At 65.3% G+C, this 56,096-nt stretch carries 53 protein-coding genes (2 of these 53 only partly in view); 24 read left to right on the top strand and 29 right to left on the bottom strand.

Annotated features, from left to right (window positions below):
• Positions 1 to 1,100, bottom strand: the 5' portion of a protein-coding gene (locus ACFOSU_RS09320) for an NADH:flavin oxidoreductase/NADH oxidase family protein (RefSeq protein ID WP_380688740.1). Its footprint begins 283 nt before the window's first position; only the first 1,100 of its 1,383 coding nucleotides appear in the window; its start codon is at positions 1,098 to 1,100; its stop codon lies beyond the left edge, outside the window.
• 35 nt (positions 1,101 to 1,135) lie between these two features.
• Positions 1,136 to 2,440, bottom strand: coding sequence for a sigma 54-interacting transcriptional regulator (locus ACFOSU_RS09315; RefSeq protein WP_380688738.1), 1,305 nt, complete (start codon positions 2,438 to 2,440; stop codon positions 1,136 to 1,138).
• 56 nt (positions 2,441 to 2,496) lie between these two features.
• Here ACFOSU_RS09315 and ACFOSU_RS09310 point away from each other — a divergent pair, with 56 nt between their 5' ends.
• Positions 2,497 to 3,585, top strand: a complete 1,089-nt coding sequence (locus ACFOSU_RS09310; protein ID WP_380688736.1) for a DUF3080 family protein — start codon at positions 2,497 to 2,499, stop codon at positions 3,583 to 3,585.
• Between the two features lie 30 nt (positions 3,586 to 3,615).
• Here ACFOSU_RS09310 and ACFOSU_RS09305 read toward each other — a convergent pair whose 3' ends face one another.
• Complete coding sequence (locus ACFOSU_RS09305; RefSeq protein WP_380688734.1) at positions 3,616 to 4,149, bottom strand: hypothetical protein; 534 nt, start codon at positions 4,147 to 4,149, stop codon at positions 3,616 to 3,618.
• A 155-nt stretch (positions 4,150 to 4,304) separates the two neighbouring features.
• Between ACFOSU_RS09305 and ACFOSU_RS09300 the strand changes: the two genes are divergently transcribed.
• From ACFOSU_RS09300 to sppA, 6 genes are all read left to right on the top strand, one after another.
• Positions 4,305 to 4,739, top strand: coding sequence for a hypothetical protein (locus ACFOSU_RS09300; protein WP_380688732.1), 435 nt, complete (start codon positions 4,305 to 4,307; stop codon positions 4,737 to 4,739).
• Between the two features lie 81 nt (positions 4,740 to 4,820).
• The gene (locus ACFOSU_RS09295) at positions 4,821 to 5,147 is read left to right on the top strand and encodes a PepSY domain-containing protein (protein WP_380688730.1); all 327 of its coding nucleotides are present in this window, start codon (positions 4,821 to 4,823) and stop codon (positions 5,145 to 5,147) included.
• A 62-nt stretch (positions 5,148 to 5,209) separates the two neighbouring features.
• Positions 5,210 to 5,908 (top strand): response regulator transcription factor, encoded by a 699-nt coding sequence (locus ACFOSU_RS09290; RefSeq protein WP_380688728.1) that lies wholly within the window; start codon positions 5,210 to 5,212, stop codon positions 5,906 to 5,908.
• Positions 5,908 to 7,248 carry an ATP-binding protein gene (locus ACFOSU_RS09285; protein WP_380689236.1) on the top strand — a complete coding sequence of 447 codons (1,341 nt, stop codon included), beginning with the start codon at positions 5,908 to 5,910 and terminating at the stop codon, positions 7,246 to 7,248. The genes ACFOSU_RS09290 and ACFOSU_RS09285 overlap by 1 nt, the downstream gene beginning before the upstream one ends.
• Before the next feature lie 164 nt (positions 7,249 to 7,412).
• Positions 7,413 to 7,925 (top strand): hypothetical protein, encoded by a 513-nt coding sequence (locus ACFOSU_RS09280; RefSeq protein ID WP_380688726.1) that lies wholly within the window; start codon positions 7,413 to 7,415, stop codon positions 7,923 to 7,925.
• Between the two features lie 2 nt (positions 7,926 to 7,927).
• Positions 7,928 to 8,914: a signal peptide peptidase SppA gene (gene sppA, locus ACFOSU_RS09275; RefSeq protein ID WP_380688724.1), complete on the top strand. Its 987-nt coding sequence runs from the start codon at positions 7,928 to 7,930 to the stop codon at positions 8,912 to 8,914.
• Between the two features lie 475 nt (positions 8,915 to 9,389).
• Here sppA and plsB read toward each other — a convergent pair whose 3' ends face one another.
• From plsB to ACFOSU_RS09250, 5 genes are read right to left on the bottom strand one after another with little or no spacing between them, the layout of a single operon-like run.
• Entirely contained in the window at positions 9,390 to 11,891 is a 2,502-nt protein-coding gene (plsB, locus tag ACFOSU_RS09270) for a glycerol-3-phosphate 1-O-acyltransferase PlsB (protein ID WP_380688722.1), read from the bottom strand.
• Positions 11,892 to 11,903: 12 nt separating this feature from the next.
• Positions 11,904 to 12,602, bottom strand: coding sequence for a hypothetical protein (locus ACFOSU_RS09265; RefSeq protein ID WP_380688720.1), 699 nt, complete (start codon positions 12,600 to 12,602; stop codon positions 11,904 to 11,906).
• Between the two features lie 8 nt (positions 12,603 to 12,610).
• Positions 12,611 to 13,375: an MlaA family lipoprotein gene (locus ACFOSU_RS09260; RefSeq protein WP_380688718.1), complete on the bottom strand. Its 765-nt coding sequence runs from the start codon at positions 13,373 to 13,375 to the stop codon at positions 12,611 to 12,613.
• Positions 13,376 to 13,408: 33 nt separating this feature from the next.
• A complete protein-coding gene (locus tag ACFOSU_RS09255; RefSeq protein WP_380688716.1) occupies positions 13,409 to 14,494 on the bottom strand; it encodes an NAD-dependent epimerase/dehydratase family protein in 1,086 nt (361 codons plus the stop codon).
• Entirely contained in the window at positions 14,494 to 15,312 is an 819-nt protein-coding gene (locus ACFOSU_RS09250) for a lysophospholipid acyltransferase family protein (RefSeq protein WP_380688714.1), read from the bottom strand. The genes ACFOSU_RS09255 and ACFOSU_RS09250 overlap by 1 nt, the downstream gene beginning before the upstream one ends.
• A 125-nt stretch (positions 15,313 to 15,437) precedes the next feature.
• On the opposite strand from ACFOSU_RS09250, the gene ACFOSU_RS09245 reads away from it, so the two are divergent.
• On the top strand, positions 15,438 to 16,259 hold the full coding sequence (locus tag ACFOSU_RS09245) for a ParB/RepB/Spo0J family partition protein (protein WP_380688712.1): 822 nt from the start codon (positions 15,438 to 15,440) through the stop codon (positions 16,257 to 16,259).
• Positions 16,260 to 16,304: 45 nt separating this feature from the next.
• Here the strand turns inward: ACFOSU_RS09245 and ACFOSU_RS09240 are convergent, their stop codons facing one another.
• The 4 genes from ACFOSU_RS09240 to ACFOSU_RS09225 form a co-directional block, all read right to left on the bottom strand.
• Positions 16,305 to 16,481: a hypothetical protein gene (locus ACFOSU_RS09240; RefSeq protein WP_380688710.1), complete on the bottom strand. Its 177-nt coding sequence runs from the start codon at positions 16,479 to 16,481 to the stop codon at positions 16,305 to 16,307.
• A gap of 43 nt (positions 16,482 to 16,524) precedes the next feature.
• Positions 16,525 to 16,893: a c-type cytochrome gene (locus ACFOSU_RS09235; RefSeq protein WP_380688708.1), complete on the bottom strand. Its 369-nt coding sequence runs from the start codon at positions 16,891 to 16,893 to the stop codon at positions 16,525 to 16,527.
• Between the two features lie 14 nt (positions 16,894 to 16,907).
• Entirely contained in the window at positions 16,908 to 17,249 is a 342-nt protein-coding gene (locus tag ACFOSU_RS09230) for a c-type cytochrome (RefSeq protein WP_380688706.1), read from the bottom strand.
• A 327-nt stretch (positions 17,250 to 17,576) separates the two neighbouring features.
• The gene (locus ACFOSU_RS09225) at positions 17,577 to 18,251 is read right to left on the bottom strand and encodes a hypothetical protein (RefSeq protein WP_380688704.1); all 675 of its coding nucleotides are present in this window, start codon (positions 18,249 to 18,251) and stop codon (positions 17,577 to 17,579) included.
• A gap of 60 nt (positions 18,252 to 18,311) precedes the next feature.
• On the opposite strand from ACFOSU_RS09225, the gene ACFOSU_RS09220 reads away from it, so the two are divergent.
• From ACFOSU_RS09220 to ACFOSU_RS09210, 3 genes are all read left to right on the top strand, one after another.
• Positions 18,312 to 18,584, top strand: coding sequence for an acylphosphatase (locus tag ACFOSU_RS09220; RefSeq protein WP_380688702.1), 273 nt, complete (start codon positions 18,312 to 18,314; stop codon positions 18,582 to 18,584).
• Positions 18,585 to 18,633: 49 nt separating this feature from the next.
• The gene (locus ACFOSU_RS09215; protein ID WP_380688700.1) at positions 18,634 to 19,371 is read left to right on the top strand and encodes a hypothetical protein; all 738 of its coding nucleotides are present in this window, start codon (positions 18,634 to 18,636) and stop codon (positions 19,369 to 19,371) included.
• A gap of 312 nt (positions 19,372 to 19,683) precedes the next feature.
• Positions 19,684 to 21,294: a peptide chain release factor 3 gene (locus tag ACFOSU_RS09210; protein WP_380688698.1), complete on the top strand. Its 1,611-nt coding sequence runs from the start codon at positions 19,684 to 19,686 to the stop codon at positions 21,292 to 21,294.
• Between the two features lie 12 nt (positions 21,295 to 21,306).
• Here the strand turns inward: ACFOSU_RS09210 and ACFOSU_RS09205 are convergent, their stop codons facing one another.
• On the bottom strand, positions 21,307 to 22,839 hold the full coding sequence (locus ACFOSU_RS09205) for a Ppx/GppA phosphatase family protein (protein ID WP_380688697.1): 1,533 nt from the start codon (positions 22,837 to 22,839) through the stop codon (positions 21,307 to 21,309).
• 195 nt (positions 22,840 to 23,034) lie between these two features.
• Here ACFOSU_RS09205 and ACFOSU_RS09200 point away from each other — a divergent pair, with 195 nt between their 5' ends.
• The gene (locus ACFOSU_RS09200) at positions 23,035 to 23,529 is read left to right on the top strand and encodes a C40 family peptidase (RefSeq protein ID WP_380688695.1); all 495 of its coding nucleotides are present in this window, start codon (positions 23,035 to 23,037) and stop codon (positions 23,527 to 23,529) included.
• Positions 23,530 to 23,578: 49 nt separating this feature from the next.
• A complete protein-coding gene (locus ACFOSU_RS09195; RefSeq protein WP_380688692.1) occupies positions 23,579 to 24,451 on the top strand; it encodes an ion transporter in 873 nt (290 codons plus the stop codon).
• A 119-nt stretch (positions 24,452 to 24,570) separates the two neighbouring features.
• Here the strand turns inward: ACFOSU_RS09195 and ACFOSU_RS09190 are convergent, their stop codons facing one another.
• From ACFOSU_RS09190 to ACFOSU_RS09175, 4 genes are all read right to left on the bottom strand, one after another.
• Positions 24,571 to 25,761, bottom strand: coding sequence for an acyl-CoA desaturase (locus tag ACFOSU_RS09190; protein ID WP_380688690.1), 1,191 nt, complete (start codon positions 25,759 to 25,761; stop codon positions 24,571 to 24,573).
• A gap of 268 nt (positions 25,762 to 26,029) precedes the next feature.
• Positions 26,030 to 26,851 (bottom strand): tRNA 2-thiocytidine(32) synthetase TtcA, encoded by an 822-nt coding sequence (gene ttcA, locus ACFOSU_RS09185; protein WP_380688688.1) that lies wholly within the window; start codon positions 26,849 to 26,851, stop codon positions 26,030 to 26,032.
• A gap of 89 nt (positions 26,852 to 26,940) precedes the next feature.
• On the bottom strand, positions 26,941 to 27,819 hold the full coding sequence (locus tag ACFOSU_RS09180) for a fructosamine kinase family protein (protein ID WP_380688686.1): 879 nt from the start codon (positions 27,817 to 27,819) through the stop codon (positions 26,941 to 26,943).
• Positions 27,816 to 28,697: a 5'-3' exonuclease gene (locus ACFOSU_RS09175; RefSeq protein WP_380688684.1), complete on the bottom strand. Its 882-nt coding sequence runs from the start codon at positions 28,695 to 28,697 to the stop codon at positions 27,816 to 27,818. Before ACFOSU_RS09175 ends, ACFOSU_RS09180 begins: the two co-directional genes overlap by 4 nt.
• A gap of 105 nt (positions 28,698 to 28,802) precedes the next feature.
• On the opposite strand from ACFOSU_RS09175, the gene ACFOSU_RS09170 reads away from it, so the two are divergent.
• The 4 genes from ACFOSU_RS09170 (at position 28,803) to ACFOSU_RS09155 (ending at position 32,695) form a co-directional block, all read left to right on the top strand.
• Positions 28,803 to 29,567, top strand: coding sequence for a DUF4412 domain-containing protein (locus ACFOSU_RS09170; RefSeq protein ID WP_380688682.1), 765 nt, complete (start codon positions 28,803 to 28,805; stop codon positions 29,565 to 29,567).
• Between the two features lie 166 nt (positions 29,568 to 29,733).
• Positions 29,734 to 30,900, top strand: coding sequence for an NAD(P) transhydrogenase subunit alpha (locus ACFOSU_RS09165; RefSeq protein ID WP_380688680.1), 1,167 nt, complete (start codon positions 29,734 to 29,736; stop codon positions 30,898 to 30,900).
• 54 nt (positions 30,901 to 30,954) lie between these two features.
• Positions 30,955 to 31,239: an NAD(P) transhydrogenase subunit alpha gene (locus tag ACFOSU_RS09160; protein ID WP_380688678.1), complete on the top strand. Its 285-nt coding sequence runs from the start codon at positions 30,955 to 30,957 to the stop codon at positions 31,237 to 31,239.
• A 58-nt stretch (positions 31,240 to 31,297) separates the two neighbouring features.
• Complete coding sequence (locus ACFOSU_RS09155) at positions 31,298 to 32,695, top strand: NAD(P)(+) transhydrogenase (Re/Si-specific) subunit beta (RefSeq protein WP_380688676.1); 1,398 nt, start codon at positions 31,298 to 31,300, stop codon at positions 32,693 to 32,695.
• Between the two features lie 51 nt (positions 32,696 to 32,746).
• Here the strand turns inward: ACFOSU_RS09155 and ACFOSU_RS09150 are convergent, their stop codons facing one another.
• Positions 32,747 to 34,096 carry an IS4 family transposase gene (locus tag ACFOSU_RS09150; RefSeq protein WP_380688674.1) on the bottom strand — a complete coding sequence of 450 codons (1,350 nt, stop codon included), beginning with the start codon at positions 34,094 to 34,096 and terminating at the stop codon, positions 32,747 to 32,749.
• Between the two features lie 95 nt (positions 34,097 to 34,191).
• Between ACFOSU_RS09150 and ACFOSU_RS09145 the strand changes: the two genes are divergently transcribed.
• The 4 genes from ACFOSU_RS09145 to ACFOSU_RS09130 all read left to right on the top strand — a co-directional run bounded on the left by ACFOSU_RS09145 (position 34,192) and on the right by ACFOSU_RS09130 (position 40,183).
• Positions 34,192 to 34,776, top strand: coding sequence for an NUDIX hydrolase (locus ACFOSU_RS09145; RefSeq protein WP_380688673.1), 585 nt, complete (start codon positions 34,192 to 34,194; stop codon positions 34,774 to 34,776).
• Positions 34,777 to 35,104: 328 nt separating this feature from the next.
• Positions 35,105 to 37,309, top strand: coding sequence for a primosomal protein N' (locus ACFOSU_RS09140; protein WP_380688671.1), 2,205 nt, complete (start codon positions 35,105 to 35,107; stop codon positions 37,307 to 37,309).
• A gap of 315 nt (positions 37,310 to 37,624) precedes the next feature.
• Positions 37,625 to 39,292 (top strand): arginine--tRNA ligase, encoded by a 1,668-nt coding sequence (argS, locus tag ACFOSU_RS09135; RefSeq protein ID WP_380688669.1) that lies wholly within the window; start codon positions 37,625 to 37,627, stop codon positions 39,290 to 39,292.
• Between the two features lie 177 nt (positions 39,293 to 39,469).
• Positions 39,470 to 40,183, top strand: coding sequence for an SPOR domain-containing protein (locus ACFOSU_RS09130; protein ID WP_380688667.1), 714 nt, complete (start codon positions 39,470 to 39,472; stop codon positions 40,181 to 40,183).
• A gap of 39 nt (positions 40,184 to 40,222) precedes the next feature.
• On the opposite strand, the gene ACFOSU_RS09125 is transcribed toward ACFOSU_RS09130, so the two are convergent.
• Genes ACFOSU_RS09125 through uvrD form a run of 3 tightly spaced genes read right to left on the bottom strand, consistent with a single transcriptional unit; the run spans position 40,223 to position 44,616 of the window.
• Complete coding sequence (locus tag ACFOSU_RS09125) at positions 40,223 to 41,353, bottom strand: transporter substrate-binding domain-containing protein (RefSeq protein WP_380688665.1); 1,131 nt, start codon at positions 41,351 to 41,353, stop codon at positions 40,223 to 40,225.
• A gap of 28 nt (positions 41,354 to 41,381) precedes the next feature.
• Positions 41,382 to 42,401, bottom strand: coding sequence for a DUF3187 family protein (locus ACFOSU_RS09120; RefSeq protein ID WP_380688663.1), 1,020 nt, complete (start codon positions 42,399 to 42,401; stop codon positions 41,382 to 41,384).
• A gap of 55 nt (positions 42,402 to 42,456) precedes the next feature.
• Entirely contained in the window at positions 42,457 to 44,616 is a 2,160-nt protein-coding gene (gene uvrD, locus ACFOSU_RS09115) for a DNA helicase II (protein WP_380688661.1), read from the bottom strand.
• A gap of 157 nt (positions 44,617 to 44,773) precedes the next feature.
• On the opposite strand from uvrD, the gene ACFOSU_RS09110 reads away from it, so the two are divergent.
• Positions 44,774 to 45,550, top strand: a complete 777-nt coding sequence (locus ACFOSU_RS09110; protein ID WP_380688660.1) for a M48 family metallopeptidase — start codon at positions 44,774 to 44,776, stop codon at positions 45,548 to 45,550.
• A 172-nt stretch (positions 45,551 to 45,722) separates the two neighbouring features.
• Entirely contained in the window at positions 45,723 to 45,995 is a 273-nt protein-coding gene (locus ACFOSU_RS09105) for an RNA recognition motif domain-containing protein (protein ID WP_380688658.1), read from the top strand.
• Between the two features lie 610 nt (positions 45,996 to 46,605).
• Here the strand turns inward: ACFOSU_RS09105 and ACFOSU_RS09100 are convergent.
• The 3 genes from ACFOSU_RS09100 to ACFOSU_RS09090 all read right to left on the bottom strand — a co-directional run bounded on the left by ACFOSU_RS09100 (position 46,606) and on the right by ACFOSU_RS09090 (position 50,724).
• Positions 46,606 to 48,384: an alkaline phosphatase D family protein gene (locus ACFOSU_RS09100; RefSeq protein WP_380688656.1), complete on the bottom strand. Its 1,779-nt coding sequence runs from the start codon at positions 48,382 to 48,384 to the stop codon at positions 46,606 to 46,608.
• Between the two features lie 74 nt (positions 48,385 to 48,458).
• On the bottom strand, positions 48,459 to 49,679 hold the full coding sequence (locus tag ACFOSU_RS09095) for a hypothetical protein (protein ID WP_380688654.1): 1,221 nt from the start codon (positions 49,677 to 49,679) through the stop codon (positions 48,459 to 48,461).
• A gap of 13 nt (positions 49,680 to 49,692) precedes the next feature.
• Positions 49,693 to 50,724 (bottom strand): ABC transporter ATP-binding protein, encoded by a 1,032-nt coding sequence (locus ACFOSU_RS09090; protein ID WP_380688652.1) that lies wholly within the window; start codon positions 50,722 to 50,724, stop codon positions 49,693 to 49,695.
• A 49-nt stretch (positions 50,725 to 50,773) separates the two neighbouring features.
• Here ACFOSU_RS09090 and ACFOSU_RS09085 point away from each other — a divergent pair, with 49 nt between their 5' ends.
• Complete coding sequence (locus ACFOSU_RS09085) at positions 50,774 to 51,592, top strand: endonuclease/exonuclease/phosphatase family protein (RefSeq protein WP_380688651.1); 819 nt, start codon at positions 50,774 to 50,776, stop codon at positions 51,590 to 51,592.
• Here ACFOSU_RS09085 and ACFOSU_RS09080 read toward each other — a convergent pair.
• From ACFOSU_RS09080 to ACFOSU_RS09060, 5 genes are all read right to left on the bottom strand, one after another.
• On the bottom strand, positions 51,583 to 53,031 hold the full coding sequence (locus ACFOSU_RS09080) for a phospholipase D-like domain-containing protein (protein ID WP_380688649.1): 1,449 nt from the start codon (positions 53,029 to 53,031) through the stop codon (positions 51,583 to 51,585). The two genes, ACFOSU_RS09085 and ACFOSU_RS09080, sit on opposite strands and share 10 nt — an antisense overlap.
• A 16-nt stretch (positions 53,032 to 53,047) precedes the next feature.
• Positions 53,048 to 53,863 (bottom strand): ABC transporter ATP-binding protein, encoded by an 816-nt coding sequence (locus ACFOSU_RS09075; protein ID WP_380689233.1) that lies wholly within the window; start codon positions 53,861 to 53,863, stop codon positions 53,048 to 53,050.
• A 103-nt stretch (positions 53,864 to 53,966) separates the two neighbouring features.
• Positions 53,967 to 54,851: an ABC transporter permease subunit gene (locus tag ACFOSU_RS09070; protein ID WP_380688647.1), complete on the bottom strand. Its 885-nt coding sequence runs from the start codon at positions 54,849 to 54,851 to the stop codon at positions 53,967 to 53,969.
• On the bottom strand, positions 54,848 to 55,765 hold the full coding sequence (oppB, locus tag ACFOSU_RS09065; RefSeq protein ID WP_380688645.1) for an oligopeptide ABC transporter permease OppB: 918 nt from the start codon (positions 55,763 to 55,765) through the stop codon (positions 54,848 to 54,850). Before oppB ends, ACFOSU_RS09070 begins: the two co-directional genes overlap by 4 nt.
• A 23-nt stretch (positions 55,766 to 55,788) precedes the next feature.
• Positions 55,789 to 56,096, bottom strand: partial view of a peptide ABC transporter substrate-binding protein gene (locus tag ACFOSU_RS09060; protein WP_380688643.1) — the end only. 1,324 nt of this gene lie beyond the right edge of the window; only the last 308 of its 1,632 coding nucleotides appear in the window; the start codon falls outside the window, past its right edge — the gene reads right to left on this strand; the stop codon is at positions 55,789 to 55,791.

The following is a 56,096-nucleotide window of genomic DNA, read 5'->3' as shown; positions in this document are numbered from 1 at the left end:
TGTGTCGTCGTACCCTCGAACAATCGGGCAACGAAATGGGTATCCACGCACAGCGGCCGGGCCAGGCCGATCATGTCGGTATCGCCGCTGTCCAGCGCCGCCACCATCGCCGCGCGTGAGCGAAAACCGCCGGTTACCATCAGCGGCATGGATGCCTCGCGACGGATCAGGGCGGCATATTCGAGGAAATAGGCTTCGCGCTGCTGCGTGCTCTCGCGCTGTTCGTCTTCGGCGGTCTCGGCATCGCCCTCGTGCCCGAGCAGGCGCGGCTGTTCGTAGCTGCCGCCGGAGATCTCCAGCAGATCGAGCTCGCAGTCGCCCAGCCAGCGCACCACCTGCAGGCAGTCGGCGTTGGAGAATCCACCCTTCTGGAAGTCGGCGGAATTGAGCTTCACCGCGACGGCGAAATCCGGCCCGACCGCGGCGCGCACCGCCCGTACCACCTCGAGCAGCAGCCGGGCACGATTCTCCAGGCTGCCGCCGTAGGCATCGCTGCGCCGATTGGTGACCGGCGACAGGAATTCGCTGAGCAGATAGCCGTGCGCGGCATGGATCTGCACGCCGTCGAAGCCGCAAGCCTGGGCGACCGTGGCCGCGTGTACGAAACGCGCGACGATGGATTCGATATCGGCCAACGACAGCGCGCGCGGCCGGCGATAGGCGCCCAGCAGCTTGAGCCCGACGGCCGACGGCGCCACCGGTTTCGGCGAGCAATAGAACGGCGCCTGGCGCCCCGCGTGTGACAGCTGCATCCACACCCGGTTGCCAGCGACGGTGGCGGCCCGGGCCCAGCGGCTGAGCGCATCACGATCGGCGGCGCCATCGATGACCACGTTACCGGGACGCTCCAGATCCCAGCGGTCGATCTGTACGTTGCCGGTGATCAACAGGCCGGCGCCACCGCGCGACCAGCGCTCGTAGAGCGTGTCGAGCGCTGGCGTGGCGTTCATGCGCGCGTCGGCCAGGCCCTCGGTCATTGCCGCCTTGGCGAGACGGTTGGGCAACTGTTGTCCGCAGGGCAGGGTCAGCGGTTCGCGCAGGCGCCCGATCGCGGTCCGATCGGCGTCGGCAAGCGCATGCAAATCAAGTGTATCGTTCATGCCCGCCAGCATACCGTGGCGGGCGTGCCGGTCGCTTATCGCCCGGCCACCGTATACAGCGCATGACTGGCGTGACTGTCCGGCTCCCAGAGTGCGAGTGCATCGTCGATGGCGTCGCGCTCGATCAACGGTGCGCGGTCGGTGGCCGCGGTGACGAATGCGGTCTCGATCACCCGGATCAGCGCGCGCGTGTTACCGCGCCAATCGCAGCTTCGCACCGCCTGCCAGGCCGCGTGCGACAGGCCGGCGGGGGCGATCCAGGTGGTCGAGCGTCTGCGCATGTTGTTGAGCGTGGCCGCGAGCACCGCGACCAGATCCTCCTGGCGCACGGCCAGGTCCGGCAGATGCAGGATCTGCGCGCCCAGCCGCGCGTGCTCATCCATGTTCACCGAGGCGATCAGCGTGTCCCAGTTGCGATTGGAGGCGAACACGAGGGCGCAATCCAGCGGGCGCTTGGCCGAGGCGCCGTAGGGCAGGTATTGATTGGAGTCCAGTGCTTCCATGAGCACTTCCATCACCGAGCCGGACACGCCGTGCGATTCGTCGAGAAAACACACCCCGTCCCGCGCATGCGAAAACGCGCCGGTACGCGAGCCCGCGCCGGCGAAGGCGCCGGAGACATGACCACACAGCAGCGACTTCATCGCCGCCTTGTCGTCGGTGGCCTCCGAGCTCAGATTGACGGTGACGAAGTTGCCGCGCTCGCGACACAGATAATAATAGTAGGCCAGCGAGGTCTTGCCCGCGCCCGGCCCGCCGAGCAGATAGATCCGCGAGATATTGTTCGCGGCGAGTTCGGCGAGATACGCCAGTAGCCCACGCAGCTGCGGGCTGAGACAGAAGAAATACTTGTGCTCCGCGGTCTCCACCTCGGTGGATATCGGCATGGCGATGATATTGGGCTCGACCACCGGCTCGAGATACCCCGGCAGCCGCGCAATGATCGCGTCCGGATCGCGGTCGACGATAAGCCGCAGACCGTGGACATTGTCCTCGCGCGCCGCGTCCGCCAGCCAGCCGCCGAACTCGGTCAGCCGATCGGGAGACAATCCCACCACAAGCACCGGCAGCCCGTCCGAGCGTTGCGCGCGCTGGGCACGCACGTCCGCGGCCAGCCGCTCGAGTGTGGCAATCTCGGGAAAAAGCGCAAAGACGGCATCCACGGCCGGGGCCTGCGAAAATCTGTCGGGCAGAATCTGCGCGATCTGTGGTGCAATGCCGTCGGCGATACGCTGCTGCAGTGCCTGATTCTGTGCCAGACGCAGTTCGACATGCACCGCGACACGGCTTTCGCCCGCAACGGAGTTGTCCGATCGATTGTGTTTCTCGCCCCCGAACATCGTTGCCTCCTTGCTGCCGCGGCGCGCCTCGTCATCCCGGCCGTACGGACCGCGCCGTGGCACCAAAGCGTATGAACGGCGTGCGCACAGGCGCGAGTTTCAGACTGTGGTGTGTACTGATTCTTCTCGTTATCGGCGGCTGCAGCGCGACCGACAGCCCCGAGGCGCGCTTTGACGACTATCTGTCGCGACTGGCGCGCACCCTGGATGTCTCGTCACCGTCTTCGCAGGCGCCTCCGCGCCTGCGCTACCCGGACAAGCGCAGCCTGCAACTGGTCATCGAGACCCCGCGCACCGGCTGGATCGGGCTGTTCCAGCTGCACCGCTGCGGGCTGGTCAATCTCGTGTCCGAACGCAACAGCATCCTCGGGCGCGTGGCACCACCCCAGGATCGCCTGGCCTATGAATCACGCCTGCTGGCAGGCCTGAAACAATGCCGGACCGAGCTCGACAGCAAGGAGGATACGGCCGACGACCGGGACCTGCGCCGGCAGCTCGACGCACTCATCGAGATCAAACGTCGGGCAGTGCCGCGTATTTTCTGGAACCTGACCCTGGCCGACGATGCCATGGCGCATCTGTTCAGCGTCGCGCCCCCGCCGCTGGGGCTAAAGGCCAGCGCGCTGGGCCGTGCCAGCCGGCAGGCATTGACCCGGCTCGCGGACGCCGGTCGCACCCTGGCCGAGGGCGGGTTACTGGACGCGTCGGCGCTGTCGAAGAGTTACGAGATTCTGGAGGGCTCCACCTACGGCGGCCAGCTGCAGAGCGCGGCGCTCGTCGCCGTCGCCCGTCTCGACGCGGCGACCGCGATGCTGCAACAACGCATGGCACGGCGCCCGATCTGCTTCAACGCCCAGCCCAATCGCCGTGCCCGCACGCTGTACACGATCCTGCGCGAAGTCTACGGCCCGAACGTGCAGTCGTATCTGGCCGATCTGGTGCGCGCGGGACGCGAATGGCGTGCGGCGGTCGCATCGCTTGTGGACGCGCAGCAGGTCGCCCCGAGGCCCGCGTTCACCGCTTATGAAACGCGTACCCTGTCCGCGAAAACAGGCGTATGGGCGGCGCTGGACACCGCCATCGTGCGGCATACGAAAAGCTGGCAGGACGCCATGGGCCAATGCAATCTGATGCCGGGCGAATAATCCCCAGCCGGCAACCATTACGCTCGGTGATTACCTGATCGCGCGCTCGGCCGGTTGCATCGCCCGTTGGGCCGGCTCGATCGCACGCGCCGACGGGTCACGCCCGAATCGGTCGATGCGGTCGGGCTGTGCACGCCGCCGACCCCGATCATGGCCACCGTGGAAACCGCGGCGCCGATCATCGCGGTGGCCACGGCCATCGGCGCGATAGGGATTCGCGTAGCCGTTGATCCGCGGCGCGGCCGGCACGCTGGTGGCGCCGTAGGGGCCGTAGGCGCCCGGGCCGTACTGCTCGATCACGCGACCGTTGCCGCGCCCGTAGCCGTGGCGGGGCGATACGATCACGCCGGGCGCGGGATAGCTGTATTCCTCGTAGCGATAGCCGCTCGACGGGCCGAAGACCTCGGTGCGGCGCTGGCTGTCGTATTGACCGAACGGCGTCGAGCGATGTTGCTGATCGAGAATCACGATTCCGGAATTGTCGGCGGCGATCGCCGCGCCCGGCAGAGTGAACGCAGCGGCAATAAGAACAGAGACGAGTATTCTGCGGCGAGTTCGGCACATCACGACACCTCCGACCATGCGGATCTTGACGGTCCGAGTATCCTAAAAAATCCGTGAATGGCGTGTGAACACAGGCGATAATCGCGTCAGCACTGAATTAAGGCGGGGTTCAGGGCTTTCCAGCTAATTTCGGGCTCTAATCACGGGACCAATCGATGCACTCTTCTCCTGTATACAACAAGCGCCGCAGCACATGGATGGCCGCCCTGGCCAGCTTCGGCATGGCCGCCGCCACGCTCAGCGGCTGCGCCAGCAATCCCAAGCCCGACGTGGATCCGATCTTCACCGCCGTGCCCGGCGGGCGCTACGACTGCTATTACCAGCAGGACGATCGCAATGTTGTGGTCAAGGGCGCCACCGGCACCGCCGGGCAGGCCGTGATCGGCGGCGCCGCGGGCGGCCTGCTGGGTAACCAGTTCGGCAGCGGCAGCGGTCGCGATATCGCCACCGGCGTGGGTGTGGCCGCGGGCGTCGCCGCCGGGGCCTGGAACGCCAATCGCATGAAGACGAATCGCATCAATGACTGCCAGCAGCAGCAACAATCACGGCAGCCTCAGCAACAAAGCGGGTATCGGTATCAGGGCAGCTAGGCCGACGGCCCACGTGCCGGCGGTACGCTCGTGCCCGATCCCGCTCCCACGATGAGATACCGCCGCTCCAGCATCCACCGGATGGCTGCCTTGTGCCTGCTGTTGCTGGTGACGGCAACGGCATTGCCCTCCACGGCCGTTGCCCAGACCGGCAGCGCGCTGCGTGCCCCGTTTGCCGAAAGCGCCGGACCCGGTAAGGATCGTGGACACAAGAAGGCCGCCAAGAACGAAGATCGTCGCCTGCCGCCGAACGTCGCCCCCGGCGAGGCAGCGCAGCGCGCCAGCCGTGAGTACGGCGGCCGGGTGCTCAACGTGGTACTGGAAGACGGCCCCGGCGGCCCGTATTATCGGGTCAAGCTTCTCGATGGGGGACGTGTGCGCGTGGTGCACGTGGAGGCAAGGCGCTAGATACGGAATCAGCGCCGGCCCCTGCGTCGACCGGGCTGCCAATCGAAAAATCAAGGAGTCTCATGCGAGCACTGGTAATCGAGGACGACGTCGATCTGCGCGAACAGATCTGCGCGCAGTTACGCAGCGACGGATTCGCGGTGGATGCGACCGGCGAGGGTGAAGAAGGACAATTCTTCGCTCTGGAATACCCCGTCGATATCGCGATCATCGATCTCGGCCTGCCCGGCCCCACCGGTCTCGACATCATCCGCGATGTGCGCGAAGCCGGGCTCGACTATCCGATCCTGATCCTGACCGCGCGCAGCCGCTGGCAGGACAAGGTCGAAGGCCTGGAGACCGGGGCCGACGATTACGTGGTCAAACCGTTCCAGCCGGAAGAACTCACGGCGCGTATCCAGGCCCTCGTGCGGCGTTCGCGCGGCTGGGCCCAGCCCAAGCTCGAGTCCGGCGATATCGTGCTCGACACATCGCGCCAGGAAGTGTTCGTCGCCGGCCAGACAGTGGAGCTCACCGCCTATGAATATCGCGTTCTCGAGCATCTGATGCTGCACGCGGGCGAAGTGGTGTCCAAGACCGCGCTCACCGAGCATATCTACGAAGAGAACGCCGAACGCGACTCCAACGTGATCGAGGTCTTCGTACGCCGCCTGCGCGCAAAACTCGACCCCGAGGGCACCCTCAAGCCGATCGAGACGTTGCGCGGCCGTGGTTATCGCCTGGCCCGTGACGATCGCGACACGAGCGCAGCCGGGACGTGATGAATTCGCTGCGGGCGCGGCTGCTCGCCGCTACCGCGGTACTGCTGCTGGCCTTCATCGTACTCACCGGCGTGGCCCTGGAAACCGCGGTCAGCGAGCGCGCGGACCAGGCAGAACACGATCGCCTGCAGGGGCTGAGCTACGCTCTGCTCGGCAGTGCCGAGATCACCGACGACGGCAGTTTCAAGCTCGCCCCGCGCGTGCTGCCCGAATCCGACCTGACCCGCCCCGAATCGGGCCTGTATGCCTTCGTGCTCGACGAGAAAGGCAGCTCGGTATGGCGCTCGCCGTCGCTGCTCGGCACGGTCAAACTCGACATGCTGCCGGCGGTCGGCGAATGGCTGTTCGCGCGCGTCGAGCGCAACGACACCACGCTCATCACGCTGGCGTTCGGCTTCCGTTGGGTCACCGACGACGGCAAGGATTATCGCTACACGCTCGTGGTCGCCGAGGACGCCAGCACCTTCATCAAGCAGATGCAGCGTTTTCGTGGCGTGCTGTGGACCCTGCTCAGTGCCTCCGCGCTGGCACTGCTGATCGTGGAACTGCTGATCCTGCGCTGGGGCCTGGCGCCGCTACGGCGCCTGTCGCGCAATCTGGCCACCCTGCAATCCCATGAAAAACGCCGGATCGAGGGCCGCTACCCGGACGAGATCCAGCCGCTGGTGAGCAATCTCAACACCATGCTCTCGAACGATCAAGCCCGCCTGCTGCGCTATCGCAACGCGCTCGGCGATCTCGCCCACAGCCTGAAGACGCCGATGGCGGTCCTGCGCGGCCTGGCCGAAGACGACAACCTCGACGAAAGCCAGCGCCGGCCGCTGCGCAACCAGCTGGCGCGCATGAACGATATTCTCGACTACCAGTTGCAGAAAGCCGCCGCCGCCGGCAAGCGCAGCCTGGCCCCGTCGCTGGCGATCGCGCCGATCGCACAAAAGCTGTCGCGTGCGCTCACCAAGGTCTATGCCGAGGAACAGACCCGCTTCGATGTGCGTGTCGCCGCTGGCGTCAAGGCCCCGATCGATGAGGGCGATCTCACCGAACTGCTGGGCACGCTCATGGACAACGCGGCCAAGTACGGCGGCGGCGAGGTGGTGGTCGGCGCACGCATCGTCGATAACGACCTGCATCTGTGGATCGACGACAACGGCGACGGCTTCGGCGAGGGCTCCACCCAGCGCCTGCTCGAACGCGGCGTGCGTGCCGACACCTCCCGCGAAGGCCAGGGCCTGGGGCTGGCCGTAGCCGCCGAGATCGTGCGCTCCTACACCGGCGAAATCGAGCTGGGGCGGGGCGAAAACGGCGGCGCGCGGGTGCGCATCGTGATTCCGGCGGAATGAAGCCGGCAGCGCCGGCGGCTCGTCAGTGGCGCGTTTCTTGTATCGTACCGGTGCACGAATCGCCCGCAAGGGCCGTTGCGTACGGCCGTAATGACCACATGCTGTGTGCATCGCATGAAGGCGTATCGTCGCCATGATCAATCGCTCAACCACGGGTCCAACCCATGAACCGTACTGACACCGCCCGCCGTCTCGACCCGGAGAACCTCAATCCGGAGGCGATGGATCCCGATGCCTATCACGTGGTGGTCGGCCCGGCCCTGCAGGTGGCCGCCGACGTTGCCGCCAAGCGCGGGCACCCCACCCTGCACGACGACATGCCGGCCATGCTCGCGTTGGTGGAAATGGTGACCCGACTGGCCGATCTGTACGCCGAAACCCATCCCGACGGCGCCGCCGATGCTCAGATGCTGGACAACGCGGCCACCGGTGCCTGCGTGATGGTCTTCCAGCAGGCCGAGATGCCGGCAGACGCCATCGGTCAGTGCCTGGCCGCGCTGGAAACCGCCTACGGCCAGTTGCACGACCAGGAAGTGATCGCCGACGCACGGCCGTTCATCGCCATGGCCTGGGAGCATTTCGAAGACGGCCAGCGCAAGGACGCCATGCACTGTCTGACCCAGTCCGCTCAGCGCACCATCGCCGCGATCGAGGCCTGGCAGACCCAGGTCCATTGACGGTGGCGCGCATCGGCAGCTGGTGGCGCACGCTCGCGCTGACGCTGGTGGCGGCAGCGCTGACCGGCTGTGTCGTGATCTCCCCGTTCGGAGGCCATGACGACGCCCTGCGCGAGACCACCGTCGAGGGCGAAGGGCAGGCAAAGATCCTGTGGCTGCCGGTGTCGGGCTTCATCTCCGATGCGCCGTCACAGCACACCTTCGGCCTCGTGACGCAGCCCTCGACCCTGGCCACGGTCAGCCGCGCCCTGGACAAGGCCGAGAAAGACGACGCGATCAAGGCCGTGGTTCTGCGTATCAACAGCCCCGGCGGCACGGTGTCGGCAGCGGATGAAATCTACGCGCGTATTCGTCGCTATCACGAGACCACTGGCGTGCCGGTTGTCGCCAGTTTCGGTGGCCTGGCCGCCTCCGGCGGCTATTACATCGCCATGGCCGCGAATACGATCATCGCTCAGCCGACCACGGTCACCGGCTCGATCGGCGTAATCATCCTCGGGGTCAACGCCACCGGGCTGATGGCCAAGCTCGGCCTCGAGAACCAGAGCTATACCAGCGGCCCGCACAAGGACATCATGTCGCCGTTGCGGCAGGCCCGGCCGGACGAACAGGCGATCGTGCAGCGGGTGGTGGATTCGCTCTATGGCCGCTTCGTGAGCGTGGTCGAGGCCGGACGCCCGACGCTGGCCCGCGATCATCTCGACGAGATTACCGACGGCCGTATCTTCGCCGCCGACGACGCCCTGCGTCTGGGCATGGTCGACCAGATCGGCCATATCGACGATGTACTGGCGCTTGCCCGCCGCGAGGCCGGCGTCGACGAGGCCCGTATCGTGCGTTACTACCGCGGCCAGTCCGCGCCGGCGACCCTGCTCGCGGACTCGATGGCCCGCGGCGGCCTCGACTTCAAGGCGGCCGGCGTGCCCATCGATCTGTCGGTGGATGCCGCGGCCGGACCCCAGCCGCTGTATCTGTGGCGCCCGAACTGAGGAACCCCTGATCTAGTCGTCACGGTCGTGCCGGCGTGCTTTGCGCGCGGCTGTGCAAGGAGAGAAGAATGTAGCGTGCCCGAAAATAGACAAGTTGCACGTGAATGATGAACGACGCCGTCGCTGCGAGCGGCGGAGCAGGGTATTCCCGCGGCGAAGCCGTGGGATGCGACCCTGTACGAGTCGTAGCCTCGCAGCTCTGGTCCGAACTCCGACGGTCGCACCCCGCCGCTGCGCGTCGGGGCCCCGCTCCTCGCCTCGTACGGATAGGCGAGCGCAAAGCCCCGGCCTTTCTCGCAATGCAAGAAAGGTTCGGCCCAAACGGCGCCGCTACGGTGTTGCCGGGTTCGGTCCGGCGAATGGTTGATGTTTGGGCCGGACGCGTCACCCGGCGTCTTGTGGCGACGCCGTTTGGGACTCGAACACGATCCGCGAGGACTAGATCAGAGGTTCCTAAGCCGCTGACGCCGACGCGCTATTCGCGCTGAACGGCGGCCGCGCTCGGCTGGGCGTCCTCGAGATGCGGCAACGAGGTCAGGTGGGCGATCGACTGGCGCAGATCCGAGCCGAGCAGGCGCAGGGCGTGCTCGGCCACATTGCGCAGGGATTCGTCGATATGCATGCGGTTGCCCTGCGGGTGCAGCAGCCCGATACGCACCAGCGTCTGCAGGTAATTGCGGAACAGGCGCAGGTCGAAGAACTCGGGGCTGTTGCGGCCCGAGAGTATCGCCATGCGCTCGGCCATGAGCTGGCACTGGCGCTCGAAGCGGCCGCGCTCGATGATTCGGCCGGTATCCAGATGATGGCTGAGCAGCATCACTGTCATCGCATAGCGCTCGAGCGCCTCGCGCATGATGCGCGACAGACTCACCAGCGCGGCGAACTCGCGGGTGCCCGCTTCCGGTCGCCGCAGCCGGCCGCGTTCGCCGGCCACCAGCAGCCCGCTGGCCAGCATGCCGTCGATGGCCTGTTCGAGCGCGGCCTGGGCTTGATCGGCCGGCCAGCGCAGGAACAGTTCCGAGGCCAGCAGCGGATAGAGTTCGACCGCGTCCGCGAGCAGCGTCTTGCGGTTGCGCTGCTCGAAATGGGCAAAGAAATTGGCGATCAGCGACGGCAGCGCGAACAGATGCATGACGTTGTTGCGCCCGTAGGTCAGCAGCACCCCCTGGCGTGATTCCACGGTGAGCACATCGCCCCAGGCGTGGGGCACACGGATCAGGCGCATGGTGGGCTCGGCTTCCGCCAGCATGGCCCGGCCGTCGGTTTCGCTCGGGGCGCTCGCATCCGGAGAATACGGGCTCACCCGGGCCAGTTCCGCCAGCAGTTCCAGGGTGTGCACCATCTCGTCCTCGGCCACCGCTTTCTGCGGGCTGCCGAGCAGAATCAGGGACGCCAGCCCGGTGGCATTGAGCGTGGCCGTGGCATTGATGCCTTCCATGACCCGGTTCGACAGCTTGCCCACGAACTCCTGCAGCCACTTGGGTCGGGTGTCCACGTCCAGATCGGCCATCTGTGCACGCCAGTCCGGCAGGTGCGCGTCGGCGTATTCCTGCAGATCGATGGGCTGGCCGAAGGAGACGAACGCGCGTCCGTACTTGTGCTTGAGCACCTTGGTCGAGCCGCGCACCAGATCGCCCATCGACTCGCCCTTCTTGGGCCGCGTGCCGCGCAGCTCGTCGAAATACTTGTTGACCTCCATGACCCGGTCGTAGCCGATATAGACCGGCACGATCGCGGTGGGCGCGCCATTGCCGCCGAGCGCGCTCGTGACCGCCATCGACAGCATGCCGGTCTGCGGCGCCAGCAGGCGGCCGGTACGGCTGCGCCCGCCCTCCGGGTAGAACTTCATCGGCTGGCCGCGCTGGATGAGCACGTCGACATAGGCACGGAACACGGCCGTGTAGAGACGATCGCCCTTGAAGCTGCGACGCAGATAGAACGCGCCGCAGCGCCGCAGCAGGGCGCCGACCGGCCAGAAGTTGAGATTCACGCCGGCCGCGATCTGCGGCAATGCCAACCCTTCCTGATACAGGATGTAGGACACCAGCAGGTAGTCCATATGGCTGCGATGCGAAGGCAGATAGATGACTTCGCGCCGGTCGTGGGTGGTCGCCCGCAGGCGCTGCAGATGGCGTACATCGACGCCGTCGTAGATACGATTCCACAGCCAGGTCAGCACCCGCAGCATGAAACCGATGGCGATGTTGGAATAGTCGGCGGCGATCTCGTTGGCGTAGTCGCGCGCCCGCGAGCGCGCCACCGACAGCGTCGTGTTCTCGCGGCGCGCGGTCTCCTCGAGACTGTGCTGCACGTCCGGATCGGCCAGCAGCGAATTGATCAGCTGGCTGCGCCGCGACAGCGGCGGACCCAGCGTGGCAGCGCGCTGGCGCCGGAAATGCACGCGCAGCACGCGCACGAGCTTGCGCACCAGCGTGGCCGGCGCGGCCTGCTCATCCAGGAAGGCACGGTAGTCCAGCGGCTGGCCGAAATGCACCAGCGTATTGCGGCCGTTGGCGAGCACGATCAGCAGTTTGCGCAGGCGCCCGGTGCGCTCGCTGTCGGCAAACAGAATCCGGAACAGCGAGGTTTCCTTGACCGGGTTGCGCCCCCAGAACACCGACACCGGCACCATCTGCACGTCGAAGCTCTTGTCGTGCAGACCGCGCGAGACGATGCGATGCAGCTCCGAGCGGGCCCGGCTACGGCCGACCGGCAGCGCCAGCACCACCGCCCGATTGAGCCTGGGCATGGCGTTGCCGGCCAGATACGGTCGGGGCAGGCCGTGCTCGGCGCAGGTGACCTCGAGCGCCAGCCAGTCCATGACGCTGCCCACCGGCAGCACGTAGCAGACCGGCTTGTCGGTGGCGAGCGCGATCTCGTCGAGATCCGACGGCGAGGCATGGGTATTGATCCATGCCCGCAGCGGCCAGCGCAGCAGTGGCATGAACAGCATCAGAAAACGAACGAGAAAACTCATAGGCGGCGCAGACTAGCTGGAACGCACGAAAAAACGGACCACGTTGCGTGCCCACTCGCCGATGGTGCGGGCGAGACGCTCGGCAGGTCCCCGGTACTCGAGACAGGCACGGTCGGCGGCATCCGCCAGGCCCGGCGCGAAACGCACCCGCAGCTTGGCGAGCGCACTGTCGTCGGCGGCCACGAACTGGCGGAACAGCCAGTTCCAGGGCAGGTTCCAGCGCCGGCCACGATGCACCCGGGCCACGAAATCGACGATATATGGCGTGCCGTTCGCATCCACCAGGATATTGCTGGGCGCACGTAGGTCGCAGTGCGCCACCCCGCGCTCATGCATCGCCGCGACCAGCGCGGTGAGCCGTTGATACGCCGCTTCCGGCACGTCGGCCCTGGGCCAGGGCGTCGCCGGCAGATACTCGATCAGCAGGCCGCGGGCATCGATCTGGCGATGGATCCGGGGGATGCCGACGAGACCGGCCAGCCGGGTCAAGGCGCTGGCCTCGCGCCAGATGAGCACGGGCGCGATGACGCGCCCGAACCAGCCCGGCGTGCGCGCATAATCCTTGAAGATCGCGCGCGCGGCCCCGTGCGCGACCAGCGCCACCTCGGGTTCGGTCGCGCCGCCGGCCTTGAAATAGTGCTGGGCACGCGCGTGCAGCTGTTCACGTGAGAGCTGCGTGAGCCACTGCAACTCGGCATCGTCGTCGGCCATGCGTGGCGCTATTCGTCGTCGGCGCCCATGTCATCGCCGTACATGCGCTCGGGCGGCACATTGCCGTCATAAACCGCTTTCAGCCGGTTCTCCAGATAATAGCCGCGCAGAAACGCATAGGGGTCGAACTGCTGGTTCAGCGTCTCCTCGAAGCCCAGCAGGCTGGCGCGCAGGTTGAGCACTTCCAGACCGCGCAGCATATAGGGCAGGTACGGATAGTTCTGGTCGATTTCATGGAATTCATCGAGATAGGTGATCGGGTACAGGAACTGATCACCCAGGCTGCCGGTGAAATCGCGCCCACTGCTGGGTCCCAGGAACGGCAGCACCAGGTACGGCCCCTGGCCGAGGCCGTAGTAACCGAAGGTTTGACCGAAATCCTCGTCCGGATCGGCGATGCCGATATTGCTGGCGACGTCGAACAGACCGCCCACGCCGGCGGTGGTATTGACCATGAACCGGCCGAGCGCGACGTTGAACGAGTCGAACTTGAGCTGCAGCGCGCTGTTGACGATGGTCACCGGCGCGTGTGCATTGTGGAAGAAATTGGTCACGCTGCGCTGGACCGGATCCGGCGTGATCTTGTCGTAGCCGCGCGCCACCGGCTGCAGGATATAGCGATCAGCCGTGTCGTTGAATTTGTAAACCGCCCGGTTGACCGGCTCGATCGGGTCCCAGGGATCGGAGGGCGGGCTGTGGACACAGCCGGCCAGCACGACAAGTCCCAGAAGACTGGCCACATAGGCCAGGGGGCGCGACAGGTTATTCATCATTGAGCCTCGAGAATGACGTTCGCCGCATTCGAACTACTTGTTGCCGCGGTAGTGGCCGAGCAGTTCGGTGAGCGAGCGCTGCGGTTTGAAATCGAAGGTGCGTGCAAACAGGCTACCGTCGATGATCACCGCATATTTGAAGAAGTTGATCAGATAATCCGGCGGCGCATACCGCCCCAGCGCGCGCACCGCCCGCCGGGCAAGCACTGGCGGCACCGAGGGCAGAAACAGGCGCCGGCATCCGGCCAGTTGGAGCGCATCCTGGTACGCGACATAGTCATCCGGAGCGATATTATATACGCCCGGGTGGTTGTGCTCGAACGAACGCACCACGGCGTCGGCCATGTCCTCGACGTGGATGAACTGCATCAGCGGCGAAAAACCCAGCAGGCACGGCGCGACCGGCTGCGACAGCATTCGGCTGATCTCGTTGTTGATGCCGGGGCCGGCGATATGACAGGGCCGCAGGATCGCGATATTGAGTTCGGGATGCTTGTACAGATAGATATTGAACAGATTCTCGAGCTCGACCGCGTCCACGACCTCGCGCATGAGATTGGCCGCGCGCATCGGATATTCCTCGTCGATGAGCGAGGGATTGCGCGCATCCGCGCCGTAGACGTGGAAGGTCGACAGCGCGATGATCTGATCCACGCCGTATTTCAGTGCCAGCCGCAGCAGCCGCGCGGTGCCGGTGACGTTGGCCGAGTAGCGCCGGCCACGCGTCGACTGGGTGAACCGGATCCGGCCCAGATGAATGATCGCGGTGAAGCCATGCTCGCGAAACACGTCCTCGAACGGGCGCGTGTTGAAGTCGACCACGTAGTCGACCGTATCCGGGTAGCTCGTCTGCAGGCCGCGAAACTCGACGCCGACCACGTCATAGTTTTCCTTGAGCATGGCGATGACGTGCTGGGCCAGCGCACCGGCCGCGCCGGTGACCATCACCTTGCCGCGGGCCTGGCTGCCGATACCCGCGGGCGCGGCGCCCGCCTGCTTGCGGGCGGCATCGGCGGGCGCGCGCCGGCGGGCCGGGGTCTTGCGCTTGGGCGCCGTTGTGTCCGCAGTGCTGGTGCCCGGCGCCGTGCTGCGCTGGGCGGGCGTCTTGCGCTCGGTCATCAAAAAATACTCTTGCGCTGGGCGATGCCCGTATCGATCAGGTCGCGGATGGCATCCTTGACCTCTTCGACCCGCCACTCCACGTCGCGCTCGCTGCGCGCATCGTTGGCATAGGACATGGGCGTGCCGAAATTCAGAAACACGCGCGCGGGCAACGGCACCAGCGGCGCGAGCGGGAAATACGGCAGCCCGAGCATTTTCGCCAACGGCTTGATATTGACCAGCGACGGCATGGTTTCCTCGCAGCCGACCACCCCGACCGGCACGATCGGCGTGCCATGTTCCATCGCCAGATGCATGAAGCCATGACCGAAGCGCTGCAGCTGATAACGCAGCCGATACGGCTTGCCCGAGCCCCGCACGCCTTCCGGAAACACCACGATGGCCTCTTCGCGCTCGAGCATGCGCGCGCAGTTCTTGGGGTCGCCGATGACGCCGCCCACCGAGTTCATCCAGTTGCCCAGAAACGGCACCGACGGAAACCAGCGCTCGATCATCGAGCGCGGCAGACGCGCGTCTTCGCTCTTGTTGGCCACCGAGAAACTCACCATCACCCCGTCCATGGGCAGCTGACCGCTGTGGTTGCCCACGATCAGCAGACGACCCTCGGCCGGAATGTTTTCGAGCCCGAACGCATTGACGCGAAAATAGTTTTCATAGAGCCAGCGCACCGCCATGAAGGTGATCTTCGCGGTGTCGGGGTTCAGGCCCCAGGGGTCATACCCCTGGCTGCCGATGTTGTGCATGGGCAATGCGTCGACCAGCGCGTCGACCTCACGGCTCACCGTCCGTGGTTTGAGAAATTGCCGGGTGCGCATATACAGTCCTCGCACGTCATCGCGGCGCCGGGACGGCCCCGTGCCTTTGGTTTTTTATGATCCAGCCTGTCACCATCGAGCTTATCACGCGTCACCGACGTATTTAACGCGCCCCGCCAGCTGTCATGACCGACCGATCCACAACCGCGCAGCCCGGCGCGACCACCGTCGTCACCGTGCCGATCGAGCTGATCCGGGCGGGCACCAGCCAGGCGCGCACGGCCTTCGACAGCGCTGCCCTGGCGGAGCTGGCCGCGTCCATTCGTGAATCCGGTGTCATCCAGCCCGTGGTCGTCAGCGGCGCGGCGGATACAGGCTACCGGCTGCTGGCCGGCGAGCGGCGCTGGCGGGCCGCACAACAGGTCGGGCTCGACGAACTGCCGGCCATCATCCGCAACGACCTGTCCGCCGAGGAAGCGGCGGTTCTGGGCCTGATCGAGAACCTGCAGCGCGAGTCGCTGGGCGTCATGGATACCGCTCGCGGCCTGGGCCAGCTGTGCGACGCCCATGGCCTGACCCACGACGCCGTGGCCCGGCGCATCGGCAAATCGCGCGTCTATGTGACCAACTACCTGCGGGTGCGCCAACTCGCCGAGCCGGTGCAAAGACTATTGGAGGACGGCGCCCTGCAGCTGGGCCATGCCAAGATTCTGGCGGGCCTGGATACCCGGCACCAGATCGCGCTGGCACGCCGGGCCGCACAGCGTCACATGACCGTACGGGCGCTCGAGCAGGCCGCGCGCCGGATCGATGAAGACAACATCCCCAGCGACAGCGCGACGAACGAGGGGCTGGCCGAACTGGAAACACGTCTGGCCGATCACGTCGGCAACGCCGTGAAGATCCACTACGACGCCGACCGCCGCCACGGCGAGCTGCGTATCAGCTTTCATGACCTGGATGAGTTCGACGGCCTGCTGGCGCGGCTGGGATATGTCGGCGAGTAGATGCGTGGGCGTTAGCTGCCAGCGGTCAACGCATCGAGGAAGGAACTAGCGCCGGCGCGAGGGCTCGCGGGTTTTCTTGACCGCGCCCATCAAACCGCAGCCGACGATCACGGCCACGCCGATGCCGATCCACAGTGGCGGCACGCCCAGCACGAACGCACCGTAGCCGAGCGCGGCCACGACGACGATCACGCCGATCATGTAAATGGCGAAATTGGACATGCTATCCCCCGGCCATGCCGCGCGCAGGCGGCACGAAGTGGTATCAGTCGACGTGCGGCGTGTGCAGCGGCCCGGCCGACTGCTGGCTGAAATAGGTGGCCAGCGCCTTGAGCTGGGCATCGGTCATGTTCTGTACCTGACCGGCCATGATCCCGTTCTTGCGCCCGCCGTCGCGATAGGCCTTGAGGCTGTGCAGCAGGTAGTTCTGGTGCTGGCCCGCCAGCACCGGGAACGTCGCGGTCTGCGATACCCCGTTCTTGCCGTGACAGCTGGCACAGGTCTGGGTGGCCTGCGCAACCCAGTCGCTGTCTGCCGGTTTATCCTGCTCGCCGTGCTCGCCCTGGGCGAACGCGACCGCCGACAAGCCGACCAGCGCGGCGAACATCACAATGCGCGAAACTGCCTGCATCATCTTCATCTGCCCCATTATTCCGGCTTCTGCTGCGAAAGGAACGCCGCGATATTCTGGATATCCTCGTCACTCAGGCTCGATGCCTGCGCGTGCATCGTGGCGTGCTCGCGCGCGCCGCTGCGGTACTCCTTGAGCGCGGAGACGATATACGCCGCGTGCTGACCGCCGATCTTGGGCACGTGATAAGTCGGATAGGCGTTGTTGTATTCCGGGATGCCGTGACAACCCATGCAGGTATAGAAGCGTTCCTTGCCCGCGGCGGCGTCCCCCTGGGCGTCACCCTGGGCGAGCGCCGGTGTGGCGACACCAAGGCAACACACAATGGCCATCAGGCCCATACGCCAGCTATGCATCATCAAAAATCTCCCGGTATCAGCCTGCGCCATGGAGCCCGGCGCAGCGATATGCTCTTGTAAAAGCGCTGTCGAGTCAATTCCCCGCGCTCTGTTCGGCTACCGCTGCCGGCGCCGTCGGCATCGCGCCGGCATGGCTTGCGCATGGCCGCTCAGCGACCGACGTATTGCGTACAAACCCGTTGTGGCAGCGTCCGAGCGCTCACTCAGCCCCATCTCGAAGCCCTGAGCGATAACGGCGCCGGGCTGGACCCGCCCGCAAGCCGAACGAACCCCGTCAATCTCCACCATGACGGCCAGACGCGATCCGGGCCAACGCGATCGATACGTCTAGGATTCCTCGTCGGCCCCGGTATGAGGCTCGAAGATCTGGGCGATACTGGCGTTGAGATTGAAGCCGGATCGCCCGGCGGCGCGCGCCTGGCTGCCGAAGTCGCGCTCATCGAGTTGCAACATCACCAGTTGCGCCACCCCGCCCGCCGGCCCGCCGGCCGGGCCCGACCAGACGCCGATGCGAGGCTCGCCGGTGCCGGCCTGCGGCAGGCCACCGCCGTAGATACCGCGCAGTCGTTCGGGCATGAGCGCGTCGGCGCCCCCGTCCAGCGGCGAGGTGCTCAGTTGCACGTCGAGCCAGCTGCGCCAGCGCTGGGAGGTCAGCGGCGCCAGACGCTCGGCCGGCAGCCGATCGACGACGCGGCGCACCAGTCCGGCGGCCGCGTCGCGGCCGTGGCGCACCAGTGAACGCCGGTCACGCGATCCCTGATCGAGACGTTCGTGAACCGTCTGCGAGCCCGGCAGGCTCATGCAGCCATCGATATGCGCGCGCAGCCGCAGCGTTTCGCCCTGGCCGTGCGGCGTGGTGGTCAGCGCCACCGTCGCCGTCAACCACGGCGCACCGCCATAGGGATTGGGCACACGCAGCTGCACGTGCGCGTCCTGGGCACGCGCGAGTTGCTCGTCACGGCCGGTGAATCGGCGCAGCGGACGACGAATGAAATTGAACATCAAGCGCTCCGCGTTACTTTTTCGTTAAAATAAAGTGAATACCCATCGAGCATCACGCTAATGATCGTACGCCATTTTACCGTCAGCGGCCGTGTCCAGGGCGTGGGCTTTCGCGCCGCCACCTGCGACACCGCCCGCCGCCTGGGCCTGAACGGCTGGGTTCGCAACCTTGCCGACGGGCGGGTGGAGATCATGGCATCGGGCGAGCAAACCGCTCTCGACAGCCTGCGCGACTGGCTCGGCGACGGCCCGACCCTGGCACGCGTGTCACAGACGATCGAGCACGACACGCCGGAAACCACCGACCTGCCGACGCCGTTCGCCATCCGCTGAACTGCTTGGCGCGCATCACGATCATCGAATACACCCGGAACGTGAAATCATGAATCAAATCAACGAACGCCGCTTACCCGTCTGGGCCTGGCTATGGTTTCCGGTGGTGCTTTATTTCGGCCATTACCTGTGCCGCTGGCTGCTGGACCCGGCGGTCTACGATCGCTTCATCGACCATGAGTCGGGCTTCACCGAGACCGCGACCCTCGTGCTGCTCGCTGCCGCGCTGGTCATCGGCATTCGCGTTCTGCAGCATGCATGGCGTACGCGCGACCGGAGACTCGTAGCCTTCTTTGCTCTCTTCTGCCTGGGCTGTCTTTATTTTCTCGGCGAGGAAGCCAGCTGGGGCCAGCACCTGTTCGACTGGGCTACGCCCGATGCCTGGAAGAGCATGAACAATCAGAACGAAACCAACCTGCACAACTCGAGCGATCTGGCCGGCTCACTGCTCGACCAGCTACCGCGCAATCTGCTGTCGGTGGCCATTCTCGTCGGCGGCGCGATCCTGCCCTTGATACGCGCCGCACGCGGCATTACCTATGATCGCGGGACGTTCAAGGCCATCGTGATGCCGGGCATCATCTGTGTGCCGGCCGCCCTGATCGCACCGCTGGCCTCGATACCGGAAAAGATTCTGGATAAATCGTTCGGTGACGTGCCCTGGCCGTTCGATATCAAGGCCGGCGAGGTCAAGGAGTTGATGATCGCGGCGTTTCTGCTGGTTTATATTGTCGCCGTCTGGCGCGAATTCCATCAACGGATTACCGGGGCAAGAGAAGCCGGATAGCGCAGATAAAGGAAGGCCCGAATCGGGAGGGCAACCGATCCGGGCCTGAAAAAGACGCCGCCAGGGGGAGAACGGCGCCATCATCGCAGCGGCATGACTCGGGTAGGATGCACGCTGCGTTGGCAGATGAACGGTGAAGGGGGAACACCGATCCTGCGAAGACAGTCGGGAATGAATCCCTCTGTCGACGCGAAGAAGTATAGGTAAAACCGATCGCTGTTCATAATTGAATTTCTTCAAACTATGAATAGCGTTGCACTATACAGATATTTTTCCAGCCCACACAGCATATTACGGCCGCCCGGAGCACCGATGAGCCCAGCACCTGACGCTGACAACAGCCCTGCCGCGCGCGAATCCGCGAAGCGACGCACGTTCGCGATCATCTCCCACCCCGACGCGGGCAAGACCACGCTCACCGAGAAACTGCTGTTGTTCGGCGGCGCGATCCAGCTCGCCGGCACGGTCAAGGGCCGCAAGGCGACCCGCCACGCCACCTCCGACTGGATGGCCATGGAACAGTCGCGCGGCATTTCCGTGACCACTTCGGTGATGCAGTTCCCTTATAACGACCGCATCGTCAATCTGCTCGACACGCCCGGCCACGAGGACTTCTCGGAAGACACCTATCGCACCCTCACGGCGGTCGATTCGGCGCTGATGGTCATCGACATCGCCAAGGGCGTGGAGCCGCGCACGATCAAGCTGATGGAAGTCTGCCGGCTGCGCACCACGCCGATCTTCACCTTCATCAACAAGATGGATCGCGAAGGCCGCCCGCCGCTGGAGGTACTCGACGAAGTCGAGGAGGTGCTGGGCATCGCCTGCGCGCCGATCACCTGGCCTATCGGCATGGGCAGCCAGTTCAAGGGCGTCTATCACCTGCTCGAGGACAAGGTGCATCTCTATGAAGGCGGCGACAACGAGGCCGGCGGCAAGACCGTGACCATGGACGGGCTCGACGATCCGCGCCTCAAGGAGATTGCCGGCCAGTACTACGACGACCTGCTCGAGGAGATCGAGCTGGTACGCGAAGCCGGCGACGGCTTCGACCTGGAAATGTATCTCGCCGGCGAACTCACGCCCGTGTTCTTCGGCTCGGCAGTGAACAACTTCGGCATCCGCCCGCTGCTGGATGCATTCGTGGAATGGGCGCCGGCGCCGATTGCGCGCGCGACCACCAGCCGCGACGTGGTCCCCAGCGAAGAGCCGCTGTCGGGCTTCGTGTTCAAGATTCAGGCGAACATGGACCCGCAGCATCGCGACCGTATCGCCTTCATGCGCGTGTGCTCCGGGCACTACGAGAAGGGCATGAAAATGCAGCATCTGCGTGCCGGCAAGGAGATTCGCGTCAACGACGCCATCACCTTCATGGCCAATCGCCGCGAGGCCGCCGAGAGCGCCTGGCCGGGCGATATCATCGGCATTCACAACCACGGCACCATCGCCATCGGCGACTGCTTCTCGCAGGGCGAGGATCTGCAGTTCACCGGCATCCCCAACTTCGCGCCGGAACTGTTCCAGCGCGTGGTCCTGCGCGACCCGCTCAAGGCGAAGGCGCTGCACAAGGGCCTGGATCAGCTGTGCGAGGAAGGCGCGACCCAGGTGTTTCGCCCGGTCAACAACAACGACGTCATCCTGGGCGCGGTCGGCGTGCTCCAGTTCGACGTGGTCGCCGAGCGGCTCAAGACCGAATACAACGTCAACGCCGGCTTCGAGGCGATCAATGTCTATACCGCGCGCTGGATCTACGCCGATGAGCGCGAGATGCGGCGTTTTCGCGATCGCATGGACGACGGCGTGGCCGAGGACCACGGCGGCGCGCTGGTCTATCTCGCCCCGTCCCGGGTGAAGTTGCAGCTGACCGAGGAGCGCTGGCCGGAGATCACCTTCGCCAGCACCCGCGAGTACAACAACGGCTGATGTGCGCCGCTGCTAGGCGTCGATGAACGACGTCTTCAGGGTGATGCCCGCGCGCGCCAGCTGTTCGGCCTCTCGGGTCAGGTCGGCGCGCGTGAGCGGGCGCTCGGCCAGCCAGTCGGCCTCGCACAGCAGGCGCAGGCCGCCCTTGCCGGCCTGCAGGCGCGCCGGCGGCACGGCCTGAGGATTGCGCCCGCGGTGGAGTATCACCGCGAGCCGCAGCACCACCACCAGCCGCTCGGCGGTGACCCGCCACTGCGGCGCGAGCGCGTCGAGGATATCCACGCGAAAACGGCCTCGATGCAAACGCACGAGCGTGGCCAGTATCGCCTGATCGGCGCGCGAAAAACCCTGCAGGTCGGCGTTGCGAAGGATGTATTCGCCGTGCTTGTGATAGCCCTTGTGCGAAATCGCCAGGCCGATCTCGTGCAGCAGCGCCGCCCAGCGCAGCAGGCGTACCGCCATGGGGCCGGTGTCCTCGTCGTAGTAATCGTCGGCATCACCGAGCAGTCGTATGGCGGTGTCCGCCACGCGCTCGCCCTGGCCGCGATCGACGTCGTAGCGACCGCTTGCAGACTTCACGCCCTGCTCGCGCGCATCGTGGTCGTGCAGCCGGCCCAGCAGGTCGGCGACCACACCCTCGCGCAGTGCCTTGTCGGAGACCCGCATGGACTGCACTTCAAGACTTTCGAAGATCGCGGTCAGCACCGCCAGCCCGCCCGGAAATATCACGCGCCGATCATCCGAGACGCCGGGTAACGACAGCTTGTCGACCCGCCCGGCCTTGATCATCGCCCGCGCCAGCATGTCCAGGCTGTCCGGGGTGATGGTCTCGTCCGCGCGCTCCGCGCCCGCGGCCCGCAGGATCGATTTGACGCTGCCGGATGCGCCGATCGCCACGTCCCAGCCGGCGTCGCGATAGGCGCGCGCGATCGGCTCGAGCGTCAGCCGCGCGTCCATCACCGCCGCGCGCCAGCCCTTGCGCGTGATCCGGCCGTCGGCGAAGAAGCGCTGCATCTGCACGACCGCCCCCAGCGATACGCTTTCCACGAGTTTCGGCTCGGCGAGCGCGCCGATGATCAATTCCGTGGAGCCGCCGCCGATATCGACCACCAGCCGATCGGGACTATCCGTGCCCAGGTCCTGGATCACGCCGCCGTAGATCAGGCGCGCTTCCTCGGCCCCGTAGATGACCTCGATCGGGTGGCCCAACGCTTCGCTGGCACGGGCGATGAAGTCGTCGGCGCCCCGCGCGCGCCGCAGGGTGTTGGTCCCGACCGCACGCACGTGATCGTGGCGCAAACCGCGCAGACGTTGACCGAATCGCTCGAGACAGGCCAGCGCGCGCGCGCATGAATCCGGGTCGAGGGTACCGTCCTCGCTCAGGCCGGCCGCCAGGCGCACCGACTCCTTGAGCCGGTCGACGACGTGCAGTTTTCCGCCATCGTCGCGCACCACGATCATGTGAAAACTGTTCGACCCGAGGTCCACCGCGGCCACGGTCTGGGAGGCGCTCTGGCGCAGGGGGCTTTCCAAGAGAGGGTTCATGCGGCTATCTTATGGGCAAGTGCATGGGGGGCGCGAGGGCCGAGACGTTTTGCAAGAACGCCGAATGAAAATAAACCATGCGGTTTCGGCATGACCGTTTACGCGCGCGCGGGTGCTACCCCCTGTTCGCCCCGCGCACTGCTTATACTCGCATTGTTGACGCTGACTGTAAGCGGTTGCGCGACCCAGCCAGAGATGCGCTACAGCCGTCAGGCCAACCACGGCAAAGCCTCCCCCGACGACAATAAGCTGGCACGGAGCAGCGCACTGGGCCTGTCCGCCTCGAAAAGACGCCGGGCGAGCAACGACGACGCGCTCGAGGACGCATTGCACGAGTATTATCAGCAGTGGCACGGCGTGCCGTATCGCTACGGCGGCCGCGACCAGAACGGTATCGACTGCTCCAGCTTCGTGCGTCAGACCCTGGGCACGATCGAGTCGCTGGATCTGCCCCGCACCACCAGCGAACAGGCCGTACGCGGCGAGCCAGTGGACCGCAGCGAACTGTCGCCGGGCGATCTGGTGTTCTTCAAGACCGGCCGTTCGGGGCGCCACGTCGGTGTCTATGTCGGCAATGGTCGTTTCATGCACGCCTCGTCAAGCAAGGGCGTCACCATCTCGCGTCTGGACAACATCTACTGGCGCAGGCATTACTGGCAGTCGCGCCGCGTGACCTCGGCCCCCCGCTGACCGGGGATCACCCGGCCACCAGGCGCCCTCGGGCCGCAGGTCCCGTGCCATGAACAAACCCACAGACGACCTGCGCACCCGCCTGCGCGACATCATATTCGGCACCGATACGCCGGCCGGACGCATCTTCGATATCGCCCTGCTGGTATTGATCATCGGCAGCGTGATCAATCTCATGCTGATCTCGGTGGCGGCCATCGAGATGCGTGTCGGCACGCTGCTGCACGGACTGGAATGGCTGTTCACGCTGTTCTTCAGCATCGAATACATCACCCGTATCTATGTCGCACGCCGACGCTGGGCTTATATCCGCAGTTTCTACGGCCTCATCGATCTGGTGTCGATTCTGCCGCTGTATCTGGCCCTGATCCTGCCCTCGGCGCATTATTTCGTGGCCGTGCGCGTGCTGCGCGTGATGCGCATCTTCCGCGTGCTCAAGCTCGTGCGCTACGCCAACGACGCCAATGTGCTCACCCGTTCGCTACGCCACGCCCAACGCAAGATGCAGATCTTTCTCGGCGTACTGGCGCTGATCACCACGGTGCTGGGCGCAGTGATGTACGTGGTGGAAGGCCCGGCGCAGGGCTTCACCAGCATTCCGCGCAGCATGTACTGGGCGGTGGTGACAATCACCACGGTCGGCTACGGAGATATCGCACCCGGCACCGCCATCGGCCAGACGATCGCCGGTGTGGCGATCATGCTCGGCTATGCCCTTCTGGCGGTCACCGGCGGCATCATCACCGCCGAACTGACCAACGAGATCCGCAACGAGCGCCAGCGCCGCCAGTGCCCACACTGTGAACGCAGCGGCCACGAGGTGGATGCCCATTACTGCAAGTTCTGCGGCGGCGACCTGAACCACGACGACGAGCCACCGGACGACGAAGAACAGGCCGCGTCCCGCGACAAGCTCGACTGAGACCGATGACCGGCGGCGGACGAAGGCGGCCGCCGACACGAGTTGCGCTTACGTCATCCACAAAAAAGCCCGCCGCGAAAATCGCGGCGGGCCGTCATTCGGCCGGTTGCCCTGACGAGCTAGGCAGCGCGTGCCGGCTCGGCCTGGGCGTGCTCGATCAGCCGGTGTGATACCGAACGGCGCAGCATCTCGTGGGCCCGTTCGATGGCACGATCAAGACCCTCGTGGCGGATCTTGAACTGCTTGTGCGCCCGCGCCTTGAACTCCTCGGCGCTCGGGAACTCGGGCAGCTCGATCTCGGCCAGATAGGCTTCGGCCGCGCTCCAGCGATCACGCGCATGAGAGCGCAGATCGTCGAGGATATGGCTGCCTTCCCAGCGCTGACGGATGTTCGCGCTGATGCGATCGGCAGAGAAGCCGTCGGCGATATAGAGCGCGCACTTGTCGATGATCTTCTGCGTCGGCGCCTTCTCGTTGGCGAGAATCGTCTTCGGCGGCTGGCGCAGGTCCCAGACCAGGCCCAGCTGCTTGAGCCCGAGCAGACCGTAATAGGTGGTATCGAACTCCCACCAGAAAAAGCCGTTGCGCGCGGTCGACGGATAGTAGTGGTGGTTGTTGTGCCAGCCCTCACCCATCGTCAGGATCGCCAGGAACCAGTTATTACGCGAATCGTCACCGGTGAGATAACGCTGCTTGCCGATCATGTGGTTCAGCGAATTCACGGTGAACGTGGCGTGATAGACGAGCACGGTCGACAGCAGGAAGCCCGAGAACAGACCCGCCCAGCCGCCGACGACGAAGCACAGCACCGCCAGGATCAGACCCGGAATGTACTGGTGACGCTCGACCCAGCGCAGCTCCGGATACTTGGAGAAATCCTTGATCAGATCCATGTCCGGGTTGGCGCGCGCTTCACGATAGACCCAGCCGACGTGCGCATCGAATACGCCGTACTGGCGCGGCGAATGCGAATCGGCCGGCATGTCGGCGTCGCGATGATGCTCGCGGTGCTTGGCGGCCCACCAGAGCGGACCTTTCTGGAACGCGGTGGAACCCACGACGGCCAGCACGAACTGGAACGCGCGGCTGGTCTTGTAGCCACGGTGCGAGAAATAGCGATGGTAGCCCGCGGTGATCGAGAACACGCGCGCGACATAAAGCCCCGCGCAGATCGCGATCGAGGTCGCGGTGAAGCCGGTCCACCAGATGCCGATCAACGCCACGTGCAGCAACGCAAATGGCATGAATTCGACCCAGTTGAAACGGTCCTCCATTTCTGGATTGGCCGGATACTTCCTTTCTGCGGTCATTGGCTTAACGCCCTCGTCGTGTGTCCTGGGTATTAGGTGCAGTGCACAACTGTTCACTGACGCCCCTGAGTATGAGGTAGATAGGAATCGTTTTCAAGAAAAGCGGATGACATTGTTTGCCGTCGAACGCCCTGTTCAAGGCATGCAAACGGTCATGCAGGATACGCGCCAGCCTTATCATGCGACGCGCTGTTCGGGTATCTCCTGGCTCTGAGACCACACTGTGGCGATGTCGTTCGCTGCGCGTAAAGCCGCGCGGAAAGGCAGCCTAATCGAGCGCAGCGAAGTCGAACAGTTCGCGGTCGGCCATCTGCGACGGGGCGATGCGGGTCATCGAGCGAAAGATACGATCGCTTCGGCCCGGGTCGGCGGCCTCCCATTCGGCCAGCATCGCCTTGATGTTCTGGCGCTGCATGTTTGCCTGCGAACCGCACAGCGTGCAGGGAATGATCGGGTACTGATGCAGGCGCGCGAATTTCTCGATATCGCGCTCGCCGCAGTAGGCCAGCGGCCGGATCACCACATTGTCGCCGTCGTCGGAGCGCAGCTTGGGTGGCATCGCAGCCATGCGCCCGCCATGGAACATGTTCAAAAACAACGTCTCGATCATGTCGTCGCGGTGATGCCCGAGCGCCATCCGGTTGTAGCCGTTGTCTTTCGCGTATTGATAGAGAATGCCGCGGCGCAGACGCGAACACAGACCACACATGGTCTTGCCGGCCTCGATCTTGTCGGTGACCACGCTGTAGGTGTCGCGCTCGATGACGTGATAGTCGACCCCGAGTGCCTGCAGATATTCCGGCAGCACGAACTCGGGGAAGCCGGGTTGCTTCTGGTCCAGATTGACGGCGGTCAGCGTGAACCGTACCGGCGCCTTGGCCTGCAGATACAACAGCATATCGAGCAGCGTATAGCTGTCCTTGCCGCCGGACAGACACACCATGATGCGGTCGCCGTCGCGAATCATGTCGTAGTCGGTGATCGCCTGCGCAGTGAGCCGGCGCAGGCGTTTGGTCAGCTTGTTGGCCGCCACCGATCCCGGCTTCAGGCCGGCCGGCGGTCGTGTGTCCAGGACGGGAATATCAGACATGAGCGCCACGTTGTTGGCTGCGAAAACCGAAGAATCAGCGCGCGATTGTAACGCTCGCCAGCACCGGCGACACGCGCAGCCAGCCTGGATCAGCTCAACGCACGCAGCTGCGCGATCACCCGCCGGCTCTCGGCCACGTAATGGCCGCCGAACAGGCGCGCGTGATTGAGCAGGTGATAGAGCTGGTAGAGCGGGCGCCGGACATGCCGATAACCGTCGCTCATCGGCCACGCGCCCCAGTAGGCTTCGAAGAACAGCGGCGAGAAACCGCCGAACAGTTCGGCCATGGCGAGATCGGTCTCGCGGTCGCCATAGTAGACCGCCGGATCGAACACCACCGGCGTGCCGCGGTCGTCCATGGCGACGTTGCCGCCCCACAGATCGCCGTGTACCAGCGACGCCTCGGGCCGGTGCCCGGCCAGCAGATCGCCGAGAATGCCCAGCAGTACGTCGCCCTCGCGTGCCAGCGCCGGGTGCGCGGGGGCGAGCGCATCGAGCATCGCCGCCAGCCGGTTTTCGCGCCAGAACTCGTGCCAGCGCGGATGCCGGGCATTGGGCTGCGGGCTGGAGCCGATGGTGTTGTCGCGCTCCCAGCCGTAGCGCGTCGCCACCACCCCATGCATGTCGGCCAGCGCTTCGCCCAGGCGCGTCATCGCCGCCGGCGACAGCGGTTGCAGGTCGATGTACTCGAGCACCAGATAGGCATGCGAGGCGATCTCGCCACAGACCAGCGGCTGCGGCACACGCAGGCCGACCGCCTGCTGCAATTCGCGCAGGCCGGCGGCCTCGGCGGCGAACATATGCCCGCGATCGGCCCGGTTGAGCTTGACGAAGTAACGCGATGTGCTGTCTTCCAGCCGGTACGCCGTGTTGATCGAGCCGCCGCCGAGGCGCGTCTGGCGCTGACTGACAAACGCCGTGCCCGCGGCTTCGCCGATCTGCGCTTCGATCGCGGGCCAGTCGATCACGGCGCGTCGTGCGCCGCAGCCGCCAGCCCCAGACGTGACCGCAAGCGGCTGCCCACACCGAGCCGGTCACAGATCGCCGCGAGGGCGTCGTGATCCACCGGGCGCCGCCGGATATCGCGCTGCTCGGCGTCGAGGGCGATATCGGTCACGATCGTCGCCAGCCGGCGCGACAACCGCGCCTGTTCGGCGTATGCCTGTAGCTTTGCTGCCAGCGACTTCGCGCCCCTCAGGCCGCTGGCGGCCACGGCGGCGCAATCCGCCAGCATCGTCTCCAGATCACCGAAGCGCTGGATCAACGCCGCGGCCGTCTTGGCGCCGATACCGGGCACGCCGGGAATATTGTCGACGGTATCGCCGACCAGGGCGAGATAATCGGGAATCGCGGCCGGGTCGACGCCGAATCGGGCGCGAATAGCGTCGGCGTCATAACGGATTTCGCGAGCGTAATCCCAGAGCGTATCGCCCACGCCGAGCAGCTGGGCCAGGTCCTTGTCGGAGGACACAACGGTGACCGGCGTGTCGGCGCCGGCGGCGAGCGTGCCGATCAGGTCGTCGGCCTCGTAGACCGGGCTCGACAGCGTCTTGACCCCCAGTGCCTCGCTGATCTCGCGACAGGCGGCGATCTGGTCGACCAGATCCTGCGGCGGCGTCTCGCGATTGGCCTTGTATTGGGGATACCAGTCGTTGCGAAACGACGTGGTCAGCGATTCATCGAACGCGGCCGCGACCTCGGCATCGTCAGCCACGGCCAGCAACTGGTGCAGAAAGGTCGCGTAGCCGTAGATTGCGTTTACCGGCCGGCCGTCGCGCCCGGTCATGCTCGACGGCAGCGAATGAAAGGCCCGGAAGATATAGACACTGGCGTCAACAAGCAGCATGGCGCTAGTCTAGCCCAGCATGCCTGTCGGTGTATGCGTTTGCAGGCCCCTCGCGGCCACCGCGACACCGCCATTCCCGAACCGCAAAAAGCACACGGATACGACATGAACCGAATCGCGCTCCACGCCGCCGCCCTTGCCCTCGTTCTGGGTTTCGCCAGTGCCGCGCAGGCGGCAAGCGACGACACCACGCTCGTGTACCAGGGCGCCAATGGGCGCTTCACCGTGGATATCCGCCCCGGTGAAGTACGCATCGATGACGCCAGCGACCAGTGGCAGCTCTATGAGCAGAACGAAGCGACCATATTTTCGGTCAACCCCGCCGATCGCACCTATACCCGCCTGGACAAGAGCGTGGCCGGCAATATCCGTTCACGCGTCGATTCCCTGCGCGCCCAGGTGGAAAACAAGGTCCAGCAGCTGCCGGAAAATCAGCGCGCCACGGCCCGCGCGGCACTCATTCAATCGATGCCGGCGCTGGACTCCAGCGAGCACAAGGTCGGCCTCGATCGTACCGGGCAGACCGATACCGTGGCCGGGGTGAACTGCAGCGTCGTGCAAGTGGTGCGCGACGGCAAGCCCGCGGAGAGCCTGTGCGTGGCCAGCGCCGAAGATCTGGATATTTCGGAGAAGAGCTTCGACAGCGTCCAGGCGATGTTCACGCTGATGCAGACCATGCTCGCCGGTACCGGTTTCGAGGCCGCCGGCCTGCCCTATCTGAGCCTGTCGGGCATGCCGCTGCGTTTCACCGACACCAACACCGGCGAAAAGCGTCAGCTGACCCGCATCAGCCACGACACGATCCCCGAATCCCACTTCACCATCCCCGACAGCTATATCGAAACCTCGATCACCATCGACGGCGGCTAAGGGCGCGCCATAGCCGGGTTTTCGCCCCGCTGTTGCTACGAAAGCCGTACTATTTCGGTTAGACTCGGAAAGGCTCTACCGGGCTTGCGGCATTTGGGGATGATTCACGCGCAAGCGATCGCCTGCGCGCCGCGCCGGGTATTCATCGCAACAAACAAGGGAAGACATGAGCGTAACTATCGCAGTCCCGAAGGAGACGGCCAGCGGCGAACATCGCGTCGCCATGGTGCCGAAGGTGGCCGACAAGCTGGCCAAACTCAACGTCGACATCCTGGTCGCCAAGGGCGCCGGCGAAGGCAGCCGGATCCCGGACGATGCCTTCAATGAACCGGTCCAGATGTCCGGCCGCGCCGCCGATATCTTCGGCGCCGACGTGGTGCTCGCGGTCAACGCCCCGGATGCCAAGTCGATCGGCAAGATGAAGAAGGGCTCGGTGCTGATCAGCTTCGTGCAGGCCCATAACAACCCCGACGTGGTCGACGCACTCAACAAGGCCTCGGTGACCTGTTTCGCCATGGAACTGGTGCCGCGCATCACCCGCGCCCAATCGATGGATGCGCTGTCCTCGCAGGCATCGGCGGCCGGCTACAAGGCCGCGCTGATGGCGGCCAGTTCGCTCAATCGCTTCCTGCCCATGCTCACCACCGCCGCGGGCACCATCCGTCCGGCCAAGGTGCTGGTCATCGGCGCCGGCGTGGCCGGCCTGCAGGCGATCGCGACCTCCAAACGCCTGGGCGCCAAGGTGTACGCCTATGACGTGCGTACCGACACCAAGGAACAGGTCGAGTCGCTGGGCGCGGACTTCCTGATGGCCGAGGGCGTCAAGGCCGAGGCCGAAGGCGGTTATGCGCGCGAGTTGACCGACGACGAGAAGAAGAAACAGCAGGACATGCTGGAAAAGAACATGGCCGACGCGGATGCAGTGATCACCACTGCCGCCGTACCCGGCCGTCCGGCGCCCAAGATCATCTCCAAGGCGATGGTCGAGGCCATGAAGCCGGGTTCGGTGCTCATCGACCTGGGCGCCTCCGGCGGCGGCAACTGCGAACTGACCCAGCCCGACGAGACCGTCACCCACGGCAGCGTCACCATCTACGGGCCGTCCAACGTGCCGGCGCTGCTGGCCGAACATGCCAGCGAGATGTATGCGCAGAACGTGTTCAACTTCCTGCAACTGATCGTGGTGCCGGAAGAAGGTCAGGAGGACGCCAAGCCGGCGGACAAGACATACAAGCTCGATATCAACTGGGACGACGAAGTCCTGGCCAAGTCGGCGCTCACGCACAACGGCGAAATCGTCAACGAAGCCGCCAAGGAAGCGCTCAAGGGTTAGGCCACAGGCCTTGCCCGAACGCGCCCATCGGCCACTTATTCAGGGAGACACGCTGTGATTACTGGTTTTGTCGCACTCTATATCTTCATGCTCGCCGCCTTCACCGGCTACGAGATCATCGGCCGGGTACCGGCCATCCTGCACACCCCGCTCATGTCGGGTTCCAACTTCGTGCACGGCATCGTGCTCGTCGGCGCCATGGTCGCTCTCGGCCATGCCGACGGTTTCTGGGAGACGCTGATCGGCTTCATCGGCACGATCCTCGCGGCAGGCAATGCCGTGGGTGGTTATGTGGTGACCGAGCGCATGCTCGAGATGTTCAAGTCCTCGAAGGACTGATACGCGTCCCGCGCGCTGATTCCGTAATAAGAAAGAGCACACGAAAAGGTTACCGACTATGAGTTTCTGGGAATTCACCGTCGACGCGAGCTACTTCATTGCAGCCGTGTTGTTCATCGTAGGCCTCAAGCGGATGGGTTCGCCCAAGACCGCCAAGGCCGGTATCAAGTGGGCTGGCATCGGCATGGTGCTCGCCACCGTGGTCACCCTCTGGCATCCGGACATGGATGCCGGCTTCTTCCGTTATGTCCTGATCCTGCTGGCGATCGCCATCGGTGGCGGCGGCGCGTACTACACCGGCATGAAGGTGCAGATGACCGGCATGCCACAGATGGTGGCGCTGTATAACGGCATGGGCGGCGGTGCGGCCGCGGCCATCGCGCTGGTCGAGCTGTACTCGCATGCGGCGTTCATGCACGGCACCACCGTGCTGATCCTCGCCGTGGTCGGCGCGCTCATCGGTGGCGTGTCGTTCTCCGGTTCGCTGATCGCCTGGGCCAAGCTCGAAGGCAAGATGAGCAAGACCATCCGCCTGCCCGGCCAGCACCTGATCAACGCCGGCATTGCCCTGCTGATCGTGATCCTGGGCATTGCCATCATCGCCTCCAACGAGAGCGCGCCGGTACTGGTCACGATCTTCTTCTTCGCCAGCCTGCTCTTCGGCGTATTCCTGACCAACCCGATCGGCGGCGCCGACATGCCGGTGGTCATCTCGCTGTACAACGCGCTGACCGGCCTGGCCGTGGCCTTCGAAGGCTTCGTGCTCGGCAACCCGGCCATGATCATTGCCGGTACCGTGGTGGGCGCGGCCGGTTCGCTGCTGACACTGCTCATGGCCAAGGCCATGAACCGCTCGGTCTCGAACGTCCTGTTCGCCGGCTTCGGTGTGGACGACGGCGCCGAAAGCGAAGGCCCGGAAGGCGAGATGAAGTCGGTCGAGGCGTTCGATGCCGCGGCCTCCTTCGCCTATGCCGATTCGCTGATCATCGTGCCGGGCTACGGCCTCGCGGTGGCCCAGGCCCAGCACAAGCTCTGGGAATTCGCCCAGATGCTGCAGAAAGAGCACGACGTCGACGTCAAGTTCGCCATCCACCCGGTGGCGGGCCGCATGCCCGGCCACATGAACGTGCTGCTGGCCGAGGCCGGCGTGCCCTACGACCTGATCTTCGATCTGGAAGAGATCAACGCCGAGTTCCCGAACGCGGACGCGGCCCTGGTCATCGGCGCCAATGACGTGGTCAACCCGGCCGCGCGTACCGACGAGTCCAGCCCGATCTACGGCATGCCGATTCTGGATGTCGACAAGGCCCGTGAGGTCTATGTGATCAAGCGTGGCAAGGGCACCGGCTTCTCGGGCGTGCAGAACGGCCTGTTCTTCGGCGACAACACCCGCATGGTGTTCGGCGACGCGAAGCAGGTCTGCACGGATCTGGCCAACGGGCTCAAGCAGCTCTAGGCTCGAAGCCATAGAAAGCATGGAAAAAGCCGCCTCCGGGCGTAATGCTGTTCACTTAAGCGGCGCGGCCTGTCGATTGACGGGATAACGTGTCTTGGACATCTTGACCGATCTTGGCCTTGAAGGTCGGGGTCGGTCATCCAGGAACAAGTGGCCGATACCAGCCCTGAGTTCGGATAATCGTGCGCCCGTGCGAGACAGCGGTTGGGCCGCGGCCATGACGATCAGCTGGGCCGCGATGTATTGATAAGCGAACTTGAAGCGCACGCGCGCCGGAGCCTGGCCGTGCGCGAGCGCCGCTTGGCTGGCCTCGCGACGGATCACGTTATAGCCCAACAGCAGGCCCCAGACTTCTTGATAAATCAGGCTCACGGTCTTGCTGCGCAGCGTCACCGCATTGTGTTGCAATGAACTCTTGATATCCCGAAAGCCCACCTCGATCTCCCAGCGCTCTTGATACAGCCGCGCCACCGCGTCGGTGTCATAGCGTGCGGCGGGCAATGAGGTATAGACGGTCTTGCGTTTACCCTTGTGGCTATAACTGACGGCGCGCACGTCCCAAGTCGCGGGTAAGCCGGGGTGGCGCTTGCGCGCCTGCGGCGACACACGCATCTGCAACAGTTGATCATCGGCGTTGTAGGTCTGGAGGGTCTCTGAGACCAGGCCTTTGCGCGCCGGAATCAGCCAGTGGCGTTGGGCGCCCCCGGCGGCTACGCCCAACAACAGGTCGGCACTCCAGAAGCCCTTGTCGAACAAGGTCACGGAGTGATCGGGAATACGGTCGATGAAGTCATCGGCCAAACGTATCTCACTGCGCCGATACGGGCTGAGCTGGGCGTCGAGTAGCACATGCGAGCGGACGTTCATCAACGCCACGACACGCATCATCGGATACGGCGTCTGGCGATCGGTGCCGGTGTTACCGGAACCGAAGTGGGCTCGCAGTGCGGCATTATCCGGCGTGCGCAGCACGGCGCCGTCGGCGGCTAATACCTGCAAGCCCTGCCAATCGTCGCCGGGATAACGCTCTTGCCCCCAGACGGCGCCGGTCTGGCGGAACAGCCATTCGACCGGTTTAGCGCCCAGCCGTTGGCGAGCCTGAGATACACCGCTACGGGCCATCAGACGGTCGCTGGCCAGGCCTTGAGCACAGATATTCAGACGACGTGCGACTTCGGATACAGGCTCGTTGCGGAACAGTGCCATGCCCAGCACCAGCCAGAGCACTTGGTCTGCCGGCAGGCGCCGCCGGCGAATCGTGGCCGCTGACGATAGATGCAGTGCCGACTCAACCCATTCGACCGGAATATGTTGGGCAAACGTGCTCAAATCAGAGAACGAGTGCAGATCGTCTATATCGAACAGGGTCTGCTGTAGGGACACAAAAAATCCGACTTCCATCAAGTGAAAGCCGGATTCTCGGGAAGCCCCGGCGGCTATGCAATGCTTAAGTGAACAGCATTAGCCTCCGGGCGGCTTTTTTCTGCGTAACGCTCATGCACGAACTCCGCCCCATCGAACGCGCCCTGGCCGGCTACCGGCCCCGTCGCCAGCGATTGCGCCACTACACCCGCCGCGCCGCGGTGGCATTGGTTCTGCGCGAAACACGCCAGGGCGCGGAAGTCCTGCTCGTAGAACGCGCCCACCGCGCCGGCGACCCCTGGTCCGGCGACATGGCGTTCCCCGGCGGGCACGTGGACGCCGCCGATGAAGCCAGCGCGTCACGCGCGGCCTGCCGGGAAACCGCGGAGGAAGTGGGCCTGAGGATCACGCGCGCGGAGGGCATCGGCCGACTCAGCGATCAGTTGACGCTCGACCATCGACGCCGCGCGCCGATGGTGGTCTCGCCGTTCGTCTATCGGCTGGACGATCGTCGGACCCCGACACTCAACCACGAAATCACCGCCTACCGCTGGCTCGCGCTCGCCTGGCTCGACGAGCCCGAACACCGTGCAACCCTGCGCTGGCAGCTGGGCCGACTGAGCCTGCCGATGCCCTGCTACGACTGCGGCAACGACCGCCGACTCTGGGGCTTGACGCTACGCATGCTCGACGAGCTGTTGGCACTGGCGCGCAAATGATCCCTGCACGGCCGACGAGGCAACGTAGAATACGATCCAGCACCCTCTGAAGCATCGACAGACACGGGCCACTTATACGAACGACCAGTTGACAACCGTGGCGATTCTGGTGCTGTCTCCGATCGTCGATTTGTCCACATATACACAACGTGGCCCGCACCATGATTTACCGGGTGCTGCAATCGGAACGTGGCAACAAGGATACACAGGCTTTTGTTTTTAAATATTATTTATTCATTCTTTTGTTTGTAGCATTTGATTAGACAGAAACTATGCTCGCTGCACTGCAAAACAATCCACGGACTTATCCACAGGCGCTAACCGCCTGATGGAGACGGCTTTTCAGCCCCGACTGATCCGCGTGGCCGTGCCCGTGCCCCTGCACGGCGGCTTCGACTACCTGACCCGCAACGACATGCCGGTCGCGACCGTGGGCATGCGCGTGCTGGTGCAGTTCGGACGCCGCAAACTGGTCGGCGTCATCGTGGCCGTGGACGTGCAAAGCGACGTCGCCGCCAAGCGCCTGCGTGCCATCGATGCCGTACTCGACGACAGCCCGGTCTTCGATGCCGGACAGTTGCGCCTGCTGCGCTGGGCCGCGCGTTATTATCATTGCCCGCTCGGCGAGGCCCTGGCCACCGCCCTGCCGGTCGCGCTGCGCAAGACACGCACCGACAAGGCCCAGAGCCGGCATCGCGGCTGGCAGGCGGTGGCGTCGTCGGAAGCCGCCGCGACCACCAATCTGTCACGGGCGCCAAAACAGCGTTTACTACTCGATTGCATCGCGGCCAGCGGCACGGCGATCGCCCACAGCAGTCTGCTGGCTCGTTTCGGTGCGGTCACGGCGCAACTCAACGCGCTGGAAAAACGCGGCCTGATCACGGCGGTGGAGCTGCCCGGCGGCCTCGAGCAGGGCGTGGCCGGCACCGCGCCGGCGCTCACCGCGGAACAACAGGCGGCGATGCAGGCCCTCTACCAGGCCGGCGACGGCTTCGCGCCCGCCCTGCTCGAAGGCGTCACCGGTAGCGGCAAGACCGAAATCTATTTCCAGCGCATGGCCACAGTCCTCGCCAGCGGCCGCCAGGTACTCTTCCTGGCCCCCGAAATCGGGCTGACACCGCAGCTGATCGAGCGGGTGCGCAGCCGCTTCGCGGCCGCCATCGGCGTGCTGCATTCGCAGCGCAGTGAGGGCGAGCGCGCCGATGTCTGGCGCGCGGCTCGGGCCGGCGACGCGGACATCGTCGTCGGCACCCGGTCGGCAGTGTTCACGCCCATGCCGAAGCTGGGCCTGATCATCGTCGACGAAGAGCACGACGGCTCCTACAAGCAACAGGACGGCTTTCGCTATCATGCCCGCGACGTCGCCCTGCGGCGCGCACAGCTCGCCGCCATCCCGATCGTGCTCGGCAGCGCGACACCGGCGCTGGAGAGCCTGCACAACGCCGAGGCGGCGCGTTATGCCCATGTGCGCCTGGCCAACCGTGCGACCGGCGCGGTCATGCCGCCCATCAACGTCATCGACGTGCGTTCGCGCCCGCTGCTCGGCGGCCTGTCGGAGCCGCTGCTGGCGCGTATCGAGCCGCATCTGGCGGCCGGCAATCAGGTGATGATCTTCATCAACCGACGCGGCTTTGCGCCGAAGCTGATCTGCCACGACTGCGGCTGGGTCGCACCCTGCGTGCGTTGCGATGCGCCGCTGACCCTGCACGGTGGCATCTCGCGCCTGCAGTGTCATCACTGCGGCGCTGCCGAAATCGCGCCGAAAAAATGCCCGGCCTGCAGCAGCGAACAGCTGCTCGCGCTGGGCGCCGGCACCGAGCGGGTGGCCGGGGCGCTGCGCAGCCGCTTTCCACAGGTCGCCATTGCCCGCTTCGATCGCGACAGCATGGCCCGCAAGGGGCGCCTGGAAGCGCAGCTCGCCGATGTGGCCAGCGGCGCCACTCAGTTGCTGGTCGGCACCCAGATGCTCGCAAAGGGGCATGACTTCGCGCGCCTGACCTGTGTCGGCGTGCTCGATGTGGACGGCGGCCTGTTCTCCGCAGATTTTCGCGCCGCTGAACACATGGCCCAGCTGGTCACCCAGGTCGCCGGCCGCGCGGGCCGGGCGCAGCGGCCCGGCGAGGTCTGGCTACAGACCCGCCATCCCGAGCATCCGCTGCTGCAGCGCTTGCTGAGCGGCGGCTATGCCGGCTTCGCCCAGGCGGCGCTGAGCGAACGGCGGGAAGCCGATCTGCCGCCCTTCGGTCATCTCGCGCTGCTGCGCGCCGAGGCCCACGGCGAGGCCGAGCCAATGAATTTTCTCAGCGCCGCCGCGGCCGAGGTGGCCCAGGACGCGCATCTGGCCTGCTGGGGGCCGGTGCCTGCGCCCATGCAACGCCGCGCCGGCCGCTACCGTGCCCATCTGCTGCTCCATGCCATGGACCGCCACAAACTGCACCCGGCACTGGATCACTGGCAACAGGTATTGCCCGACGTGCCGGGCGCGAGCCGCGTGCGCTGGTCGATCGACGTCGACCCCCAGGATCTGTTGTAGCGGCAAGTTTGTCGGCGCCGCTCGCGATCGGGCATACCCGGCCGAATCCCGCAGGCCAAAACATCGTGCAAGAATCCGCGACCTGCCGGAAGTGGCCCCGGCACGCCGCAGGAAGCCCCGCGGCCACGCGCTGCCGGGCAATCATCACCTGCGGTTTCACTCGGGCGCGCGTACTACCGGACGCCGAACGGGACACGATCGTCGCGACGCGACCCGCTCGCCGTGCCTTTCGTCTGATCGAGGCCAACATAGCCGCCTAACCCGGTGCGCGTTAGACTGCGCGGTCATTCGATGAACACGACCGATACAGCCCACGTGAAACGCCTCTGCCAAGACCTGCTGGCGCGCGCCGCCGACGCCGCCTGGCCCGATATCGATACCCCGGCCGAGCCCCATCTCGAGCGCACGAAAGACCCGGCCCACGGCGATTTCGCGAGCAATATCGCGATGACGCTGACCAAGGCCGCGCGCCTCAACCCGCGCGAGATCGCGCAGAAGATCATCGACGCGCTGGAGGACGAGCCACGTATCGCCAAAGTCGAGATCGCCGGCCCGGGCTTCATCAATTTCTTTCTGGCCCCGGATGCGTTTCTGGCGGTGGTCGACGATATCCTCGCCCAGGGCGAGCGCTTCGGCCACAGCGACATCGGCAAGGGCCAACCGGTAGTGATCGAGTTCGTCTCCGCCAATCCCACCGGTCCGCTGCATGTGGGCCACGGCCGTCAGGCGGCGATCGGCGATTGTCTTGCCCATCTGTTCGAGGCCAACGGCTGGCAGGTGATCCGCGAGTTCTACTACAACGACGCCGGCGCCCAGATCCACAATCTGGCGATCTCGGTGCAGGCGCATTGCAACGGCATCACGCCGGACGATGCCGGCTGGCCGGAAAACGGCTATCGCGGCGACTATATCGCCGATGTGGCGCGCGCCTATCTCGCCGGCGAGACCATCCGTGCGGACGATCGCGAGGTCACGGCCGCGGCGAATCCCGACGACCTCGATGCCATCCGTGCGTTCGCGGTGGCCTATCTGCGCCGCGAACAGGACGCCGACCTGCGCGCCTTCGACGTGCATTTCGATGTCTACTCGCTGGAGTCCGCGCTCTATGCCGACGGCCGCGTCGAACAGGCCGTCGAAGCGCTCGTCGACGCCGGCCATACCTACGAGGCCGACGGCGCGCTCTGGCTCCGGACCACCGACTTCGGTGACGACAAGGACCGGGTCATGCGCAAAGCCGCTGGCGGCTATACCTATTTCGTGCCGGACGTGGCCTATCACCGGGTGAAATGGGAGCGTGGCTTCGAGCGTGCGATCAACGTCCAGGGCGCGGACCACCACGGCACCATCGCGCGCGTACGCGCCGGCCTGCAGGCACTGGACACCGGTATTCCCAAGGGGTGGCCGGCCTATGTGCTGCACCAGATGGTCACGGTCATGAAGGGCGGCGAGGAGGTCAAGCTGTCCAAGCGCGCGGGCTCGTACGTCACCCTGCGTGACCTGATCGAGGAAGTCGGCCGCGACGCCACGCGTTTTTTCCTGGCCGCCCGCAAGTCCGATTCCCAGCTCATCTTCGATATCGATCTGGCCCGCAGCCAGTCGGACGAGAATCCGGTCTATTATCTGCAGTACGCCCATGCCCGGATCTGCAGCGTGGGCCGGCAGCTGGGCACGCGCGGCTGGACGTTCGAGCGCGCGGTCGCGGACACCACGCTGCTCACCGCCGACCATGAGCAACAGCTGATCCGCGTGCTCTCGCGCTTTCCGGAAGTGGTCGAGTCGGCCGCCGCCGAACACGCGGTGCAGGCGATTCCGCATTATCTGCGCGAAGTGGCCGACGCTTTTCACAGCTACTACAACGCCGAGCAGTTTCTGGTCGACGACGACGCATTGCGCAATGCGCGCATGGCGCTGGTCTATGCCACGCGACAGGTGCTGGCCAACGGCCTCGCCCTGCTGGGCGTGAGCGCCCCGGAGCAGATGTGAACAGCCAAACCGCAGCTGTGTCACGGTTGGGCATGAATCAATGCATATCGCTCTCGCGGCATGACAGCGCGAGGGCGACCCGAGAGGAAAGCGAGCGCTTCTCCCCTTTGCAAACCCCATTGCCGAAGTGCCCGCTGCACTCTGTGGAATATTCGTGAATAACGCCGAGGTTTCCTGATGTCCCGCGATTATTCGTCGCGTCGCAACAACCCGCCCACCAAGGGCAAACGCGCCGCCCCCCAGCGCCGCAAGCCGGCCGCGAAATCCAAGCCGCAGAAACGCAGCGGTGGCGGCGGCCCGCCGGGCTGGGTATGGATGCTGTGCGGGCTGTGTATCGGCCTGACCGTGGCCGCGGGCTTCTATGTATTCGGCCGACCGGCCGGCACGCCGGCGCGCGAGCAGATGTCCATCGCCACGCCGAACGAAAGCGCCTCCAAGGCACCTGCCGCCGACGAGCCCGCCGAGGCCGCGGCGCCGGCCCAGAAAGAAGAGGAGCCGCGGTTTTCCTTCTACAAGATGCTGCCCAACTACGAGGTCGTGATCCCGGAAGAAGAGTATCCGGAGAAAAAGACCAGCAGCCACAGCAGCACCCCGGCGGGCGAACCGCCGGCGCCGGCCAAGCCGCAGCCGACCACGCCCAAGGTGGACGAGCCTGGCAGCTACATCATCCAGGCCGGCTCGTTCTCCACCTTCGCCGACGCCGACCGGCGCAAGGCGGAGCTGGCATTACTCGGCGTCTCCGCGCGTATCGTCGACGTGGACCTGGCCTCGGGCAAGACCGTCTATCGCGTACAGAGCAACGTCATCGGCTCGAGCAGCAAGCTCAACGACATGCTCAAGCGCCTGCGCGAGAACCGTATCGACACGCTGGTGATGCGGGCCAAGAAATAGCGCAGCCGCGACCCTGCGCGGGCCGCGGCCGTCTTCGCTCTAGCGCTCGTTGCCCAGATAGCGGGTCAACAGATTCTGCCAGTCATCGCTCGCCAGATAATCCAGGATGGCGCGATTGATCGGCTCGCGCAGCGGACTGCCCTCGGGCAGGGCAAAGGCATAATCCTGACGGTCGAAGATGTTGGGCAGTACCTCCAGCGTGCTGGCATAGTCGTTGAGAACGCGATACTGCAGCAGCGGCGCATCGTAGACCACGGCGTCAACGCGTCCATTGGCGAGATCGTCCAGCGCATCACTGACTTCAGGCTGGGTGGCAAAACCGATACCGCGCTCGGACAATGCATCCGCGGCTGCCGAACCGGCAATGGTGACCACGCGCGCGCTGTTGAGATCCTGCACGTTGTTGATGCCCGAGGACAGCCGGTCGACGGTCAGGGAGGTCGCGATCGCCGCGGTGAAACTCGAAATGATGATGATCGCGGCAAACATCCAGACCAGGCCCACGAGCCGTCCGCCCAGGGTACGCGGTGACTTGTCGCCGTAGCCGACCGTCGTCATCGTAACCGCCGCCCACCAGAAACCGCTGGCCAGCCCCTTGACCGGCCCGCCGCCGAATTCATCGGCGTTGGCGCGGCGTTCGAACAGCCACACCGCGACGCCGACCGCCAGCAGCACCACGGCCAGCCCGGCCAGGGCGGTGAAGAACTGCCACGAAAAGAAGCGCTCGATCGTCGACCACAGCCGGCTGCCCTTGGCCGGTACCGCGATCGCCAGCCCGGTGGAATAGAACGGATAGCTGAAATCGATTCGGGCTTCGCGCTTGGCGGTAACGGTGAGCGCGGCGACCGATACATCCAGCGTATCGTCCCCGAGGCCGGTGAACAGGCCGGTGAGATCGCTGTCGACATAGTCGTACTTCACGCCGATACGCTCGGCCACCGCTTCCCAGAGGGCGATGCTGATGCCGGAAAAACGGCCGTTCTCGCCTTGAACTACGAACGGCGGCGCGGCCTTGGTGCCGACCCGCAGCGTCGCCCCCACTTCATTGGCCGGCATCGCGCTATCGACGGCTGACGCATCCTGCTGGGCCCAGGCGGGCGTCAGCCCCCCCAGCAGACAGAACAAGGTCGCGAACAAGATGATCGCGCGTCGTGAACAACTGTTGGTCATGATCTCCCCTGGCCCCGATGGAGCCGTTTCAAAAGCCGTGTTGCAGGCCCAGAGTAAAACTCACGTCCGGCGATGCACCGGTATTAAGATCCTCGATGATGGCGAAGGCCAGCGCCGAGCGTTCGGTGACCTGCCAGTCCAGGCCGAGCGCGCCCTGTACCGCGACGCCGTCGAGCGCTTCCAGACCGGTGTTTTCATAGAACGCGCTGTGGGTATTGGCCTGCACCTGCACCACAAAGTCGGGCGTCAACGCATAGCCGATACTGGCCCAACCGAAACCCACGCCCTGAACACGTTGATCGGAGAGTACGTCGCCCTCGCCGCTGTACAGACCGCCGGCGCCCGCGAGCAGGCGCCAGTCGGACGCACCGTTCTGATTGTTGCCCACGGTGGCCCAAAGCGCGACATCCGTGCCGCCACTGCCGGTGAGCCGGTCGGCGTCGCCGGTAGGCAGCTTCAACTCGCCGGCCACCGCCGCGCCCCAGCCGCCAATACCGGGCAGACGTTTCTTGAGCCCCATACGCACATCGCCGAGGCCGGACGGTGAGTCGCTGACATCCAGCGCCAGGCGCCCGTCGCGCCGATAACGAAACTGCTGACGGTCCCGGGGCGCGCGCGAGCGGCCACCATCGGCGAAACCGAAGGTGTCGTGAAAATCGTCGATGAAGCCGTCGCCGATTCCGCCGCTGTGGTCCACGAACGGGATCTCGATCGAAGCCTGCCAGCGGTGTGCGAAGCCGCGTCGAAACAGCAGCGCGGCGCGAGTGGTTTCGCCGTCGAACAGCAACTGCTCACGGGCGTTGTCCTGCGCGGTGTAGTGGCTGGTGTAATCCACCTGCACTCCGGCATGCCAGTGCCCTCGCTCGGCGACGGTATAGCCCTGCGCACGCGGCAGACCGTAGATCGCGACGGTCGGCGACTGGTCGGAAAACGAGAACGGCCGCGGAACCGTGTCGTCATCCGCCGCCGCGGCGCCGGTCAAGCCCGCCCATGCCAGGCCCACACATATCAGCCACGCCAGTACCCGCCCTGTTCTGCCTGCCCCCATGCCGTCTTCTCCCCGCGACGGTTATCCGGATTGTCCTGCTGGTCAGCGACTATAACTAAATCGGGTCGAGCTTGGCATAGCCGGCAATCAGCCATTTACTGCCGGCACGATCGAAATTGACCTGGATACGAGCGCGCGCGCCATCGCCCTCGAAGGCCAGTACGGTGCCTTCGCCGAACTTGCGATGACCGACACGCTGACCGAGATTCAGGCCGGCCGCGCTCTGTTCGGCGCGGGCGAGCGCGCCGGGCCGGAACACCGGCTGGCTGATGCCGGCCTGTGGCCGGACTTCGCGCAGATAATCCGCGGGTATCTCGCGCAGGAACCGCGATGGCGCACACAGGTTTTCGCTGCCGTGCAGACGGCGCACCTCGGCGTGCGAGATATGCAGTTTATCCATCGCTCGGGTCATGCCGACATAGCAGAGCCGGCGCTCCTCCTCGAGGCCGTTTTCGTCGTCTATCGAGCGCTGGTGCGGAAACAGCCCTTCCTCGAGGCCGACCATGAACACCAGTGGAAACTCCAGCCCCTTGGCCGAGTGCAGCGTCATCAGCTGTACCGATTCGTCCCATTCGCCGGCCTGGTTCTCACCGGCCTCCAGCGAGGCATAGGCCAGAAACTGGGTGATCTCGTCCATGGTTTCGTCGTCGTCCGGCGTATAAGCACGCGCGGCGGAAACCAGTTCGTCCAGATTCTCCTTGCGACCTTCGGCTTTTTCGTCGCCGCCCTTGCCGTGGTGGACCTTGAGCCCGGTCGCCTCGATCACGCGGTCGGCGGCTTCGTGCAGGGCCATGCCCTCGATATCGGCATCCAGCGCATCGATCGTCTCGATGAAGGCCATGACCATCTTGCCGGCACGCGCGGGCAGACCGTTCTGCGCCAGATCGAACGCGGCCTGCCACAGGCTCATGGCACCAGCGCGCGCATGGCTGCGAATCTTGTCCACCGTGGTCGCGCCGATGCCGCGCGTCGGCGTATTCACGATGCGCTCGAAGGCGGCGTCGTCGGCGCGCGACTGCAGCAGCCGCATATAGGCCAGCGCGTCCTTGATCTCGGCACGCTCGAAGAACTTCTGGCCGCCGTAGATCCGATATGAGATCTCGGCGGCGATCAGGCGTTCCTCCAGCACTCGCGACTGGGCATTGGAGCGATACAGGATGGCGATATCCGAGCGCTTGCCGCCGTCGGCGATCCAGCCCTGGATACGGTTGACCACGTGCTGGGCCTCGTCGTATTCGTTGAAGGCGCCGTAGATATCGATCGGCTCGCCGTCGGCGCCCGCGGTCCACAGTTCCTTGCCCAGGCGCGACAGGTTGTGGCCGATCAGGCCGTTGGCCGCCCCCAGAATCGTGCCGGTGGAGCGATAGTTCTGCTCCAGACGCACGGTGGCCGTGTCCTTGAAATCGTCCTCGAAGCGCAGGATGTTGTCGACCCGCGCACCGCGCCAGGAATAAATCGACTGGTCATCGTCGCCGACGATGAACACGCGCCCGTTGCTGCCGGCCAGCAGCCGGATCCAGGCGTACTGCAGGGCATTGGTGTCCTGAAACTCGTCGACCAGCAGATGACTGAAACGACGCCGGTAATGGGCCAGCAGATCGCTGTCGTCGCGACAGGTTTCGTAGGCGCGCAGCAGCAGTTCGGCAAAATCGACCAGGCCGGCGGCCTCGCGGGCGGCCTCGTAGGCGGCATAGACGCGGATCATCTGGGTTCTGGCGTAATCGCCGGTGTCGGCCAGATCGCGCGGGCGCTCGGCGGCGTCCTTGCAGCTGTTGATGAACCCCTGCATCTGGCGCGGCGGCCAGCGCTGTTCGTCCATTTCCAGATTCTTGAGCGTGCGTCGTATCAATCGATACTGATCGTCCGAATCGATGATCTGAAACGCCTGCGGCAGCTTCGCCTCCTTGTAGTGCAGGCGCAGCAGCCGGTGCGCAATACCGTGAAAGGTCCCCACCCACATCGCCCGCGCCGGCACCCGGATCATCGGCTCCAGGCGCGCGCGCATCTCGCCCGCGGCCTTGTTGGTGAAGGTCACCGCGAGAATCGACTGCGGCGACACACCTTCCACCCCGATCAGCCAGGCGATACGATGAATCAGCACCCGCGTCTTGCCGGAACCGGCGCCGGCGAGCACACGCATGTGCCCCGGTGGGGCGCCTACGGCTTCGCGCTGGGCTTCATTGAGGGGGTCGAGAATCGTTGAGACATCATCCATGGCACGATTGTAACCAATGCCAGGCAGTCACCGACGACGGCGCACGGGCCGATCGCGTTCATGAACGCGAAAGCCGACGCCTCTACACTGTGATATCTGCAACAAACGCCCAGAAAATCCGCGGCCGTACCGGCACGCAAACGAAAGAGACGACACCATGCGCCGTTTGATCGCTCCCATCCTAATCATGCTGGTACTGGCAGGCTGCGCGACATCGCCGACCGGCCGCAATCAACTCCAGCTCTTCTCCGAGGACAAGATCGCCGAAATGGGCGTGGCCAGCTATCAGCAGATGAAAGAGAAGGAGCCCATCGATACCAGTACCGCCGACAACAGCTACGTCAAATGCGTGGCGAACGCGATCACCGGCGTGACCGGCGGCGAATGGGAAGTCACGGTTTTCAAGGACGATCAGGTCAACGCCTTCGCCCTGCCGGGCGGCAAGATCGGGGTCTATTCCGGCCTGCTCGACGTGGCCAAGGGCGACGACCAGCTGGCGGCGGTGATCGGTCATGAGGTTGGCCACGTGCTCGCCCATCACGGCAACGAACGCGTGTCGCAACAGTATGCGACCCAGGGCGGCCTGTCGGTGGTGTCGGCGTTTCTCAGCGGCGGCGGTGGCGGCGTCGGCAGTCAGGCCCTGATGTCGGCGCTGGGGCTGGGCGCGCAGGTCGGTATTCTGCTGCCTTTTTCGCGCACCCAGGAAAGCGAAGCCGACCTGATCGGTCTGGAACTGATGGCGCGCGCCGGCTTCGATCCGCGGCAATCGGTGCAGCTGTGGCAGAACATGGCGGCCCAGAGCAACGGCAAGGAACCCGCGGAGTTCATGTCCACTCACCCTTCCGACAATACCCGCATAAACAACCTGCAAAGCCACATGACCAAGGCCATGCAGCTATATGAACAGGCGCCCAATCACCCCAATTGCGGCTAATGTCGTAAAAAATTCAAATTTTTTTCGTCGGCATACTTGCCGGGCCGACAAACTTATGTAGACTCGGAATCAGCACGGCTCAGCCGTTCTCCGTTGGTCTTAGTTTGGTGTCATTGACGAGTCCGTACGGTTTTTAAAAAAAGATGACACGGTATCGCTAGGATCAGTTGAGATGAATATTTACGTAGGCAACCTGTCGTGGAACACCGGCGACGACGAACTCCTCAGCGCTTTCGAGGGCTTCGGTGAAGTCTCGTCGGCCAAGGTGATCATGGATCGCGAAACGGGCCGTTCGCGCGGTTTCGGCTTCGTGGAAATGCCCGACGACAGCGCCGCCAAGGCCGCCATCGACGGCATGAACAACAAGGACCTGGACGGTCGCACGCTGCGCGTGAACGAAGCGCGCCCGCGTGACGACAAGCCCCGCGGTCCGCGTCGCTTCTAAAGCGCGACGTCACGACGCAGACTGAAAAAAGCCGCCTCCCTGGGCGGCTTTTTTCTTGCTGATCATGGCGCGGCCTTCGCCTGACCCGGCGACGCCGCGTGCATGCCACCGTATCGGCGCGCATTCGTGCAGTCGATAGCTCGGACGTGGGCGCAAACCGGCCATCCCCCATCACCATGTGGATACGACCGGCGCGTCGGCACGATGTTGTGTGATTGACGAATCGACAGACGATCGAGCGTGCGAATCCACCGCGCACGCGCAACCAAAGCCATGAATCCGATTACATGCCGCTACCGGCTTGTGTCTATCGGATTAGGTGTTTTCACTATAATCCGACAGACGAGCCAGCGATATGCTCGGTCGAGTGTCGGATTACCCCGGCGCGCCAATACGACCGACGGACCGAAGGACAGGGCATTCTTTAAAAATGCACAGACCGCTTTCACGGTTCGATGTTTTGCCCAAACCCTTTCAATGTACCGCCATATAGCCATATATGCGGCGAAAAGCGACCAACCGGACCAGCCTCGCCCGGCACTCGCCAGCCGATGACCGTGGTGCAGGTCCGCCGCCGGCACAGCAGGCTTTTTTGCAAGGCCACGGATTGTCAGGCGTCCTGTACCGATTGTGTGTCCGCCGCCGGAGCCAGCGCGGGCGCGTCCGTCCTGGGCGTGGTCATCCCGGACGCCTCGACCACACGGTTCTCGCCGGCCCGGACCCTGTAGGCCGCTGCGAAGCGCTGCTGCTCGTTGCGGGTGAGTATGTCGTCGACATACCACCACTCGCCCTGCACCCGCTCGGCGGTGATATCGAGCAGCAGATAGCCGCGGCTGGCCAGCTGCACATATTTCATGTGCGGATTCTGAGCCTTGATCGCGTCCGGGCTGGCGTCGCTGCCGGGCGACGTCACCGATGTGCCGACGAATTCCACGGCCATGGAGCCGGCGCCGGTGTCCGGGTCGTAAGCATCCGGATTGTTGGGATCCTCGGTGATATCCATCGCCCAGGAGGTATGGATATCGCCGGTGAGCACGACGACATTGTTGATCGCCACATTGGGCGCAGCCTGGCCGCCGCGAATGATGTCCCATACCTTCTCGCGCGCACGCGGGTAGCCGTCCCATTGATCGGAGTTTAGGAACACACCGCCCTGGCCGCCGGGGTTGTCGGTGTTGCTGGCGTTGGGCGCACCGACCGCCTTGAGCTGGCCGAACATGACCTGCTGGCCGATCAGCTGCCAGGTGGCGTTGTTGGCGCTCAGACGCTCGGCCAGCCATTGCCGCTGGGGGGCGTCGATCAGGGTGCGGCCTTCGTCCGTGTAGTCGCCGCTATCCACGAAGCCACTGCCGCCCGGCGCGTTCGCGGCCAGCTGCTCGTCGCGCCCGATCAGGCGGGTGTCGAGCATGGTCAGCGCGGCGAGGCCGCCGAGATCGAAACCGCGATAGATGATGTCGGGGTTGCCCGGCTCGATCTCACGGATCGGCAGCCATTCGTAATAAGCCTTGATCGACACCGCTTCACGCCGACTCCACTCGCCTTCGCCGCGGTCCGGATCGTGGTTCTGGGCTCCGCCGCGCCAGCTGTTGTTGGTGGATTCATGATCGTCCCAGACCGCGATCATCGGATGCTGGCGATGCAGCTCCTGCAGGTCGGGGTCGGTCTTGTAACAGGCATGCCGGGTTCGATAATCCTCGAGCGTGACGATTTCATAGGGCGGCTCCGGCGCCCGACCGATCTCGCGCCCGTCACCGTATTCGTCCGGGTTCTCCTCGGCCGAGACCCCGCGACCGGGGTATTCGTAGATGTAGTCGCCCAGATGCAGCACCAGATCGAGGTCGGCGCGCTCGGCCACGCGTCCGTAGACATTGAAGAAGCCGAACGGATAGTTGGAACAGGACAGCACCGCGATACGCAGCCGATCCACGCCGTCGGCGGGCAGCGTACGCGTACGCCCCAGCGGCGAGGATTCGCCGAGCGTTTCGAACCGGTAGTAATAGGTCGTGCCGGCCTCGAGCCCGGTGGCGTCCACCTTTACGGTGTAGTCGCTGTCGGCACTGGTCATCACCGTGCCGCTGCGCAGCGGACTGATCATGTCGGGCGTGTCGGAGAGCATCCAGTTGACGCTGACCTGCTGTGCGGCCGGCGGCGTGACCCGCGTCCAGAGCATGATGCGATCGGCCAGCGGGTCGCCGCTGGCCACGCCGTGGCTGAATACCTGCGCGCTGCTGCCCGGTGTGCGCGATACCCGATCGTCACTGCCGTCGCTGCAGCCCGCCAGCAGCCCCAGCGACGCGGCCGCGCTGCCGGCGAACCCGGCCCGACGCAGAAAAGAACGACGTGTTTGTGGCGCCCAGGCGCTGACTCGACGCTTGCCCCGATGACCCATGCCCGTCTCCCATCATTGCTTTGATTGTTCGACGGGAGTGTGGCCACAGCGGATTAAGTCTTCATGACGCCGGCCTAGCTGCGAAAGAACACGCTCGCGGGGAGCGTCAGTTCAGTGGCGGGCAGATGCACCTGGCGCAGGGTCACGAACGCGAACAGCATCGGGTTGACGTCGTAGATCGCGCGCAGCGGCTCGATCAGCGCCGGGTCGATGAAGCCGCGATCGGCCAGCGCGTCGAGGCTGATCGCCGCGGCGATCGCCGGCTCCGGATAGCCGCTGGCATAGCGCAGGTGGTCGAAGAACTGCGGATGCTGCAACAGCGGCGCAAGCACGCTGTTGAGCTGGGCCGGCGCGAGCACGCCGGCCAGGTCGATGAACAGATGCTCGCCGAGCGTCGGATCGCGCAGCAACGCGAACAGGCCCGGCATCACCGCGCGCCCGTCGCCCGAGTCGGCGCCGCCGATACTGATGATCGTATTCACGCCCGCGGCCAGCGGCGCGCGCAGCACGCTGGCGCCGATCCAGCCGCTCGCCCCGTTGTCGGCGCTGTGAAACCCCACCGGCAGATACAGCACCATGTCGTGCTTGACCAGAGCCGCATAGAACGCTGCCACTTTCGGGTCGTCCAGGTCGATATGCTGGGCCACCGGCTGCCAGCTCACGCGTTTGACCCCGGCCTTGGCCCAGCGCGCCAGTGCGTCGAGCGCATCGCGCCGGTAGGGATGAATCGACACCACGGGCGTCAGCCGATCCGGCGCCTGCTCGGCCAGCCACACGACATAGTCGTTGGCCACGTAGTCGAGCGTGGCGTCATCGTCGCGCTTGCCGTCGGGGCCGTAGACGGCGTCGCGTGCCAGCAGCCAGCCGCGGTAGTCGCCCGGCATCGCCTGCATCTGGCGCAGGACGCGCGACAGATATTCCGCATCGGCACGCGGCGCGTCGCGGATCCCGGCCGCATGTTCACGAATCCGCGCCGACAGCCAGGCCAGCGGCGAGCCACTCTTGTCGTTGTCGGCCGCGATCTGGGCCTGCACCTTGACACCGGGCGCCAGCGGCTGGCCACTGGAGAGCACGTCGATGCGGTAATCCACCACCGTTTTCTTGCCGATGTCGGCAAATGCCGAATCGACGAGTTCGTGCGCGGAGTCGGTGAGCACCCACGGCGCATCCTCGGGCGCATGGGTCCAGGCGCCGGCAAAATGATCGAGCGCCGTACGCCAGCCGACCAGACCGACGATGACGAGCGCCGCGATGGCCAGCACGACCATCAGCAGACGATTGATGAGCGATTGCACCGTCTGTTTCCGGCTAGACGGCAAGACACTCGCCTTCGGCGACAGTCCCGGCCGTGGCCTCGGCAATGGTTTCGGCGTGTAGACAGGCCGCCTGCTGGCTCGCATTCATGGTTCTCAGGGCCGGCCGCTGTTGCGCGCAATCGGCCCGCGCCCAGGGGCAGCGGGTCCGAAACACGCAGCCGCTGGGCGGATCGCTCGGCGACGGCAGATCACCGGGCAGCCGGATGCGCTCACGGCTGCGCTCGACGAGCGGATCGGGCCGTGGCACGGCGGAGAGCAACGCACGGGTATAGGGATGCGCGGGGCGCTCGAATAAGGCCTGCCCGCGCGCCTGCTCCATCACCCGGCCGAGATACATCACGGTGACGTCGTCGCTGATCTGGCGGACCACGGCAAGATCGTGGGCGATGAACAGCACGCCGATATCGAACTCCGCCTGCAGTTCCTGGAGCAGCTCGATGATGTGCGCCTGGATGGACACATCGAGCGCCGACACCGGCTCGTCGCAGATCAGCACTTTCGGCTCCACCACCAGCGCCCGGGCAATACCGATGCGCTGGCACTGGCCGCCGGAGAACTCGTGCGGATAACGATTGATCTGGGCGCCGGACAGGCCCACCCGTTCGAGCATGGCCCGGACCCGCTCGCCGCGTTGCGCGCGGCTCATGTCCTTGCGTAGATGCCGCAGCGGCTCGGCCACGATCTGGCCGACCGTCATGCGCGGATCGAGACTGGCGAGCGGATCCTGGAAGATCATCTGCACGTCGCGGCGCAGACGCTGCCAGTCAGCAGCGCTGCCACGGCTCATGTCCCGTCCCTCGAAGGCCAGTTCGCCGGAGGTGATCGCGGTCATGCCGGTCAGCGCGCGGGCGAGCGTGGACTTGCCGCAGCCGGACTCACCCACCAGGCCGAGCGTGCGCCCGCGATACAGATCCAGGCTCACGCCATCGACCGCCTTGAGTACGGACTGCGGCTGCCAGAGCCGTTTCGCGCCCAGCGGAAAATGCACCTTCAGATCGCGCAGGCGCAACAACGGTTCGTTCATGCAAGCCAGCCGGCGGTTCGGGACCAGACTTCGATGTTACGCTGCAGAGGTGAATTCACCCAATATCCCAGCGGCCGCGGACCCCGTCGACGCCGGCGCTGAAACATTGTCGTTGCTCAGCTTCAACATGCAGGTGGGCGTAGGTACCAGGCGCTATCGCGAGTACGTGACCCGCGGCTGGCGTCATGTGCTGCCCAGCCAGCAGGTGCGCGACAATCTCGAGCGCATCGGCGAGCTGCTGGTCGGCCACGATATCGTCGGCCTGCAGGAAATCGACGCCGGCAGCCGCCGCAGCCGCTACGAAAACCAGATCGAGCAGCTCGCCGCGCAGGCCGGCTTCGACTACTGGCGGGTCCAGGTCAACCGCAATCTCGGCCGCGTCGCCCAGCACGGGCTGGGGCTGATCAGCCGCTTCGCCCCCTTCGACGTCAACGAGCACAAGCTGCCCGGACGTGTGCGCGGGCGCGGCGCGATCATCGCCCGCTTCGGCCGCCCCGAGCAGGCGCTGACCGTGGTCGTCACCCATCTCGCGCTGGGCGCCGGCAGCCGGGCCCAGCAGCTGGCCGCGATCTGCGCGCTGGTCGCCGATGACGAGCACGTGGTGATCATGGGCGATACCAACTGCAGCGCCACCGCCCTGATCGCCGACCCCGCGCTCGCCGCCAGCGGGCTGCATGTCTACGACCGGCCGCTGGCCACATTTCCGAGTTGGCGGCCGCGCCGCGGCATCGACCACATCATCACCTCGAGCGGGCTTGCCATCGAGCACGCTTCGGTCCTCGATGCCACGCTGTCGGATCACCTGCCGGTGCACATGCAGGTGCGCCTGCCCGGCGAGCTCGCGGCTGCGATCAAGCCCTACAGATAAGGCGAGAACAGCCAGAAGAACGAATCGCGCAGCCGCGTGGGCCAGCGCCGCCGGCGCAACGCCTTGAGGGTGTAGACGTGGCTGCGCTCGATGGTCGTATCGATATGCTCGGCCAGCCGGCCGACGCCGGCGGCATCGAAGATCTCGATGGCCAGCTCGAAGTTCAGGCGCAGACTGCGCGGATCCAGATTCGGCGAACCCACCAGCGCATAGTCACCGTCGATGACGAACAGCTTGGTGTGCGCGAACGGCGGCGGCCGGTAGTAGATCTTCACCCCGCGCAGCATCAATTCGGACAGCCCGTGCCGCGAGGCCCATTCCACGAACGGCAGATTGTTCTTGGCCGGCAGCACGATGGACACATCCAGCCCGCGCAGGGCCGCGGTCTGCAGAGCACCCACCAGCCCCGGCCCGGGCAGGAAATACGGGGTCATGATCAGAATACGGTGACGCGCGCTCGACACCGCCGTCTGCAGCAGGGTGGCCAGCCGCTCGGTATCGCGCGTGGGCCCGTTCTCGACGCTGCGACAGGCCGCCTGCCCGATCTCGGGCAGATGTCGGCGGCTGATGCCGGTCTGCTTGCCGGTCGCGAACGCCCAATCGGACAGAAACACCGCCTCGAGCTGGCGCACGATCGGGCCGGCGAAGCGAAAATGCATGTCCTCGGTGCCGCCGGGCTGGCTGGCCATGTGCCGGTCGCCGATATTCATGCCGCCGGTAAAGGCGATGCCGGCGTCGGTGACCAGGATCTTGCGGTGATTGCGCAGATTGATACGCAGCGACGGTGGAAACAGCCGCGGCGGCAGAAACCGCGCCGCGGCCACCCCGCGTTTGTGCAGCAGCCGCACCGGCCGGCGCCCCGGCCAGGCGTAGTACTCGCCCACCCCGTCGACGAGCACGCGCACGTCGACGCCGCGGTCGGCCGCGCGTGCGAGCGCGGCGATGAAGCGCTTGCCGACGCGATTGGTCTCGAGGATATAAGTGGTGAGATAGACGAAACGACGCGCGCGCTCGATCGCCTCGAGCATGGGCGGATAGGCCTGCTCGCCGTTATGCAGTACATCCACCATGTTGCCGGGCACCACCGGCCACGCCGACAGCCGGTCGCCGGCGCCGGCCAGTCCCAGACGGCGGCGATCGAGCATGGCGCTGTAATCCCGCAGTTCGGCGTTGGCGCCGGGCCGGTGCGCGCCCAGGCCGTGACGGGAGGCCGCATCCAGGCGCCGGGCACGGATACGCACGCGATTGACGCCGAACATGTAGTAGAGCAACGGTCCCACCGGCGGAAACAGCATCGACACGCCGATCCAGCCCAGGGCACTGCTGGGGGTCTCGCGGGTGAGCAGCGCGTGCACGCTGGCCGCGATCGCGCTGCCGGCCAGAAGCACGACCGTGGCCCAGAATTTGACGAAGCTGATCAGCTCGGGAGCGATATCCATCGGCGTGATGCGGCGCTCAGCCGCGCGGGGCCGGGCGCGGGCCGTCCAGCCGCGGCACCGCGGCGAGCAGCGCACGCGTGTAGTCGTGGCTCGGGCCGGCAAACACCGGCCCGATCGCGCCGCGTTCGACGATCTCGCCACGGCGCATCACCAGCATGCGTTCACACTGGCCGGCGACCACGCCGAGATCATGCGTGATCAGCAACAGCGCGGTGCGGGTCCGCGTACGCAGCTCGGCCATCAGATCGAGGATATCGGCCTGCACGGTCACATCCAGCGCGGTGGTCGGCTCGTCTGCGATGAGAATATCCGGCTCGCAGGCCAGCGACATGGCGATCATCACGCGCTGGCGCATGCCGCCTGAGAACTGGTGCGGAAAATAACGGATACGGCGCGCCGCGTCGGGAATGCGCACAGCATCGAGCATCGCCACGGCAGCGGCGTGCGCGGCGCGTCGGCCCAGCCCGCGGTGACGCGTCAGCACCTCGGTCATCTGAGTGGCGATGCGCAGATGCGGATTGAGTGCGGTCATCGGGTCCTGAAATATCATCGCGATACGCGCGCCGCGCACCCGATTCAAGGTACGCGAGCGCGCCCCGATCAGCTCGATCGGGCCACTGTCGGCGTGCAGCCGCGCACTGCCGGTCACCCGCGCATTGGCCGCGAGCAGGCCCATGAGGGCGAGCACGCTCTGGCTCTTCCCCGATCCGGATTCGCCGACAATACCCAGCGACTCGCCTTCGGCGAGCGTGAAATCGAGCCCGCGCACGGCCTCGACCACGCCGTCGGGCGTATCGAAACTCACTTTCAGGTTCTGAACATCGAGCAACATTCTCAAGCAGGTCTCACGCAAAGCCGCGAAGGCGCCAGGAAGAAAAGAAACCGTACTTCATCATTGGAACACTTTGCGCCTTTGCGCCTTGGCGTGCGGATGCTCAGCGGTCTTTGGGATCCAGCGCGTCACGCAGACCGTCGCCGATGAAGTTGAAACAGAACAGGGTGGCGGCCAGAAAAACGGCGGGCACAATCAGCAGCCACGGCGCACGGCTCATCTCGTCGGCCCCGTCCTTGATCAGCGCGCCCCAGGAGGTCGCCGGCTCGGCCACGCCCAGGCCGAGGAAGCTCAGGAACGACTCGAACAGGATCACCTGCGGGATGGTGAGGGTGATATAGACCGCCACCACGCCGAGCAGGTTGGGCACGATATGCCGCAGCACGATCGAATACGCCGGCGCCCCGGCCATGCGCGCGGCCTCGATGAACGGCTGCTGTTTGAGCGCCAGGGTCTGGCCACGAACGATACGCGCCATATCGAGCCAGTTGATCGCACCGATCGCCACGAAGATCAGCAGGATATTGCGGCCGAAGAACACCATCAGCAGGATCACGAAGAACAGGAACGGCATCGCATAGAGAATATCCACGATGCGCATCATCACGCCGTCGATCCGGCCGCCGGCATAGCCCGCCGTGGCGCCGTAGGCTACCCCGATGACCAGGCTGACGAGGGTCGCGACCAGCCCGATCATCAGCGAGATGCGCCCGCCCTCGAACACCCGCACGAACAGGTCGCGGCCCAGGCCGTCGGTGCCCAGCCAGTGCCCATCGGCCAGCGTCGGCGCGACCCAGATGGCGCCATAGTCCTGGGTGAAATAGTCGTTCGGCGATATCCACGGCCCGGCCACACAGGCGATCACGATCAGGCCCAGCAGCCCGATCGACGCTACCGCCGCCTTGTTCGCGCGCAGGCGTCGCAGCGCGTCGGACCAGAGGCTGCGCCCGCGCACTACCGACTCCAGCTTGTCTGCGGCCGCGCTCATGAGTAGGTCACACGCGGGTCGAGCCAGCCGTAGAGCAGATCGACCAGCAGATTGAAGACCACGATCAGGATGCCGTAGAACAGCACCACGCCCATCACCAGCGTGTAGTCGCGGTTGAGCGCGCCCTGCACGAAGAACAGGCCGAGCCCGGGGATGCCGAAGATGGTCTCGATAACGACCGAACCGGTGATGATGCCGGCCGCCGCGGGACCTAAAAACGACACCACCGGCGTGAGCGCGGCCGGCAGCGCGTGCACCCAGACCACACGCATGGCCGACAGCCCCTTGGCGCGCGCGGTGCGCACATAGTTGGAGCGCATCACCTCGATGGTCGAAGCCCGCACCAGGCGCGCGACATAGGCCATCATCGCCGTGCCCAGCGCGACCACCGGCATCACATAGTTCAGCCAGCCGCCGAGACCCCCTGCAGGCAGCCAGTCGTTATAGACCGCGAACAGCAGAATCATGAGCGGGGCGAGCACGAAATTGGGGATCGAGATACCCAGCATCGCCACGGTCATCGCGCCGTAGTCGAGCGCGGCGTTCTGGCGCAGCGCAGCGAGCATCCCCAGCGGCACGCCCAGCAGCAGCGCGAACAGCAGTGATGCCGCGCCCAGCTTCGCGGACACGGGGAAGCCGGCCGAGATCAGCTGATTGACGGTGACGTCGCGATACTGGAACGACGGCCCGAAATCGAAATGGGCGACGTCCCACAGATAACGCCCGTACTGGCTGATCAGCGGCTCGTCGAGATGATATTTGGCTTCCAGATTGGCGCGTACCTGCGGCGGCAATTCGCGGTCGGCGTCGAACGGTCCGCCGGGCGCGGCCCGCATCATCACGAAGGCGAGCGTGAGCAGGATGAACAGCGTGGGGATGGCACCGAGGATGCGACGAAACGCGTAGCCGAACATCGAGTGCAGACGCAGCCGAGCCCTCAGGGCTCGATGCGCAGATCCTTGCTGTAGTAGATATCGAGCGCGTTGCCGACAAAGCCTTTCACATAGGGCTTGACCAGATACTTGCTGGTGTAGAAATAGATCGGGATCACCGGATTGTCCGCCAGCAGCGTCGCTTCGGCCTTGTGCATGACCGCGTCGCGCTCCGACCCGTCCGGCATATGTGCCTGCTGTTCCTGCAGCGCGTCGTAGGTGCGGCTGGCGTAGGTCGTGCCGTTGAGGCCGAACGCCGAGTGCATGAGCTCGAAGAAGGTGTTGGGATCGTCGTAGTCGCCGATCCAGGCCA

This window comes from Salinisphaera aquimarina, assembly GCF_042643355.1.
GTDB lineage: Bacteria > Pseudomonadota > Gammaproteobacteria > Nevskiales > Salinisphaeraceae > Salinisphaera > Salinisphaera aquimarina.
The sequence above is the reverse complement of the archived record's forward strand: the minus strand, read 5'-3'. Positions and strand labels throughout refer to the sequence as shown.

Excerpts from the sequence above, each read along its gene's own strand:
- ACFOSU_RS09315 (WP_380688738.1), bottom strand. The coding sequence starts at position 2,440 with ATGTTCGGGGGCGAGAAACACAATCGATCGGACAACTCCGTTGCGGGC.
- ACFOSU_RS09305 (WP_380688734.1), bottom strand. The coding sequence starts at position 4,149 with ATGTGCCGAACTCGCCGCAGAATACTCGTCTCTGTTCTTATTGCCGCT.
- ACFOSU_RS09300 (WP_380688732.1), top strand. The coding sequence starts at position 4,305 with ATGCACTCTTCTCCTGTATACAACAAGCGCCGCAGCACATGGATGGCC.
- ACFOSU_RS09295 (WP_380688730.1), top strand. The coding sequence starts at position 4,821 with ATGGCTGCCTTGTGCCTGCTGTTGCTGGTGACGGCAACGGCATTGCCC.
- ACFOSU_RS09290 (WP_380688728.1), top strand. The coding sequence starts at position 5,210 with ATGCGAGCACTGGTAATCGAGGACGACGTCGATCTGCGCGAACAGATC.
- ACFOSU_RS09285 (WP_380689236.1), top strand. The coding sequence starts at position 5,908 with ATGAATTCGCTGCGGGCGCGGCTGCTCGCCGCTACCGCGGTACTGCTG.
- ACFOSU_RS09280 (WP_380688726.1), top strand. The coding sequence starts at position 7,413 with ATGAACCGTACTGACACCGCCCGCCGTCTCGACCCGGAGAACCTCAAT.
- plsB (WP_380688722.1), bottom strand. The coding sequence starts at position 11,891 with ATGAGTTTTCTCGTTCGTTTTCTGATGCTGTTCATGCCACTGCTGCGC.
- ACFOSU_RS09265 (WP_380688720.1), bottom strand. The coding sequence starts at position 12,602 with ATGGCCGACGACGATGCCGAGTTGCAGTGGCTCACGCAGCTCTCACGT.
- ACFOSU_RS09260 (WP_380688718.1), bottom strand. The coding sequence starts at position 13,375 with ATGATGAATAACCTGTCGCGCCCCCTGGCCTATGTGGCCAGTCTTCTG.
- ACFOSU_RS09255 (WP_380688716.1), bottom strand. The coding sequence starts at position 14,494 with ATGACCGAGCGCAAGACGCCCGCCCAGCGCAGCACGGCGCCGGGCACC.
- ACFOSU_RS09250 (WP_380688714.1), bottom strand. The coding sequence starts at position 15,312 with ATGCGCACCCGGCAATTTCTCAAACCACGGACGGTGAGCCGTGAGGTC.
- ACFOSU_RS09245 (WP_380688712.1), top strand. The coding sequence starts at position 15,438 with ATGACCGACCGATCCACAACCGCGCAGCCCGGCGCGACCACCGTCGTC.
- ACFOSU_RS09240 (WP_380688710.1), bottom strand. The coding sequence starts at position 16,481 with ATGTCCAATTTCGCCATTTACATGATCGGCGTGATCGTCGTCGTGGCC.
- ACFOSU_RS09235 (WP_380688708.1), bottom strand. The coding sequence starts at position 16,893 with ATGATGCAGGCAGTTTCGCGCATTGTGATGTTCGCCGCGCTGGTCGGC.
- ACFOSU_RS09230 (WP_380688706.1), bottom strand. The coding sequence starts at position 17,249 with ATGATGCATAGCTGGCGTATGGGCCTGATGGCCATTGTGTGTTGCCTT.
- ACFOSU_RS09225 (WP_380688704.1), bottom strand. The coding sequence starts at position 18,251 with ATGTTCAATTTCATTCGTCGTCCGCTGCGCCGATTCACCGGCCGTGAC.
- ACFOSU_RS09220 (WP_380688702.1), top strand. The coding sequence starts at position 18,312 with ATGATCGTACGCCATTTTACCGTCAGCGGCCGTGTCCAGGGCGTGGGC.
- ACFOSU_RS09215 (WP_380688700.1), top strand. The coding sequence starts at position 18,634 with ATGAATCAAATCAACGAACGCCGCTTACCCGTCTGGGCCTGGCTATGG.
- ACFOSU_RS09210 (WP_380688698.1), top strand. The coding sequence starts at position 19,684 with ATGAGCCCAGCACCTGACGCTGACAACAGCCCTGCCGCGCGCGAATCC.
- ACFOSU_RS09205 (WP_380688697.1), bottom strand. The coding sequence starts at position 22,839 with ATGAACCCTCTCTTGGAAAGCCCCCTGCGCCAGAGCGCCTCCCAGACC.
- ACFOSU_RS09200 (WP_380688695.1), top strand. The coding sequence starts at position 23,035 with ATGCGCTACAGCCGTCAGGCCAACCACGGCAAAGCCTCCCCCGACGAC.
- ACFOSU_RS09195 (WP_380688692.1), top strand. The coding sequence starts at position 23,579 with ATGAACAAACCCACAGACGACCTGCGCACCCGCCTGCGCGACATCATA.
- ACFOSU_RS09190 (WP_380688690.1), bottom strand. The coding sequence starts at position 25,761 with ATGACCGCAGAAAGGAAGTATCCGGCCAATCCAGAAATGGAGGACCGT.
- ttcA (WP_380688688.1), bottom strand. The coding sequence starts at position 26,851 with ATGTCTGATATTCCCGTCCTGGACACACGACCGCCGGCCGGCCTGAAG.
- ACFOSU_RS09175 (WP_380688684.1), bottom strand. The coding sequence starts at position 28,697 with ATGCTGCTTGTTGACGCCAGTGTCTATATCTTCCGGGCCTTTCATTCG.
- ACFOSU_RS09170 (WP_380688682.1), top strand. The coding sequence starts at position 28,803 with ATGAACCGAATCGCGCTCCACGCCGCCGCCCTTGCCCTCGTTCTGGGT.
- ACFOSU_RS09165 (WP_380688680.1), top strand. The coding sequence starts at position 29,734 with ATGAGCGTAACTATCGCAGTCCCGAAGGAGACGGCCAGCGGCGAACAT.
- ACFOSU_RS09155 (WP_380688676.1), top strand. The coding sequence starts at position 31,298 with ATGAGTTTCTGGGAATTCACCGTCGACGCGAGCTACTTCATTGCAGCC.
- ACFOSU_RS09150 (WP_380688674.1), bottom strand. The coding sequence starts at position 34,096 with ATGGAAGTCGGATTTTTTGTGTCCCTACAGCAGACCCTGTTCGATATA.
- ACFOSU_RS09145 (WP_380688673.1), top strand. The coding sequence starts at position 34,192 with ATGCACGAACTCCGCCCCATCGAACGCGCCCTGGCCGGCTACCGGCCC.
- ACFOSU_RS09140 (WP_380688671.1), top strand. The coding sequence starts at position 35,105 with ATGGAGACGGCTTTTCAGCCCCGACTGATCCGCGTGGCCGTGCCCGTG.
- ACFOSU_RS09130 (WP_380688667.1), top strand. The coding sequence starts at position 39,470 with ATGTCCCGCGATTATTCGTCGCGTCGCAACAACCCGCCCACCAAGGGC.
- ACFOSU_RS09125 (WP_380688665.1), bottom strand. The coding sequence starts at position 41,353 with ATGACCAACAGTTGTTCACGACGCGCGATCATCTTGTTCGCGACCTTG.
- ACFOSU_RS09120 (WP_380688663.1), bottom strand. The coding sequence starts at position 42,401 with ATGGGGGCAGGCAGAACAGGGCGGGTACTGGCGTGGCTGATATGTGTG.
- uvrD (WP_380688661.1), bottom strand. The coding sequence starts at position 44,616 with ATGGATGATGTCTCAACGATTCTCGACCCCCTCAATGAAGCCCAGCGC.
- ACFOSU_RS09110 (WP_380688660.1), top strand. The coding sequence starts at position 44,774 with ATGCGCCGTTTGATCGCTCCCATCCTAATCATGCTGGTACTGGCAGGC.
- ACFOSU_RS09105 (WP_380688658.1), top strand. The coding sequence starts at position 45,723 with ATGAATATTTACGTAGGCAACCTGTCGTGGAACACCGGCGACGACGAA.
- ACFOSU_RS09100 (WP_380688656.1), bottom strand. The coding sequence starts at position 48,384 with ATGGGTCATCGGGGCAAGCGTCGAGTCAGCGCCTGGGCGCCACAAACA.
- ACFOSU_RS09090 (WP_380688652.1), bottom strand. The coding sequence starts at position 50,724 with ATGAACGAACCGTTGTTGCGCCTGCGCGATCTGAAGGTGCATTTTCCG.
- ACFOSU_RS09080 (WP_380688649.1), bottom strand. The coding sequence starts at position 53,031 with ATGGATATCGCTCCCGAGCTGATCAGCTTCGTCAAATTCTGGGCCACG.
- ACFOSU_RS09075 (WP_380689233.1), bottom strand. The coding sequence starts at position 53,863 with ATGTTGCTCGATGTTCAGAACCTGAAAGTGAGTTTCGATACGCCCGAC.
- ACFOSU_RS09070 (WP_380688647.1), bottom strand. The coding sequence starts at position 54,851 with ATGAGCGCGGCCGCAGACAAGCTGGAGTCGGTAGTGCGCGGGCGCAGC.
- oppB (WP_380688645.1), bottom strand. The coding sequence starts at position 55,765 with ATGTTCGGCTACGCGTTTCGTCGCATCCTCGGTGCCATCCCCACGCTG.